We start from the raw sequence: 54,670 nt of genomic DNA, 5'->3' as shown, positions 1-54,670 counted from the left end.
GGCACCGTGACCGCCGCGTCGCCGTGCCAGCCGTCCAGCACCGCGCCACAGTCGATCGAGATCAGGTCGCCCTCGCGCAGCACCTGCTCGGCCGACGGGATGGCGTGCACCACCTGCCGGTTGACCGAGGAGCAGATCGACGCCGGGAAGCCGTGGTAGCCCTTGAACGACGGCACGGCGCCCGCCTCGCGGATGGTCGACTCGGCGATCGCGTCCAGGTCGGCCGTCGACACGCCCGGCGCCACCGCCTCCCGCATCCGGCGCAGGGCACGGGCGACGACCAGACCGGCGGCCCGCATCAGCTCGATCTGCTCGGGGGTCTTCAGCTGGATGTCCAGCTGGGGACGGCGCATGGTGGTGGTTACCTTTCGTCACGCGTACGCGGAGCAGCGGGGCACGTCGCACGTACCCCGCTGTTCGCACTCTATCCGCCGGGTGGCGGGTGGGACCTCAGCCGCCGTACGAGCGCAGCGCGTCGATGGCGCGGACGGTGACGTCCTCCACCGGGCCGGTCGCGTCGATGCCGACCAGCTTGCCCTGGGCGCCGTAGTAGTCCACGAGCGGCGCGGTCTTCTCGGCGTACTCCCGCAGCCGGGCGGCGATGGTCTCCGGCTTGTCGTCGTCGCGCTGGAACAGCTCGGCGCCGCAGCGGTCGCAGACGCCCTCCCGGCTCGGCGAGTCGAACTCGACGTGCCAGATCTTGCCGCAGCCGCGGCAGGTGCGCCGGCCGGACAGCCGCCGGATCACCTCGTCGTCGTCGACGACCAGCTCCAGCACCAGGTCCAGCGCGGTGCCGAGGTCGGCGAGGAGCTTGTCCAGCGCGGCGGCCTGCGGAGTGGTCCGCGGGAAGCCGTCGAGCAGGAAGCCCTCGCTCGCGTCCGGCTCGGCGAGCCGGTCCCGCACCATGTTGATGGTGACCTCGTCCGGAACCAGCTTGCCGGCGTCCATGTACCGCTTGGCCTCGACGCCCAGCGGCGTGCCCTGGGAGACGTTCGCCCGGAAGATGTCACCGGTCGAGATCTTCGGCACCGAGAGGTGCGCGGCGACGAACTCCGCCTGTGTGCCCTTGCCCGCGCCCGGCGGGCCAACCAGAACGAGTCTCATCTACCGCAGGAACCCTTCGTAGTTCCGCTGCATGAGTTGGCTCTCGATCTGCTTCACGGTCTCCAGACCGACGCCGACCATGATGAGCACAGCGGTGCCGCCGAACGGGAAGTTCTGGAACTGCTGGTTGTCGAGCCAGATGAAGAAGAAGTTCGGCAGGATCGCGACGATGCCCAGGTAGAGCGCGCCCGGCAGGGTGATCCGGCTGAGGATGAAGTCGAGGTACTCGGCGGTCGGCTTGCCGGGGCGGATGCCCGGCACGAAGCCGCCGTACTTCTTCATGTTGTCCGCGACCTCGGTCGGGTTGAACGTGATCGACACGTAGAAGTACGTGAAGAAGATGATCAGCAGGAAGTAGATCGCGATGTGCTCCGGCGCGCTCGCCTTCACGATGTGGTTCTGGATCCACGCCTGGACCTTGCCCGGGTCGTTCTGATCGAAGAACTGGAGCGCGAGCTGCGGCAGGTAGAGCAGCGACGAGGCGAAGATGACCGGGATGACGCCCGCCTGGTTCACCTTCAGCGGGATGTAGGTCGACGTGCCGCCGTACATCCGCCGGCCGATCATGCGCTTGGCGTACTGCACCGGGATGCGGCGCTGCGCCTGCTCGATGAACGTGACAGCGGTGATGACCACCAGCACCAGGGCGATGACGAGGAGGAACATCCCCCAGCCCTTGGTGGTCTTGATCTTCCAGCCCTCGCTGGGGAGGCGGGCCGCGATCGAGGTGAAGATCAGCACGGACATGCCGTTGCCGACGCCCCGGTCGGTGATCAGCTCACCGAGCCACATCACCACGCCGGTGCCGGCGGTCATGGTCATGACCAGGATGCTCAGGGTCAGCCAGTTCGGGATGCCGGTGCCCTCGGGCACGATCGGGAACTGGTCGCACTGGTTGTTGAACAGCTGCCCGGAGCGGGCCAGCGCCACGAACGCCGAGGCCTGGAGGACACCCAGGCCCAGCGTCAGGTAGCGGGTGTACTGCGTGATCTTGGCCTGCCCGGCCTGGCCCTCCTTGCGGAGCTGCTCCAGGCGCGGGATCACCACCGTCAGCAGCTGAAGGATGATCGACGCGGTGATGTAGGGCATGATGCCCAGCGCGAAGACCGAGAGCTGGAGCAGCGCGCCACCGGAGAAGAGATCCAGCAGGTTCAGCACACCCGTGCTGCCACCCTGGATCGTGTCGAGGCACTTCTGCACGTTGCCGTACGAGACGCCCGGGCTGGGCAGCGTGGCGCCCAGCCGGTAGACCGCGATGATGCCTACTGTGAACAGCAGCTTCTTGCGCAGGTCAGGCGTACGGAACGCACTGAGAAAGGCGGACAGCAACTTCTTCCTCCTGCGCGACGCGGGCCGCCGGTGACGAGTCCCTGGCGGGGCGGGGTGTGGTGCCGGACGGAGTGTCCGGAATCCATGGCTGGGAACGGACTCTAACAGCCCGGTCCCGGTCCGGGCAGATGCGCCCGGCTACATAAACCGAATCCGATGTTACCCGGCGCACACGTGGCCGGTAGACCATGGCGCCCGCCCAGTCGCGAACAACTGAGCGGGCGCCATGAACATCGTCTTACAGCTCGGTGACCGAGCCACCGGCGGCGGTGATCTTCTCCTTGGCCGACGCACTGAACGCGTGCGCCGACACCTGGAGGGACACGCCGCCGAGGTCGCCGGTGCCGAGCACCTTGACCGGGTGACCCTTGCGGACCGCGCCGGCCTCGACCAGCTCGACCGGGCCGACCTGGCCGCCGTTCGGGAACAGCTCGGCCAGCCGGTCCAGGTTGACCACCTGGAACACGACCTTGAACTTGTTCTTGAAGCCCTTCATCTTCGGCAGGCGCATGTGGATGGGCATCTGCCCACCCTCGAACGCCGCCGAGATGTTCTTGCGGGCCTTGGAACCCTTGGTACCGCGACCGGCCGTCTTGCCCTTCGAGCCCTCACCGCGACCCACACGGGTCTTGTCGGTCTTGGCGCCGGGAGCCGGACGCAGGTGGTGCACCTTGATCGTCATTACTCGACCTCCTCGACCTTCACGAGGTGGTTGACCGTGAAGATCATGCCGCGGATCTCCGGCCGGTCCTCCTTGACCACCACGTCGTTGATCCGCTTGAGACCGAGGGAACGCAGCGAGTCACGCTGGTTCTTCTTGGTCCCGATCTCGGACCGGACCTGGGTGACCTTCAGGCGTGCCATCAGGACGCCACCCCCGCCCGCGACGCCAGCATGGCGGCCGGCGCGACGTCCTCGACCGGCAGACCACGACGGGCCGCGACCTGCTCCGGGGACTCGAGCCCCTTCAGGGCCGCCACCGTGGCGTGCACGATGTTGATCGGGTTGGACGAGCCGAGGCTCTTGGAGAGCACGTCGTGGATGCCCGCGCACTCCAGCACGGCACGCACCGGGCCACCGGCGATGACGCCCGTACCGGCGGAGGCCGGCTTGAGCAGCACCACACCGGCGGCGTCCTCGCCCGTGACCGGGTGCGGGATCGACTGACCGATCCGCGGCACCTTGAAGAAGTGCTTCTTGGCCTCCTCGACACCCTTGGCGATCGCCGCGGGCACCTCCTTGGCCTTTCCGTAGCCCACACCGACGGTGCCGTCGCCGTCGCCCACGATCACCAGGGCGGTGAAGCTGAAGCGACGACCACCCTTCACGACCTTGGCGACGCGGTTGATCGCGACGACCCGCTCGAGGTGCGGGGTCTTCTCGACGGGCGCGTTTCCGCGGCCGCCCTCACGGCGGTTGTCGCGGCGACCACCCTCGTTGCCACCGGACCCGCCGCCACGGCGCTGTTGACCTGGCATCAGCAGCCTTCCTTCTCTCTCGTGACGGGGTTTCTAGAACTCGAGCCCGGCTTCGCGGGCGGCGTCGGCAAGCGCGGCGACACGCCCCGCGTACCGGTTGCCACCGCGGTCGAAGACGACCTTCGAGACGCCGGCGGCCTTGGCGCGCTCGGCGAGCAGGGCGCCGACCTTGCCGGCCAGGGCGCTCTTGTCGCCCTCGGCGCCGCGCAGCGAGGCGTCCATGGTCGAGGCCGACGCCAGGGTGTGACCCTTGGTGTCGTCCACGACCTGGGCCACCACGTGGCGCAGGGAGCGGGTGACGACCAGGCGGGGACGCTCGGCGGTGCCGCTGACGTTCTTGCGGACCCGGAAGTGCCGACGCGCACGCCCGACGGCACGCTTGGCGGCGACGCCGCGGCGGCGCTTGAGCAGCGTGGCGCTCACTTCTTACCTGCCTTTCCAGCCTTGCGGCGGATGACCTCGCCCTGGTACTTCACGCCCTTGCCCTTGTAGGGCTCCGGCGGACGGATCTTCCGGATGTTGGCGGCGACCTCGCCGACCTGCTGCTTGTCGATGCCGGCCACGTGGAACAGCGTCGGCTTCTCGACCGTGAAGGTGATGCCCTCCGGCGCCGGAACCAGGACCGGGTGCGAGAACCCGAGCGCGAACTCCAGGTCCTTGCCCTTGGCGGTCACGCGGTAACCGGTACCGGCGATCTCCAGGCTCTTGCGGTAGCCCTCGGTGACACCGACGATCATGTTGGCCACCAGCGTACGGCTCAGGCCGTGCAGCTCCTTGGCCTTGCGCTCGTCGTTGGGCCGGTTGACGTGCAGCTCGCCGTCCTCGCCCCGCTCCGCCGTGATCGGCTCGGCCAGCACGTGGCTCAGCTCGCCCTTGGGGCCCTTGACCTTGACGGTCCGGCCGTCGATCGTGATGTCGACGCCGGCAGGCACCGGGATCGACTTACGTCCAATACGCGACATTTCTACCTGTCTCCCGTTACCAGACGAAGGCGAGGACTTCCCCGCCAACGCTCCGCTTGCGGGCCTGCCGGTCGGTGAGCAGCCCCTGGGACGTCGAAATGATCGCCACGCCCAGCCCGCCGAGCACCCGCGGGAGCCCGTCCGACTTGGCGTACACCCGGAGACCGGGCTTGGACACGCGCTTGATGCCGGCCAGGCTCCGCTCGCGGTTCTGGCCGTACTTCAGCTCGACGACCAGTCGCTTGCCGACGGCGCCCTCCTCGGGCTCCTCGACCGACCAGGTGGCGATGTAACCCTCGGCCTTGAGGACCTCGGCGATGTTCGCCTTGATCTTCGAGTAGGGCATCGTCACCCGGTCGTGGTACGCCTGGTTGGCGTTACGCAGACGCGTGAGCATGTCTGCGATCGGGTCGGTCATCGTCATGAAAACTCGTCAACCTTTCTCGCCGGGGTTCCCCGGGCCAGGCCCGGGGCCTACGGCGAAGAGACAGTTCAGCTGACGCGCCGGAGCGCGCCGGGCTATTACCAGGAAGCCTTGGACACGCCGGGCAGCTCACCGCGGTGGGCCATCTCCCGGATGCACACCCGGCAGAGACCGAACTTGCGGTAGACCGCCTTCGGACGCCCGCACCGCTGGCAGCGGGTGTACGCGCGAACCGAGAACTTCGGCTTCGCGGCCGCCTTGAGGATCAGCGCCTTCTTGGCCATCTCAGTTCTCCTTGAACGGGAAGCCCAGGAGCTTGAGCAGCGCCCGGCCCTCGTCGTCGGTCGTGGCGGTCGTGACCACCGTGATGTCCATGCCCCGCTGGCGATCGATCTTGTCCTGGTCGATCTCGTGGAACACCGACTGCTCGGTCAGGCCGAACGTGTAGTTGCCGTGCCCGTCGAGCTTGCGCCCGTCCAGGCCGCGGAAGTCACGGATACGCGGCAGCGCGATGGAGAGCAGCCGGTCCAGGAACTCCCACATCCGGTCGCCGCGCAGGGTGACCTTCGCGCCGATCGGCATGCCCTCGCGGAGCTTGAACTGCGCGATGGACTTGGTGGCCCGCCGGACCTGCGGCTTCTGGCCGGTGATGGTGGCCAGGTCGCGGACGGCCCCGTCGATCAGCTTGGCGTCGCGAGCGGCCTCGCCGACACCCATGTTGACGACGATCTTGACCAGCCGCGGAACCTGCATCGGGTTGGCGAACTCGAACTGCTTCTGCAGCTCGCCCACGATCTCGTTGCGGTACCGCTCCTTGAGGCGCGGCAGGGTCTTGGTTTCGGTAGCCGTGGTCATCAGAGGTCCTTACCGGTGCTACGCGCGATGCGGACCTTCTGGCCGTTGTCGTCGATCCGGTAGCCGACGCGGGTCGGCTTGCCGTCGGAGTCCAGGACCATCACGTTCGAGACGTGGATCGGGGCCTCCTGGGTGACGATGCCACCGGTCTTGGCGCCACGCTGGGTGGTGCTGATGCGGGTGTGCTTCTTGACCCGGTTCACGCCCTCGACCAGGACCTTGTCCTGCCTCGGGTAGGCCGCGATGACCTTGCCCTTGGCACCCTTGTCCTTGCCGGCGATGACGACGACCGTGTCGCCCTTCTTGACCTTCACGGTCACAACACCTCCGGCGCGAGAGAGATGATCTTCATGAACCGCTTGTCCCGCAGCTCCCGGCCCACCGGGCCGAAGATGCGGGTACCGCGCGGGTCCCCACCGTCCTTGATGATGACGGCGGCGTTCTCGTCGAAGCGGATGTACGACCCGTCCGGCCGCCGCCTCTCCTTGGCGGTCCGAACGACGACGGCCTTGACGACGTCGCCCTTCTTCACACCGGCACCGGGGATCGCGTCCTTGACGGTCGCCACGATGACGTCGCCGATGCTCGCGTAGCGCCGACCGGAGCCGCCGAGCACCCGGATGCACAGGATCTCCCGGGCACCCGTGTTGTCGGCGACGCGCAGTCGCGACTCCTGCTGAATCACGTCTATCTCCTATGTCTGCCGGTTCTCCGGCCGCTCGGGGCGGCCGGAGCCTGGCGGAACCTGCGCCCGACCGAGACCCGGCCGAGCTCGAGCCTTCGCTACTTGGCCTTCTCGAGGATCTCCACGAGCCGCCAGCGCTTGGTGGCGGACAGCGGCCGGGTCTCCATGATCAGGACCCGGTCGCCGATGCCGGCCGAGTTCTGCTCGTCGTGCACCTTCAGCTTGCTCGTACGGCGCATGATCTTGCCGTACAGCGCGTGCTTGACGCGGTCCTCGACCTCGACCACGACGGTCTTGTCCATCTTGTCGCTGACCACGAGGCCCTCGCGGACCTTGCGGCGGGACCGCGCGGGGGCGGTGGTGTTCTCACTCATGATGCAGTCACCTCAGTCGGCGCGGCCGAGAGACCCAGCTCACGCTCACGCATGATCGTGTAGATCCGGGCGATCTCCCGACGGATGACCTGCAGCCGCCGGTTGTTGTCCAGCTGCCCGGTTGCGGCCTGCACGCGGAGGTTGAACAGCTCCGCCTTCGCCTCGCGCAACTTCGTGACCAGCTCCTCCTCGGAGAGCTCACGCAGCTCGGAGGGCTTGACGCCCGCTGCCATCAGGATTCACCCACTTCGCGCGTAACAATGCGGCACTTCATCGGGAGCTTGTGGATCGCGCGACGCATCGCCTCTCGCGCGATCTGCTCGTTGGGGAAGGACATCTCGAAGAGAACCCGCCCCGGCTTCACGTTGGCGACCCACCACTCGGGCGAACCCTTACCGGAACCCATCCGGGTCTCGGCCGGCTTCTTGGTGAGGGCCTGGTCCGGGAAGATCGTGATCCAGACCTTGCCGCCACGCTTGATGTGGCGGGTCATCGCGATACGCGCCGACTCGATCTGGCGGTTGGTCACGTACGCCGGCTCGAGAGCCTGGATCCCGAACTCGCCGAACACCACCCGGTTACCACCCTTGGACGCGCCACTGCGGTCCGGGTGGTGCGGCTTGCGGAAGCCCTTCGGGGGCTTGCGCGGCATCAGCATCTGTCAGCCCTCCTGCTGCGTTTCTGCCGGCTGGTTACCGACCGGAGCCGAGGCGGCTGCGGCGACAGCGCTGCTGTCGACCGGCTCACCGGCCGGCGTCTCCGCCTGCTGCGCGATGGTGGTCGCGGCAGCCCGGCCGGCCTCGGTGCCACCGGCGGTCGTACCGGACGAGCCCGAGCGGCCACGGCGCGGCCGGTCCGGCCGGTCGCCACGGTCACGGCGCGGGCCGCGCGACGGGGCGGCCTCGGCCGGGGCCTCACGGCCCGGGACGGCGTCGCCCTTGTAGATCCAGACCTTCACGCCGATCCGGCCGAAGGTGGTACGGGCCTCGAAGAAGCCGTACTCGATGTTGGCCCGCAGCGTGTGCAGCGGAACCCGGCCCTCGCGGTAGAACTCGGTCCGGCTCATCTCGGCGCCGCCGAGACGGCCCGAGACCTGAACCCGGATGCCCTTGCAGGCGGGGTTCTTCATCGCGGACTGCATCGCCTTGCGCATGGCCCGACGGAAGCTGACCCGGCTGGAGAGCTGCTCGGCGACGCCCTGGGCGACCAGCTGCGCGTCCGACTCGGGGTTCTTGACCTCGATGATGTTCAGCTGGACCTGCTTGCCGGTGAGCTTCTCCAGCTCGCCGCGGATCCGGTCGGCCTCCGCACCCTTACGGCCGATGACGATGCCCGGCCGGGCGGTGTGGATGTCGACGCGGACCCGGTCACGGGTGCGCTCGATGTCGACCTTGGAGATGCCGGCGCGCTCGAGGCCCTTGGACATCATGCGGCGGATCTTGACGTCCTCGCCGATGTAGTCCTTGTAGAGCTTGTCCGCGAACCAGCGGGACTTCCAGTCGGTCGAGATGCCGAGCCGGAACCCGGTCGGGTGAACCTTCTGACCCATTACTCGGCACCCTCCGTCGTGCTCTGCTCCTCAGCGGCCGGCTTGGCCGGAGCGGCCTTCTTCGCCGACTTCTTCGGCGTGGCCGCCGCAACCGCCTCGACCGCCACGGTGATGTGGCAGGTGCGCTTCCGGATCCGGTACGCCCGGCCCTGCGCACGCGGCCGGAACCGCTTCATGGTCGGGCCCTCGTCGACGAACGCCTCGCTGACGAGCAGCGCGTCGGGGTCCAGCCGCTCGTTGTTCTCCGCGTTGGCGATCGCGCTCGCGAGCACCTTGTACACCTGCTCGCTCGCAGCCTGCGGCGCGAACTGCAGCACCGTGAGCGCCTCCTTCGCGGGCAGGCCGCGGACGAGGTTGACCACCCGGCGCGCCTTCATCGGCGAGATGCGCACGTGCCGCGCAACCGCCCGCGCGCCCGGAAGCACCGGAGCGTCGCCCTTTCCTGGCATCGCTGTAACCCCTTGTTCCTCTATCCGTATGCCCGCGGCGTCAGCGCCGGCGGCTCTTCCGGTCGTCCTTCTCGTGACCCTTGAACGTGCGGGTCAGCGCGAACTCGCCGAGCTTGTGCCCGACCATGGCCTCGGTCACGAAGACCGGGACGTGCTTGCGTCCGTCGTGCACGGCGATCGTGTGACCCAGCATCTCCGGGATGATCGTCGAGCGCCGCGACCAGGTCTTGATCACGTTCTTCGAGCCCTTGTCGTTCTGCGTCTCCACCTTCTTGAGCAGGTGGTCGTCGACGAACGGGCCCTTCTTCAGGCTGCGAGGCATGTCTTATCTCCCTCAGCCGCGCTTACGCGTGGCGTAGCGGCGGCGGACGATCAGCCGGTCGCTCGGCTGGCCCTTACGACGGGTGCGGCCCTCGGGCTTACCCTGCGGGTTGACCGGGTGGCGACCACCGGAGGTCTTACCCTCACCACCACCGTGCGGGTGGTCGACCGGGTTCATCGCGACACCACGGACGGTCGGGCGCTTGCCCTTCCACCGCATACGGCCGGCCTTACCCCAGTTGATGTTCGACTGGTCGGCGTTGCCGATCTCGCCGATGCTGGCGCGGCAGCGCACGTCCACGCGCCGGATCTCACCGGACGGCATACGCAGGGTCGCGTACGCGCCCTCACGGCCGAGCAGCTGGATGCCGACGCCGGCCGAGCGGGCCAGCTTGGCGCCGCCACCCGGACGCAGCTCCACGTTGTGGATGGTGGTACCGACCGGGATGTTGCGCAGCGGCAGGTTGTTGCCCGGCTTGATGTCGGCGCCCGGACCGGACTCGACACGGTCGCCCTGCTTCAGGTCCTTCGGCGCGATGATGTAACGCTTCTCGCCGTCGGCGTAGTGCAGCAGCGCGATGCGCGCGGTGCGGTTCGGGTCGTACTCGATGTGAGCGACCTTCGCCGGCACGCCGTCCTTGTCGACCCGCTTGAAGTCGATCAGACGGTACTGGCGCTTGTGGCCGCCACCGTGGTGCCGCGTGGTGATCCGGCCGTGGGCGTTGCGTCCGCCCTTCTTCGGCAGCGGAGCCAGCAGCGACTTCTCGGGCGTCGACCGGGTGATCTCGGCGAAGTCGGCAACGCTCGAGCCACGCCGGCCCGGCGTCGTCGGCTTGTACTTACGGATAGCCATTGTCTACACCCCTCAGCTGACCGGGCCGCCGAAGGCCTCGATACGGTCACCGTCAGCCAGCTTCACCATCGCGCGCTTGGTGTCCTTGCGCTTGCCGAACCCGGTACGGGTCCGCTTGCGCTTGCCCTCGCGGTTGAGCGTGTTGACCGTCAGGACGCGGACGTTGAAGATCTGCTGGATAGCGATCTTGATCTCGGTCTTGTTGGCGTCCGGGTGCACCAGGAAGGTGTACCAGTTGCGGTTCAGCTCGCTGTAGCTCTTCTCCGAGACGACCGGCGCGACGATGACGTCACGCGGATCGGCGATCGTGCTCACTTGCCATCCTCCTCGGTGGTCTCGGCGGGAACGCCCAGGAACTCGTCCAGGGCCTCCTTGGTGAAGACCACGTCGTCGGCCACCAGCACGTCGTAGGTGTTGAGCTGGCCGGCCTCGATCAGGTGCACCCGGCTGTCCCGCGCGTTGCGCAGGTTCCGCAGCGACACCCAGTTCAGCTCGTCGGTGCTGCTCAGCACGACCAGGACCCGACGGGCCTGGGTCAGCTTGGTCAGCGTGGCCAGGGCCGCCTTGGTGGACGGCTTCTCGCCGGAGACGAACGCCTCGACGACGTGCACCTGGCCGGCGCGGGCCCGGTCGGAGAGGGCGCCACGCAGGGCGGCGGCCTTCATCTTCTTCGGGGTGCGCTGGCTGTAGTCGCGCGGCACCGGGCCGTGGACCACGCCACCGCCGGCGAACTGCGGCGCGCGGGTCGAGCCCTGGCGGGCACGACCGGTGCCCTTCTGCTTGTACGGCTTCTTGCCTCCACCGGAGACCTCGCCGCGGGTCTTCGTCTTGTGCGTACCCTGGCGGGCCGCCGCAAGCTGGGCCACCACGACCTGGTGCATCAGGGCGATGTTGGCCTGCGCGTCGAAGATGTCGGCCGGCAGCTCGACGGAGCCGCTCTTGGCGCCTTCGACGTTGATGACGTCAACGGTGGTCACTTGGCCGCACCGCCCTTCTTCACCTTCGCCTTGGCCGCGGTGCGGACCAGGACCAGCGCGCCCTTCGGGCCGGGGATGGCACCGCGGACGAGCAGGAGGTTGTTCTCGGTGTCGACCGCCTGGACGGTCAGGTTCTGGACGGTGTAGCGCACGCCACCCATCCGGCCCGCCATCCGGGTGCCCTTGAAGACGCGACCCGGGGTCGCGCAGGCGCCGATCGAGCCGGGCGAGCGGTGCTTGCGCTCGACACCGTGGCTGGCACGCAGACCGTGGAAGCCGTGCCGCTTCATCGGGCCGGCGTAGCCCTTGCCCTTGGTCTTGCCGGTCACGTCGATCACGACGCCGGCCGGGAACTCCTCGACCGTGACCTCCTGGCCCGGCGCGTAGTCCGCGGCGTCGGAGGTGCGCAGCTCGACGATGTGCCGGCGCGGCGCGACGTCCGCCTTGGCGTAGTGCCCGGCGATCGGCTTCTTGACCTTGCGCGGGTCGATGACCCCGTACGCCAGCTGGACCGCGGAGTAGCCGTCCTTGTCGGCGCTACGAACCTGGCTCACGACGCACGGGCCGGCCTGAACCACGGTCACGGGCACAACCTTGTTGTTGTCCCAGACCTGGGTCATGCCGAGCTTGGCGCCCAGGATCCCCTTGACTTGCCTGTCCATTTGTCCGGTCCCTACAGCTTGATCTCGATGTCGACGCCAGCCGGCAGGTCGAGGCGCATGAGCGAGTCGACCGTCTTCGGGGTCGGGTCGATGATGTCGATCAGACGCTTGTGCGTACGCATCTCGAAGTGCTCGCGCGAGTCCTTGTACTTGTGCGGCGAGCGGATGACGCAGAAACGGTTGATCTCCGTGGGCAGCGGCACCGGGCCAGCGACCTGCGCCCCGGTACGCGTCACCGTCTCGACGATCTTCCGAGCCGAGGAGTCGACGACCTCGTGGTCATAGGCCTTGAGCCGGATGCGGATCTTCTGTCCCGCCATGGTGGCTTCTGTTCCTTCTCTCGATGCCGCTGTGTTGCGGGCGCCTGTACCGGCTGGCACAGGCCCACTTCCGCCGACCCCCGCGGTCGGGCGTGTCGCGCCCGTGGGCCAGGCTCCGCCCCGGGACTCCGGAGCGATTCTCTGACCACGCGGTGGGTCATGGCGCCGATCGCGGTGACCGCGACCTGGACGCCGCGCGAGGGTGGTTGACCGCCGATGGCGGCCAACCACCCTACGCGAGACAGTCTGACTCCCGGAGGTCCAGCGTCAACCGGACGCAGGTGACCGACTGTCGTTACGCAACCTGACTAGTATGCCGCACGACCGGCGGCAACGCTAATCGGGGTTACCCAGCTCACTTGATGATCTTGGTGACGCGACCCGCGCCGACCGTACGACCACCCTCGCGGATCGCGAACTTCAGGTTCTCCTCCATGGCGATGGGCTGGATCAGCTTCACCGTCATCGAGGTGTTGTCGCCCGGCATGACCATCTCGGTGCCCTCGGGCAGCGTGACGACGCCGGTGACGTCCGTGGTCCGGAAGTAGAACTGCGGGCGGTAGTTCTGGAAGAACGGGGTGTGCCGGCCGCCCTCCTCCTTGGAGAGGATGTAGACCGTCGCCTCGAACTCCGTGTGCGGGGTCGTGGTGCCCGGCTTGATGACGACCATGCCGCGCTCGACGTCCTCGCGCTTGATGCCGCGCAGCAGCAGACCGACGTTCTCACCCGCACGGGCCTCGTCGAGCAGCTTGCGGAACATCTCGATGCCGGTGCAGGTGGTCTTCATCGACTTCTCACGGATGCCGACGATCTCCACCTCCTCGTTCGGCTTGAGGATGCCGCGCTCGGCGCGACCGGTGACCACGGTGCCGCGACCGGTGATGGTGAAGACGTCCTCGATGGGCATGAGGAACGGCTTCTCGGTCTCGCGCTCCGGCTGCGGGATCGCGGTGTCCACGGCGTTCATCAGGTCCAGGAGCTTCCCGGTCCACTCCGGGTCACCCTCCAGGGCCTTCAGCGCCGAGACCCGGACGACCGGCAGGTCGTCACCCGGGTACTCCTGCGAGGAGAGCAGCTCACGGACCTCGAGCTCGACGAGCTCCAGGAGCTCCTCGTCGTCGACCATGTCGCTCTTGTTGAGCGCCACGACGATGTACGGCACACCGACCTGACGGGCCAGCAGCACGTGCTCGCGGGTCTGCGGCATCGGGCCGTCGGTCGCCGCCACCACCAGGATCGCGCCGTCCATCTGCGCGGCACCGGTGATCATGTTCTTGATGTAGTCGGCGTGACCGGGGCAGTCGACGTGCGCGTAGTGACGCGCCTCGGTCTGGTACTCGACGTGCGCGATGGAGATCGTGATGCCGCGGGCCTTCTCCTCCGGCGCCTTGTCGATCTCGTCGAACGGCGTGTACGGGTTCAGGTCCGGGTACTGGTCGTGCAGGACCTTGGTGATGGCCGCCGTCAGCGTCGTCTTACCGTGGTCGATGTGACCAATGGTGCCGATGTTGACGTGCGGCTTAGTCCGCTCGAACTTCGCCTTCGCCACTGGTGTCCTCCTGTGGACTTTCTTGGTTCGTTCGCCCCGGCGCGCCGTTCGGCGCTTAGGACTCTGTCGACAGCCTTTCCGGCCGGAAGGCCGGAGAGCTTTTGTGGGTTCTGCGGCGATGAAGCCTACAGGCCCGGTCTCACGCAATCCGATCGAGGTGGCCGCGGGCGGGAGAACCCTCCCGCGACCGCCCTCGTGTCATCGGGTCAGCCGAGGGTGAGCGTCACTCACCCGTCGCCTTGGCGATGATCTCCTTGGCCACCGAGTTCGGAACCTCGGCGTAGGAGTCGAACTGCATGCTGTAGCTAGCCCGGCCCTGGGTCTTCGACCGCAGGTCGCCGACGTAGCCGAACATCTCCGACAGCGGCACCAGAGCCCGGACGACGCGAGCGCCGCTGCGCTCCTCCATCGCCTGGATGATGCCACGCCGGGAGTTGAGGTCGCCGATGACGTCACCCATGTTCTCCTCAGGAGTGGTGACCTCAACGGCCATCATCGGCTCGAGGAGAGCGGGGTCGGCCTTGCGGGCCGCCTCCTTCATCGCCATCGAGCCGGCGATCTTGAACGCCATCTCCGACGAGTCGACCTCGTGGTACTGGCCGTCCACCAGGGTGAGCTTGACGCCCACCAGGGGGAAGCCGGCGAGGATGCCGTACTGCATGGCGTCCTGCGCGCCCGCGTCCACCGAGGGGATGAACTCCCGGGGGATGCGGCCACCGGTCACCGCGTTGGCGAACTCGTACGTCGGGGCGTCGTTGCCCAGCGGCAGCGGCTCCACGCTGATGATCACGCGGGCGTACTGGCCGGAACCACCGGTCTGCTTCTTGTGGGTGTACTCGACCTTCTCCACCTTGCGGCGGATGGTCTCGCGGTACGCCACCTGCGGCTTACCGATGTTCGCCTCGACGTTGAACTCGCGGCGCATCCGGTCGACCAGGATGTCCAGGTGCAGCTCGCCCATGCCGGAGATGACCGTCTGACCGGTCTGGTCGTCCAGCTTGACGCGGAAGGTCGGGTCCTCCTCGGCCAGCCGCTGGATGGCGGTGCTGAGCTTCTCCTGGTCGGCCTTGGTCTTCGGCTCGATGGCCACCTCGATGACCGGCTCCGGGAAGGTCATCGACTCCAGGATGACCGGGTTCGCCGGGTCGCACAGGGTGTCACCGGTGGTGGTCTGCTTCAGACCCTGCACCGCGATGATGTCGCCGGCCTGGGCGGAGCTGCGCTCCTCCCGCTTGTTGGCGTGCATCTGGTAGATCTTGCCGATCCGCTCCTTGCGGTCCTTGGTGGAGTTGATCACCTGAGAACCGGACTCGAGCGTGCCGGAGTAGATCCGGACGTACGTCAGCTTGCCGAGGTGCTTGTCGGTCTGGATCTTGAAGGCCAGCCCGGAGAACGGCTCGGAGACCGAGGGCTTCCGCTGCAGCGGGGTCTCGCCGTCGGTGGCCGTACCCTCGATCGCCGGGATGTCCAGCGGCGAGGGCAGGTACGCGACGACCGCGTCCAGCATCGGCTGGATGCCCTTGTTCTTGAAGGCGGTACCGGTGAGGACCGGGTTGGCCTTGCCGGCGATGGTGGACCGGCGGATGGCGGCCTTGATCTCGTCGACCGAGATCTCCTCGCCCTCGAGGTACTTCTCCATCACCGAGTCGTCGACGTCGGCGAGGGTCTCCATCAGCTTCTCGCGCCACTCGGCAGCCGAGTCGGCGAGGTCGGCCGGGATCTCCTCGACCGCGTAGTCCTCACCCTTCTGGGTCTCGCCGCGCCAGGTCAGCGCACGCATCTCGACCAGGTCGACCACGCCGATGAAGTCGGACTCGGCGCCGATCGGGATCTGGAGGACCAGCGGGGTGGCGTTGAGCCGGTCGATCATCATCTGCACGCAGCGGAAGAAGTCGGCGCCGGTCCGGTCGAGCTTGTTGACGAAGCACATCCGGGGGACGTTGTACTTGTCCGCCTGCCGCCAGACGTTCTCCGTCTGGGGCTCCACGCCGGCCACGCCGTCGTAGACCGCGACCGCACCGTCCAGAACACGCAGCGACCGCTCGACCTCGACCGTGAAGTCGACGTGGCCGGGCGTGTCGATGATCTGGATCGTGTGGCCCTTCCACTCGCACTTGGTGGCGGCGGAAGTGATGGTGATACCGCGCTCCTGCTCCTGCTCCATCCAGTCCATGACGGCGGCGCCCTCGTGGACCTCACCGATCTTGTACGTGATGCCGGTGTAGAACAGGATTCGCTCGGTGGTAGTGGTCTTACCGGCATCGATGTGGGCCATGATGCCGATGTTGCGTACGTTGGCGAGCGCGTCTGCGGCGGCCACTTCAATCCCTACTTATCGTCGTCTCGACACAACTGGTGGCGGTTCCGGCGCCGGTGGGCGCCGGAACCTCAGGTGTTACCAGCGGTAGTGCGCGAAGGCCTTGTTCGACTCGGCCATCTTGTGCGTGTCCTCACGCCGCTTGACGGCGGCGCCGAGGCCGTTGCTCGCGTCCAGCAGCTCGTTCATCAACCGCTCGACCATGGTCTTCTCGCGCCGCGCCCGGGAGTAGGTCACCAGCCAGCGCAGACCGAGCGTGGTCGCGCGGGACGGCCGGACCTCGACCGGAACCTGGTAGGTGGCGCCACCGACACGGCGGCTGCGCACCTCGAGGGTCGGCTTGACGTTGTCCATCGCGCGCTTGAGCGTGACGACGGGGTCGGTGCCGGACTTCTCGCGGCAGCCCTCCAGGGCGGCGTACACGATGCGCTCGGCGAGCTGACGCTTGCCGCGCAGCAGGATCTTGTTCACCAGCTGGGTGACCAGGGGCGAGTTGTACACCGGGTCAGCGACCAGCGGCTTCCGCGGAGCGGGTCCCTTACGCGGCATGTCAGCTCTTCTCCTTCTTCGCGCCGTAGCGGCTGCGAGCCTGCTTGCGGTTGCGGACACCCTGGGTGTCCAGCGAACCGCGCACGATCTTGTACCGCACGCCCGGGAGGTCCTTCACACGACCGCCGCGCACGAGCACGATCGAGTGCTCCTGGAGGTTATGGCCGACGCCCGGGATGTAGGCGGTCACCTCGATCTGGCTGCTGAGCTTGACACGAGCGACCTTGCGCAGCGCCGAGTTCGGCTTCTTCGGGGTGGTGGTGTACACACGGGTGCACACGCCGCGCCGCTGGGGAGACCCCTTGAGCGCCGGGGTCTTGGTCTTGGTCGTCTTGGCCTGACGGCCCTTTCGGACCAACTGCTGAATGGTGGGCACCGGGTTTCTCCGCTCCCTTCGGCCGCTGCGAGGCGACCGCGCCGTCTGCTCCAGCCGTCCGGATGGGCGGCTCTCCTACATTTCAACCAGGGCCGCCTGACGGCTCCCCAGCACCCGCGGTCGGGCGTGTCGCCCGAGTCACGGTTCCGGTGCCGGCCGCTCACGCGTCGTACCGGATCTTCTGGTCTTGGTGGTGCGACCGCGCGATCACCGGCTGACCGGTTCCAGCGCACGCACGCATTGCCCGGGCGGGCCCGGGCACAAGGGGAAAGAGTACCTACCACAGCCGCGCCGGTCAAAACGGATGGGTCGGGAAGGACCGCTGTGCGGTCCGCCGCCCGGTCTCCGGGTCGCCGATGCGCCGGTGATGGGCACCTACAGTGACAAGTGTACCGGCTCGTCCGCCGCGCGACCCGGCGGCCCCGACACCGCCCGGCCTTCGGACACCCGGACATACCGCTCAACCCAGGTCACCGGCCGCAGGCGTCGCAGACGCGGCGTCACGTGATCTGCACCACCAGAGCCAGCGCGAGCCCGATCAGGCCGAACAGCACCCCCGCCGCCCCGCAGGAGATTCCCGCCACGGCCAGGCCGGCGCCGGTGAAGCGCACCGACGGCGGCGGCGCCGGCCGCCGGATCTGCCGCCGGGCGAGCAGCCCGGCCACCACCGCGCCGGCGCCGATCAGCCCGCCGAGCACTGTGAACGCGCCGGCCGCCCAGGCGCCGCCGACGTCGCGGCCGGCCAGACCGAAGCACAACACCAGCAGCGACACCCCGATCGCGGCGATGCCTGCGACGAGCGACCCGATCGCCAGGCCGGAGGTGACAGGCGGCACGTCGAGGTGGACCACGCCGAACGGCGTACCCGGCACCGCGTCGACCCGCTTCGGCGGCCGCGGCGTCTCGGCCGGCGGCGGCGGAAGCGCCGGCCCGCCGTGCGGACCCCAGCCGCCGTGGCCGGGCACGCTCGCCGGCGCCGGCCACCCGCCGCCGTGCGCCGGCGGACTCCCCGGGTACGCCCCGTACGGCCCCGGCTGGTGCGCCGGCGCGGACGCGGAACCCGGCGGGTACGGCCCGGGGCGCGGCTGGTCGCCTCCCGGCGGAGCCGGTTCCGTCACGGGGTCCTCCTGTCCACACGCGCCCGCCGCGCGGCGGACACCGGCCAGGCTACCGCCGCCGATCATTGCGGGGTGGGCGGGCGCGGGCCCGCTCCCCCACCGGGTCAGTCGAAGTTCGGCGCGAAGTCGTGGCCGAACGAGGCGTCCGCGGCCCGGACCACGCCGATCACCACCGCCGCGACCACCGCGGCGGCGGTCAGCACCAGACCGGTCCGCGCCATCTGCTCCCCGCGCCGCAGCCAGTCCGCGCCGGTGAGATAACCACCCGAGGCGTACGCCTCCCGGCGCGCCTGCCGGGCGAGCAGGAGCGCGATCGTGGCCGGCACCGCGCCGCCGAGGAACAGACCGGTGAGCACGCCGATCAGCCCGAGCGCGAAGACGGCGCGGGCCTTGGTGGAGCGGACCGGCTCCGGGTCGTACGGATGGCGGTACGCCTGCGGCACGACGGGCGCCTGCCCGGGCACGGTCGTCATGCCTCCATCATGCCCCGACCCGGCCGTCCGTCCCGGCGGAAGGCAGCCGGTCCCGGCACTCCGGACGCGACGAGGCCCCCGGCGGATGCCGGGGGCCTCGTCGTTTCCTACTGCTTAGCGGTACGACCCGAAGTCGAAGTCGTCCAGCGGAACCGCCTGGCCGCTGGCCGGCCCGAAGCCGTAGTCAGTCTCCGGGTAGCCGGTCATCGAGTAGACCTTGGCCTTCGCCTCCTCGGTCGGCTCGACCCGGACGTTGCGGTACTTGCTGATGCCCGTACCGGCCGGGATGAGCTTACCGATGATCACGTTCTCCTTGAGGCCGATCAGCGAGTCGCTGCGGGCGTGGATCGCCGCGTCCGTCAGCACCCGGGTGGTCTCCTGGAAGGAGGCCGCCGACAGCCAGGAGTCAGTGGCCAGCGAGGCCTTGGTGATACCCATCAGCACCGGGCGACCGGCGGCGGGCTCGCCACCCTCGCCGACGAGCCGGCGGTTCTCCGACTCGAACAGCGCCCGGTCGACCAGCACGCCCGGCAGGAACTCGGTCGAGCCGGAGTCGATCACAGTCACCCGCTTGAGCATCTGGCGGATGATGATCTCGATGTGCTTGTCGTGGATGAGCACACCCTGCGAGCGGTAGACCTCCTGGACCTCCTGGGTCAGGTGGACCTGGACCGCGCGCGGGCCGAGGATGCGCAGCAGCTCGTGCGGGTCGATGGTGCCCTCGGTGAGCTTCTCGCCGACCTCGACGTGGTCGCCGTCGTGCGCCCGGAGCCGGACCCGCTTCGAGATCTTGTCGTACACGATCTCGTCGCTGCCGTCGTCCGGGATGACCACGATCTTGCGGGACCGCTCGCCGTCCTCGATCCGGATGCGACCCGGGGTGTCGGCGATGGGCGCCTTACCCTTCGGCACCCGGGCCTCGAAGATCTCCTGGACACGGGGCAGACCCTGGGTGATGTCCTCACCCGCGACACCACCGGTGTGGAAGGTACGCATCGTCAGCTGCGTACCCGGCTCACCGATCGACTGGGCGGCGATGATGCCGACCGCCTCGCCGACGTCCACGGTCTTGCCGGTCGGCAGCGAGCGGCCGTAGCACGCACCGCAGACGCCCAGCTTCGACTCGCAGGTGAGCACGCTGCGCACCCGCACCGTCTCGGTCCCGGCGGCGACGATCGCGTCCACCAGGATCGAGTTGATGTCCTGGCCGCGGTGGGCCACCACGGTGCCGTCCGGCCCCTTGATGTCGTCGGCGAGCGTCCGGGCGTGCACGCTGGTCTCGGCGTGCTCGTGCACGACCAGCTTGCCGTCGATGCGCTCACCGACCTGCATCGGGATGGCGCGGTCGGTGCCGCAGTCCTCCTCGCGGATGATGACGTCCTGCGAGACGTCCACCAGACGCCGGGTCAGGTAACCCGAGTCGGCGGTACGCAGGGCGGTGTCCGCGAGACCCTTGCGGGCACCGTGCGTGGAGATGAAGTACTCCAGCACGGACAGACCCTCCCGGTAGCTGGCCTTGATCGGCCGCGGGATGATCTCGCCCTTCGGGTTGGCCACCAGACCACGGATCGCCGCGATCTGCCGGAGCTGGAGCAGGTTACCGCGGGCACCCGAGTTGATCATCTTCCACAGCGGGTTCTCCTGCGGCAGCGCGGTGTCCATCTCCTTGGCGACCTCGTTGGTCGCCTTGGTCCAGATCTCGATGAGCTCGCCGCGGCGCTCCTCGGCGGTCATCAGACCACGCTGGTACTGCTTGTCGATCCGGTCGGCTTCCTTCTCGTACCGCTCCAGGATCTCCCGCTTGCGCGGCGGAGCGATGACGTCCTCCATGCCGATGGTGACGCCGGACCAGGTGGCCCAGTGGAAACCGGCCTCCTTGAGCCCGTCCAGGGTGGCCGCCAGGGCCACCTTCGGGAAGCGCTCGGCGAGGTCGTTGACGATCGCGGAGAGCTGGCCCTTGCGGATCTCGTAGTTCACGAAGCGGTAGCCCGGGGGCAGCGTCTCGTTGAACAGGACCCGGCCCAGCGTGGTCTCCACGGTCACCGGCTCGCCCTCGGTCCAGCCCTCGGGGGCGGTCCACGGCTCGGCGCCGGCGCCGTTGTCCACACCGACCACGTCACGCAGCCGGATCCGGACCGGCGTCTGCAGGTGCAGCTCGCCGTTGTCGTACGCCATCCGCGCCTCGGCGTCCGAGCTGAACGCCCGGCCCTCGCCCTTGCCACCCGGGGTGAGGTGGGTGAGGTGGTACAGACCGATGACCATGTCCTGGGTCGGCATGGTGACCGGCTTGCCGTCGGCCGGCTTGAGGATGTTGTTCGACGACAGCATCAGGATCCGCGCCTCGGCCTGGGCCTCGGCGGACAGCGGCACGTGGACCGCCATCTGGTCACCGTCGAAGTCGGCGTTGAACGCGGTGCAGACCAGCGGGTGGATCTGGATGGCCTTGCCCTCGACCAGCTGCGGCTCGAAGGCCTGGATGCCCAGACGGTGCAGGGTCGGCGCGCGGTTCAGCAGAACCGGGTGCTCGCCGATGACCTCTTCCAGCACGTCCCACACGACCGGCCGCTGCCGCTCGACCATCCGCTTGGCGGACTTGATGTTCTGCGCGTGGTTGAGGTCGACCAGCCGCTTCATCACGAACGGCTTGAACAGCTCCAGCGCCATCTGCTTGGGCAGGCCGCACTGGTGCAGCTTGAGCTTCGGGCCGACCACGATGACCGAACGGCCGGAGTAGTCGACGCGCTTGCCCAGCAGGTTCTGGCGGAACCGGCCCTGCTTGCCCTTGAGCATGTCGGACAGCGACTTCAGCGGCCGGTTACCCGGGCCGGTGACCGGACGGCCACGGCGGCCGTTGTCGAACAGCGCGTCGACGGCCTCCTGGAGCATCCGCTTCTCGTTGTTGACGATGATCTCGGGCGCGCCGAGGTCGATCAGCCGCTTGAGGCGGTTGTTCCGGTTGATCACACGCCGGTACAGGTCGTTCAGGTCGGAGGTCGCGAAGCGGCCACCGTCGAGCTGCACCATCGGGCGCAGGTCCGGCGGGATGACCGGGACGCAGTCCAGCACCATGCCGAGCGGCGAGTTGCGGGTGTTCTGGAACGCCGCGACGACCTTGAGCCGCTTGAGCGCACGGATCTTCCGCTGGCCCTTGCCGGAGCGGATGGTCTCGCGCAGGTTCTCCGCCTCGGCCTCCAGGTCCATGTTCTGGACCAGGGCCTTGATCGCCTCGGCGCCCATGCTGCCGGTGAAGTACTCACCGAAGCGGTCGCGCAGCTCGCGGTAGAGCAGCTCGTCGGTGACCAGCTGCTTCGGCTCCAGCTTGCGGAAGGTGTCGAGGACCTCGTCGAGGCGGTCGATCTCGCGCTGGGCCCGGTCGCGGATCTGGCGCATCTCGCGCTCTCCGCCCTCCTTGACCTTGCGCCGGACGTCCGCCTTCGCGCCCTCGGCCTCCAGCTCGGCCAGGTCGGCCTCCAGCTTGGCGGCCCGCTTCTCGATCTCCGAGTCGCGGCTGTTCTCGGCCTGCCGCTTCTCGGCCAGGATCTCGTTCTCGATGGTCGAGAGGTCGCGGTGACGCGCTTCGGCGTCCACGCTCGTCACGACGTACGAGGCGAAGTAGATGATCTTCTCGAGGTCCTTCGGGGCGAGGTCCAGCAGGTAGCCCAGCCGGCTCGGCACGCCCTTGAAGTACCAGATGTGGGTCACCGGAGCGGCCAGCTCGATGTGACCCATCCGCTCCCGGCGAACCTTGGAGCGGGTCACCTCGACGCCGCAGCGCTCGCAGATGATGCCCTTGAAGCGGACCCGCTTGTACTTACCGCAGTAGCACTCCCAGTCCCGCTGCGGACCGAAGATCTTCTCGCAGAAGAGCCCGTCCTTCTCCGGCTTGAGGGTGCGGTAGTTGATGGTCTCGGGCTTCTTGACCTCGCCGTGGGACCACTGACGGATGTCGTCAGCGGTGGCGAGGCCGATGCGCAGCTCGTCGAAGAAGTTGACGTCGAGCACTATGTCCCCTATGTCGTCGTCTGTACTGCTAGCTAACGAGTGGGATCCGGGGCAGGGTGACCCTGCCCCGGATCACCACCTCAGACCTCTTCGACCGAGCTCGGCTCGCGCCGGGACAGGTCGATGCCCAGCTCCTCCGCCGCCCGGAACACCTCGTCGTCGGTCTCGCGCATCTCCAGGGCCACACCGTCGCTGGAGAGCACCTCGACGTTGAGGCACAGCGACTGCAGCTCCTTGAGCAGCACCTTGAACGACTCCGGGATGCCCGGCTCGGGGATGTTCTCGCCCTTGACGATCGCCTCGTAGACCTTGACCCGGCCCAGGACGTCGTCGGACTTGATGGTCAGCAGCTCCTGCAGGGCGTAGGCGGCGCCGTACGCCTGCATGGCCCAGCACTCCATCTCACCGAAGCGCTGGCCACCGAACTGCGCCTTACCACCCAGCGGCTGCTGCGTGATCATCGAGTACGGGCCGGTCGACCGGGCGTGGATCTTGTCGTCGACCAGGTGGTTGAGCTTCAGGATGTAGACGTAGCCGACCGCGATCGGGTCCGGCAGCGGCTCGCCGGAACGACCGTCGAACAGCTGCGCCTTGCCGCTGCCCCCGATGAGCTGGTTGCCGTCCCGGTTGGGCAGGGTCGACGCCAGCAGGCCGGAGATCTCCTCCTCGCGGGCACCGTCGAAGACCGGCGTGGCCACGTTGGTGTCCGGCTCGGACTCGTGCGCGTTGATCGAGCGGAGCTGGCGCTTCCACTCGGCGTCGTCGCCGTCCACGCTCCAGCCGGTCTTGGCAACCCACCCGAGGTGGGTCTCCAGGACCTGGCCGATGTTCATCCGGGACGGCACACCGAGCGGGTTCAGCACGATGTCGACCGGGGTGCCGTCCTCCAGGAACGGCATGTCCTCGATCGGCAGGATCTTGGAGATGACGCCCTTGTTGCCGTGGCGGCCCGCGAGCTTGTCACCGTCCTGGATCTTGCGCTTCTGGGCCACGTAGACCCGGACCAGCTCGTTCACGCCCGGGGGCAGCTCGTCGCCGTCCTCGCGGGAGAAGGTACGCACACCGATGACCGTGCCGGTCTCGCCGTGCGGCACCTTCAGCGAGGTGTCCCGGACCTCGCGCGCCTTCTCGCCGAAGATCGCGCGGAGCAGCCGCTCCTCGGGAGTCAGCTCGGTCTCACCCTTCGGGGTGACCTTGCCGACCAGGATGTCGCCGGGGACGACCTCGGCGCCGATCCGGATGATGCCGCGCTCGTCGAGGTCGGCGAGCATCTCCTCGCTGACGTTCGGGATGTCGCGGGTGATCTCCTCCGGGCCGAGCTTGGTGTCCCGGGCGTCGACCTCGTGCTCCTCGATGTGGATCGAGGTGAGCACGTCCTGCTGCACGAGGCGCTGCGACAGGATGATCGCGTCCTCGTAGTTGTGGCCCTCCCAGCACATGAACGCCACCAGCAGGTTGCGTCCGAGCGCCATCTCGCCCTCGTCGGTGCACGGACCGTCGGCGATGACCTGACCGGCCTCGACGCGGTCGCCCTCGAAGACGACCGGCTTCTGGTTGACGCAGGAGCCGGCGTTGGAGCGGCGGAACTTGTGCAGCAGGTACGTACGGCGGTGGCCGTCGTCCTGGTGGACGGTGATGTAGTCCGCGCACAGGTCCTCGACCACGCCGCCGACCTCGGCGACGACGACGTCACCGGCGTCGACCGCGGCGCGGTACTCCATGCCCGTACCGACCAGCGGAGCCTCGGCCTTGACCAGCGGCACCGCCTGACGCTGCATGTTCGCACCCATGAGCGCGCGGTTGGCGTCGTCGTGCTCCAGGAACGGGATCATCGCGGTGGCGACCGAGGTCATCTGCCGCGGCGACACGTCCATGTAGTCCACGGCGCCCGGCGCGACGTCCTCGGTCTCGCCGCCCTTACGGCGGACCAGGACGCGGTCCTCGGCGAAGGTGCCGTCCGACTTCAGCGGGGCGTTTGCCTGCGCCTTGACGAACCGGTCCTCCTCGTCCGCGGTCAGGTAGTCGATCTGGTCGGTGACCCGGCCGTCGATGACCTTCCGGTACGGCGTCTCGATGAAGCCGAACGGGTTGACCCGGGCGAACGTGGACAGGGCGCCGATCAGGCCGATGTTCGGGCCTTCCGGCGTCTCGATCGGGCACATCCGGCCGTAGTGGGACGGGTGTACGTCCCGGACCTCGAAGCCGGCCCGCTCGCGGGACAGACCACCCGGGCCGAGCGCGCTCAGCCGGCGCCGGTGGGTCAGGCCCGCCAGCGGGTTGGTCTGGTCCATGAACTGGGACAGCTGCGACGTACCGAAGAACTCCTTGATCGCCGCCACCACCGGGCGGATGTTGATCAGGGTCTGCGGCGTGATCGCCTCGACGTCCTGGGTGGTCATCCGCTCGCGGACGACCCGCTCCATCCGGGAGAGACCCACCCGGACCTGGTTCTGGATCAGCTCGCCCACGGTACGCAGGCGACGGTTGCCGAAGTGGTCGATGTCGTCGGCCTCGTAGCCCTCCTCACCGGCGTGCAGCCGGCAGAGGTATTCCACGGTGGCGACGATGTCGTCCTCGGTGAGCGTGCCGGTGGTGATCGGCACGTCCAGCTCGAGCTTCTTGTTGAACTTGTAGCGCCCGACCTTGGCGACGTCGTACCGCTTCGGGTTGAAGAAGAGGTTGTCGAGCAGGGTCTGGGCGTTCTCACGGGTCGGCGGCTCGCCAGGGCGGAGCTTCCGGTAGATGTCGAGCAGGGCCTCGTCCTGGCCGGCGATGTGGTCCTTCTCGAGCGTGGTCATCATGAGCTCGGACCAGCCGAACTTCTCACGGATGCGCTCGGCGGACCACCCGATGGCCTTGAGCAGGACGGTGACGGCCTGGCGGCGCTTGCGGTCGATGCGAACGCCGACCGTGTCGCGCTTGTCGATGTCGAACTCCAGCCAGGCACCCCGGCTCGGGATGACCTTGACGCTGGAGAGGTCGCGGTCGGAGGTCTTGTCCGGCTGCTTGTCGAAGTACACGCCCGGCGAGCGGACGAGCTGGCTGACCACGACGCGCTCGGTGCCGTTGATGATGAAGGTGCCCTTCGGCGTCATCATCGGGAAGTCACCCATGAACACCGTCTGGCTCTTGATCTCGCCAGTGGTGTTGTTGGTGAACTCCGCGGTCACGAACAGCGGCGCGCAGTAGGTCAGGTCCTTCTCCTTGCACTCCTCGATCGAGGCCTTGACCTCGTCGAAGCGCGGAGCCGAGAAGGAGAGCGACATGGTGCCGGAGAAGTCCTCAATGGGACTGATCTCGTCGAGGATCTCCGCGAGACCCGAGCGTGCGTGCGGGTCGTCCGCCGACCGGCCCTGCCAAGCCTCGTTGCCGACGAGCCAGTCGAAGGACTCGTTCTGGATGGCGAGGAGGTTGGGGACCTCGAGGTGTTCGGTGATCCGACCGAAAGAAACTCGGCGGGGCGCGAATGCGCTCGACGTACGACTGGTCTTCGCAGGGCGGGAAGCTGCCAAGATGCGTCCTTCCGAGGACCGGTGCTGCAGAACGGCTGGTACGCGTGCACTCCAATGACCCCACCAGAAATATCCACAATCGGACATTTCCGAGCAGGGGTCAAGTCGGAAGGCAGCGCAAACTAGCAGTGTAGCCGAGAGGCTAACCGCTGTCCAGCCCACCCCGCAGGTCGTCGCGGAACAAGCCCTGGGACCTCGGAAAACCGGGTCGACCGGGCCGCTCGGAACGCGACGCTCCTGCCGGTCCGCTCGGGAGCCGCGGCGGCGGTGCTGCCGTTGCCTTACCCGAGAGGCGGCCGTTGCAAGCGCGGAAGGTCTTGCTGATGTTCAGCGTGCCTGGCAGGCCCGTGCCGCGTCAAGGGCCGGTTACTGCTCGGGGTGTCTTTCCCACCGACGGGCTACCGACAGACGTCGCTGACCGGCCGATGAGAGGACGCTGTACGCCCTGCTCACGCCGTTCGCCGGCGGGCGGCACCAACACGGCGGGCGGTGACCCGGTCTCCCGGATCACCGCCCGCCGCGACGCGATGTGCCCCGGCTCACGTGAGCCGGACGCGCGTCAGGTGGAGCAAGGTCACTTGAGGGTGACCTTGGCGCCCTCGCCCTCGAGCTTGGCCTTGGCCTTCTCGGCGGTCTCCTTGTTGGCCTTCTCCAGGACGGCCTTCGGAGCGGCCTCGACCAGGTCCTTGGCCTCCTTGAGGCCCAGGCCGGTCAGCTCGCGCACGACCTTGATGACCTGGATCTTCTTGCCACCGTCGGCGTCGAGGATGACGTCGAACTCGTCCTTCTCCGGCTCGGCCTCGGCGGCCGGGGCACCCGGACCGGCCGGGCCGGCGACGGCGACCGGAGCGGCGGCGGTGACCTCGAAGGTCTCCTCGAACTGCTTCACGAACTCGGAGAGCTCGATCAGCGTCATCTCCTTGAACGCGTCGAGCAGCTCGTCGGTGCTGAGCTTCGCCATGTCTGGCGTCCTTTCTCGCAATGAAAACTAAGAACGTGGTGCGCCGGGAGGGCCTCAGGCCGCCTCGGCGCCCTCCTGCTCGCGCTTCTTGTCCGCCAGGGCGGCCGCCGCGCGGGCGGCCTTGGAGAGCGGAGCCTGGAACAGGGCCGCGGCCTTGCTCAGGTTGCCCTTCATGGCGCCGGCCAGCTTGGCCAGCAGCACCTCGCGGGACTCCAGGTCGGCGAGCTTCGTGACCTCGGCCGCGGAAATGGCCTTGCCCTCGAAGACACCGCCCTTGATGACGAGCTTCGGGTTGGCCTTCGCGAAGTCGCGAAGCCCCTTCGCCGCCTCGACGACGTCGCCCGAAACGAAAGTCAGCGCGGTAGGACCGGAGAACAGCTCGTCGAGCCCGGAGATGCCCGCATCGGCCGCGGCACGCTTGGCAAGCGTGTTCTTCGCGACCGTGTAGCTGGTCTCCTTGCCGAGCGAGCGCCGCAGCTGGGTGAGCTGCGAAACCGTGAGCCCGCGGTACTCGGTCAGCACGGTCGCTCCCGCGTTGCGGAAGCTCTCGGTCAGCTCGGCGACGGCCGTGGCCTTGTCGGCCCGGATCGGCTTGTCCGCCATGTCCCTCCTCTCTCGTTGCTCGGAGCTGGTACGCCGGCGGCGAGCCGAGGCTCGACGACGGCGGCGGAGGCATCACGACAACGAAAAAGCCCCGGCGCAGGGCGCACGGGGCGAGGGCCGGGGACACGGCACAGTCGGCGGACCGTGCGTGAAACCGAGTTTCGCTTACCGCCCTGCGCGGGTCGCCCGTCGTCGCGGGACCTTCGACCGTGCCGGAGCACGGTGACCAGCGGTCTTTGGGTGGAACTACCGCACCAGGTTACGCGACGTGCGCCGCAGCACCAAATCGCCGGAGGTGCTCCCGGTCACCAGGGCTCAGGCCCGGGTGCGCCGCGCCCAGGCGTAGCCGGTCAGCGCCACCGCCGTCCAGGTTAGGGCCCAGCCGGTGAGCAGCAGACCGGCCCCGGCCGCGACCGGCCCGGTGACCGCCCGCGCGGTCGCCATGACCGGCGGGGCCAGCCACGGCACGACCGAGCCGGAGAGCCCGAGCACCACGACCCCGACCGCGCCCGTGACCAGCACGGCGACCCCGTAGCCGGCGCTGCGGGTCACGGCCCGGCTCGCCAGCGCGCCGAGCGCCACCGCAGCGGGCAGCGAGAGCAGGTGCGCCCAGAGCCCCAGGGCCACCCCGACGAGCACCGGCCGCTCCCCCGGCCCGACGGTCGCGGTGACCCCGCCGAGCGGCCACGGCAGCGCCAGCGCGACGAGCACCACGGCGAGCCCGGCCACCAGCGCCGCGAGCAGCCCGGCCGCCCGTTCCCGGGCCGGGCCGGCCACCACCCGGGCCATCCGGCGCTGCACGTCGGGTTCCACGTCCAGCAGGATCTTGGTCTGCCAGGCCAGCACCGGGAACAGCACCACGGCGGAGACGCCGTAGGCCTCCGCCGGCCGGGCCCGGCCACCGCCGTAGAGGACGCCGAGGACGAGCAAACCGGCCAGCACCGGCGCCAGCGCCCGTCCGGTACGCACGAAGCCGGCCAGCCGCAGCCGGACCAGCGCGATCACCGGGCCACCTCCGGCGCCGGCCCGGGCCGGGCGGAGTCCCCGGCCTCGGCACCGGCCTGGTCCGGGGAACCAGCGGCGGACGCGCCGACCGACCCGCCGGTGCCCGACGGCCCGGCGGAGGCCGGCACCGGGTGCGTGGCCGGGGGCGGGACGGCGTGTTCGCGTACCCGAAGGATCTGGTGGCCGTCGGCGCGCAGGCGGGCGACGGCGGCGGCCAGCCCGGCGGCCGGGACCGCCAGCTCGACCACGGCGACGGCCGCGCCGCCCGACGACGCCTCCTCGGTCACCGTGCCGTCGGTGACCGACAGGTGCCGGGCTCCGGGGAGCCGGACCGTCTCGCCGCGGTGGTCGCTGACCAGCACCGTGCCGCCGTCGGCCAGCACCTCGCCGATGATCTCGGGGACCGACTCGCGGGCGGTGGCGTCCAGCCCCTCCCAGGGCTCGTCGAGCACCAGCAGGCCGGGCGGGCGCAGCAGTGCCTGCGCCAGGCCGACCTTCTGCGCGGTGCCCTTGGACAGCCGCGGCAGGCGCACGTCGTGGAAGCGGGTCAGGCCCAGTCGCTCCACCCAGTGGCGCACCGCCCGGTCGGCGGCGGGACCGGGCAGGCCGGCGACGCGGCCCATGGCGGACAGGTAGGCCCCGACTGTGAACGGCTGGTCGGCGGGGAAGCGCTCCGGCACCCAGCCGACGACCGGCGGCCGGTCGGCGACCCGGCCCCGGCTCGGGCGCAGCACCCCGGCGGCGAGCTGGAGCAGAGTGGACTTGCCGGCGCCGTTGCGGCCGAGCACGACCGCTGCCTCACCCGGGCCGATCGCGACGTCGACCTGCCGCAGCACCCACGGGCCGTGCCTGTGGTAGCGGAGCCAGACGCCGTCGAGCCGCATGCGCCCGAGAGTGCCACACCGGACAGACGAACGGGGCCCCGCCACGACGTGGTGGCGGGGCCCCGTTCGGGAGTACGCGTGCTCAGCCCTCGGCCGAGCCCTCCTGGAAGTTCTTCACGACCTTCGGGTCGACCGGTACGCCCGGGCCCATCGTGGTGGTGAGGGTGACCTTCTTGAGGTACGTGCCCTTGGCCGCGGACGGCTTGGCCCGCAGCACCTCGTCCAGCACCGCGGCGTAGTTGTCCACCAGCTGGTTCTCCGAGAAGGAGGCCTTGCCGATGATCAGGTGCAGGTTGGAGTGCTTGTCCACCCGGAAGGTGATCTTACCGCCCTTGATGTCCGAGACGGCCTTGGTGACGTCCATGGTCACGGTGCCGGTCTTCGGGTTCGGCATCAGACCGCGCGGGCCCAGGATCCGCGCGATCCGGCCGATCTTGGCCATCTGGTCGGGCGTGGCGATCGCCGCGTCGAAGTCCAGCCAACCGCCCTGGATACGGGCGACCAGCTCGTCGGTGCCCACCTCGTCCGCACCCGCGGCGACGGCCTCCTCGGCCTTCGCGCCGGCGGCGAAGACGATCACGCGGGCGGTCTTACCGGTGCCGTGCGGCAGGTTGACCGTGCCGCGGACCATCTGGTCCGCCTTGCGGGGGTCGACGCCGAGGCGCATCGCGACCTCGACCGTGGCGTCGAACTTGACGTTGGTGGTCTCCTTGGCCAGCTTGACGGCCTCGACCGGGGTGTAGAGCTTCGACCGGTCGATGACATCGGCGGCCTTGCGGTAGCTCTTGCTGCGCTGCATTTCTGGTGACTCCTGTGGTCTCTGGCGGGCGCGCGGCGTACGCGGCCCTCCCACGAACAGAAAGATCGGGTGGAGCGGTGGAGCGAGATCAGTCGGCGACGGTCAGGCCCATCGACCGGGCGGTGCCGGCGATGATCTTCTCGGCCTGGTCGATGTCGTTGGCGTTGAGGTCCGCCATCTTCTTCTCGGCGATCTCGCGCAGCTGGGCGCGGGTGACCGAGCCGACCTTCTCCTTGTGCGGGACGCCCGAGCCCTTCTGCACGCCGGCGGCCTTGATCAGCAGCCGGGCGGCGGGCGGGGTCTTCAGCACGAAGGTGAACGTGCGGTCCTCGTAGACGCTGATCTCGGCGGGGACGATGTCGCCCCGCTGGGACTCGGTCTGCGCGTTGTAGGACTTGCAGAACTCCATGATGTTCACGCCGTGCTGGCCGAGCGCGGGGCCGACCGGCGGCGCCGGGGTGGCCTGGCCCGCCGGCAGCTGAAGCGTGAACGTCTTGACGAGCTTCTTCTTCGGAGGCATGTCTCTTCCTGGGGCTTGGAACTGGGATTCTCGCCGGTCCGCGGGCGCGCACGGTCAGCACGGTGCGGACAGCCGACGTTCTAGGGTAGCGCAGCCGTCGGCCACCCCCCGCGCCGAGGTCGGCGGATGGCGAAACGGCGCACCGGCGGCCACCCGGGAAGGGGCGGGCCGCCGGTGCCGACGTACGTCAGATCTTGGCGACCTGGTTGAAGTTCAGCTCGACCGGCGTCTCCCGGCCGAAGATCGACACCAGCACCTTGAGCTTCTGCTGGTCGGCGTTGATCTCGCTGATCGTCGCCGGCAGCGACGCGAACGCGCCGTCGGTGACGGTGACCGAGTCGCCGACCTCGAAGTCGAGGACCTTGATCTCGGGCTTGGCCTTCTTCTGCTCGGTCTCGACCGCCGGGGCCAGCCACTTGAGCACCTCGTCGAGGCTCAGCGGCGCCGGCCGGTCGGCCCGGTCGGTCGCGCCGACGAAGCCGGTGACCCCCGGGGTGTTCCGGACGCAGGAGTAGGACTCGGCGGTCAGTTCCATCCGGACCAGGATGTAGCCCGGGAAGACCTTCGCCTGGACCTGCGACCGCTTGCCGTTCTTGACCTCGACCTCTTCCCGGGTCGGCACCTCGACCTGGTAGATGAAGTCCTCCATGTCGAGGGAGGTGATCCGGGTCTCGAGGTTGGTCTTGACCTTGTTCTCGTAGCCGGCGTACGAGTGCACCACGTACCAGTCGCCGGGCGCGTAACGCAGCTTCTGGCGCAGCTCGGCGACCGGGTCGAAGTCCTCGTCCGGGGCCGGCTCGGTGGTCGGGAACTCCGGCTCGCTGGCGGCCTCGACCGACTCGTTGTTGGCCGCCGTCGCCACCGTGGACTGCTCGTCCGGGGTTCCGGCGGTCTCGTCGTACTCAGGCACGCTCGCTCACTTCCGTCAGTATCGCTGTCCGCAGGTCAGCTGGACTCGCCGAAGACCCACAGCACCGCCTTGGCGAAGCCGTAGTCCAGGCCGGCCACGATCGCCAGCATCACCGCGACGAAGGTGACCACCACGGCCGTGTAGGTCAGCAGCTCCTTGCGGGTCGGCCAGATGACCTTACGCAGCTCTGCCACGACCTCGCGGAAGAACCGCGCGATGCGGGCGAACAGCCCGATCCGCTCGGTGTCCTTGCGGGTCTTCCGGCCCTCGGCCGGCTCGGCCTGCGCCCGCTTGCGGGTCGCGGTGCCACCCCGGGCGACCGGCTCGTCCGCGTCGGTGGCGTCGTCGTCGGCCACGTCGTCGACGGTCGCGTCGTCGTTCAGACGCTCGTCGCCGTCGTCCTCGCCGCGGCGCTTGCTCTCGGCCACTTCGCCCTCCGTGCGGGTATGGGGTCGCACGCCGGGCGGCGTGCGCGGCGTGTTGGTCACGCCGGCCGGACCAACCGTCCCGCGACGGGCCGCGGCCGGCGGACCGGCCGGGAGGGCCCGAACGCCTCGGAACCACCCCACCGATGCCACCACCACGGGCCGGACGCCGCCGGTGAGGGCGGCGCGACCCACGGAACGGTCAGGCCTGAGGCGCAGGGGTGACAGGACTTGAACCTGCAGCCTGCGGTTTTGGAGACCGCTGCTCTGCCAATTGAGCTACACCCCTGTGCGGCAACTCACCTCCACCCGGACACGCTGTGCCGAGCGGGGGTCACTTGCCCCACGGCGGACCAGTGTACGGGTAGTCGTGCGACTTTCCCAACCGGTCTGCCTCTCGCGCGTCGGGCGAACCCTCAGCGCGTCGTGCGGATCAGTGCCCGAGCCTGCGACAGCACCTTCTCGCCCTGGCAGGTGGCGGTGATGTCGAGCCTGGTCAGGCCCTCTTCGGTGACCTCCTTGACCACCGCTGACACCTCGATCTCGGTGCCCTCGTCGGTGTCCGGGACGACCACCGGGCGGGTGAAGCGGACGCCGAAGTCGACCACCGCGTCCGGCGCGCCGGCCCAGCCGGCCACCGCCCGGCCGACCAGCGCCATGGTGAACATGCCGTGGGCGATGACGCCCGGCAGCCCGACGCCGGTGGCGGTGCGGTCGCTCCAGTGGATCGGGTTGAAGTCGCCCGAGGCGCCCGCGTAGCGGACCAGGTCCGCGCGGGTCACCCGGTACGTCTGGGTGGGCAGCTCCATGTCCTCAGGCCTCCCCGCGTACGACGATCTTGGACCACACGGCGACCACCGGCTCACCGTCCACCGTGCTCACGTCCGTGCGGGTGGTCAGGAAGCCGTGCCCGCCCCGGGTGGTGACCTCCTCGATGGTGTTCACGCACACCAGCTCGTCCCCGGCCACCACCGGCCGGGTGTACGCGAACCGCTGGTCGCCGTGCACCACACGGCTGTAGTCGACGCCGAGCGCCGGGTCCTCGACGATCTGCCGGCTGGCCGACATGGTGACGACCACGGGGAACGTCGGCGGCGCCACCACGTCGGGGTGGCCGAGCGCCCGGGCCGCCTCCGGGTCGTGGTGGACCGGGTCGGTGGCGCCGACGGCGGTGGCGAACTCGCGGATCTTTTCTCGGCCCACCTGGTAGGGGGCGGTCGGCGGGTACGTCCGGCCGACGAAGGACGGGTCCAGGGACATGCCGCCGAACCTACACGGAAAACACGAACGCCGATCCGCCCGGTCGGGCGGCCCGGAGGCCACCCGTCAGGTGGATCGGCGTTCGAGAAGCTGTTGCGGTGCCGGCTGTGCCGGCCGCGGTCAGCGGGTCTCGCGGTGGACGGTGTGCTTGCCGTCCCGGGGGCAGAACTTCTTCAGCTCGATGCGGTCCGGGTCGTTACGGCGGTTCTTGCGCGTGATGTAGTTGCGCTCCTTGCACTCCACACACGCCAAAGTGATCTTCGGCCGGACATCGGTCGCCTTCGCCACGGCGGAGTGCCTTCCTCGCTCACGGATATCAACTACGGCGTGTCAGCGTACGCGCTGACGACGCGGACATGCAAAGTGGGCGCCTGTGGCGCCCATCCCACCGGCCACCGGGCTGGGCCCGGAGGACGAGAGTAGCGGTGGCCGGACTTGAACCGGCGACACAGCGATTATGAGCCGCTTGCTCTGCCATCTGAGCTACACCGCCGTGGCGGGTCCAGCCGGACCCTCTGAGCCCCCTTACGGAATCGAACCGTAGACCTTCTCCTTACCATGGAGACGCTCTGCCGACTGAGCTAAGGGGGCCTGCTCGATCACCCCGGGGGTGTCGCGCAGGGGAAACAGTACACGACCGCGTCGCGCAGGTGAAATCGGATCCCCCGAGTGCGTGTCCGCCCTGGTCAGGGCACCACTCGCAGGCGCGGCAGCTCCCCCGCGACCACCGTCTCCGGGTCGACCTGGGCGCCGAACCAGGCCTCCAGCCGCTCGTACGGCAGAGGGCGGCTGAACAGGAATCCCTGGCCGATCTCACAGCCGATGTCCTGGAGCAGCTCCAGCGTCAGCTCGCTCTCCACGCCCTCGGCCACCACCGCCAGGCCGAACTGCTGGGACAGCGTCACCACCGCGTTGACGATCGCGAGGTCGCCCGGATCGGTCGCCATGCCCTGCACGAACGACCGGTCCACCTTCACCTCGTGCACAGGCAGCCGGCGCAGTTGCGCCAGCGACGAGTTACCCGTGCCGAAGTCGTCCACCGAGAGGCGGACACCGAGGTCACGCAGGCTGCGCAGGGTGGGTATGGGACGTTCGGTGCCGTCCAGGACACCCGCCTCGGTGACCTCCAGCGTCAGCCGCTGCGGCGGTACCCCGTACTCGGCCAGCAGGTCGCGTACCAGCGCCGGGAAGTGCTGGTCGGTGAGCGTACGCGCGGCGAGGTTGACCGCGACGGACAGCGGCTGTTCGCCGTGGCTCCAGTCGCGGCTGCGCCGCAGGCTCTCCCGGAGCACGAACTCGGTGAGCCGGCCGAGCTGGCCGGTGTGCTCGGCCACCGCCACGAAGTCGTCCGGGGCGACACTGCCGTGCGCCGGGTGCTCCCACCGGGCCAGGCACTCCACGCCCACCAGGCGGCGGTCCCGCAGCGTGACCTTGGGCTGGAAGTAGACCTCCAGCTCGCCCTCGTCCAGCGCGCGTTGCAGGTCGCCGGCGAGGCCGAGCCGGCGCAGCGACCGCGACTCCAGCGCCGGGCTGTAGAGCTGCACGCTGCCCGGTACCGACTTGGCCGCGGTGGCGGCCAGGTCGACGCGTTGCAGCAGCGCCACCGCGTCGCTGCCGTGGTCCGGGTGCACGGCCACCCCGACGACCGTGTCCACGTCCAGGGTGAGCGCGTCGAAGACCATCTCGTCGCGGATCTGCTCCCGCAGCTGGGCCGCCAGTTCCAGGGCCGCCTCGGTGCTCTCCAACCGCAGCGTCACCAGGAACTCGTCACCGCCGGCCCGGCCGACGAGCGCCGAGGAGGGCGCGCAGGAGCGCAGCCGCTCGGCCACCTCCATGAGCACCTTGTCGCCGGCGGCGTGACCCAGCGACTCGTTCACCTGGCGGAGCCGGTCGACGTCGAAGAGCAGCAGCGCCACCACCTCACCCGGGGCGCGGATCTTGACCGCCTCCGCCACCGACGAGGTGAGGCGCCGCCGGTTGGGCAGGCCGGTGAGCGCGTCGTGGTCGGCGTCGTGCCGCAGCCGGTCGACCAGGCGGGAGTTCTCCAGCGCCACAGCGGCGTGCGCGGCGACCGTCTCGAAGACGGGGATGTCGCCGGGGGCGAAGTGGCCGATGTCGCTGAGCCGGTTGGTCACCTCCAGCGTGCCGATCACGGCCTGGCCGGAGCGCAGCGGCACCACGATGGCGTCCTTGACCCGCTCCTCCCCCGCGGCCTGCCGCAACGCCGGATCGCCGCCGAGCCAGCGGCCGATCGAGAGGGTACGACCCTTCTTGTGTACCTGCTGGCGCAGGCTCGCCGGGGTGGGCGCCAGGTCAAGCAGGCCGGGGGTGTCCACCCGGGCGGTGAGCAGCACCTCGGGATGCCGGCCCTGGGCGGGCAGCCAGAGCGTCGCGTACTCGGCCTGCATCAGCGCGCGTACCCGGTCGAGGAGGATGTCGGCGAGTGACCGCTCGGTGCCGGAGGCGAGAAGGCGGGTGAGCTCGTACATCCCGGCCAGCGTGCGGTGCTGGCGGAAGAACTGGGAGTAGGAGCGGTAGACCAGGACCAGGCCGCTGAAGAGGGCGGCGAGCAGCAGCGCCGACCACCACGTCGTCTTCAGGGCGATCAGGACGAGCAGGCCGATCGCCACGTTGATGGCGGCGGTGAGCAGAGCGGTCGGCATGCTGCGCAGCGCGTCCCGCCCGGCCTGCCAGCCCTGGAGCAGCACGTGCACGCCGACCACGCTCACGAGGCTGACCAGCGTGACCACGCAGACGGCGAGGAACAGCGAGCCCCAGGTCCCCGGCCCGACACCGCGCAGCGGCGGCAGCGCCAGGAGTACGAGGCTGGCCAGCGAGGTTGCGGCGGCGGCCTTGGCGACGTTGAACCAGAGCTTCGCCGCGCCGAAACGGTGCGAGGCACTCCAGATCAGCACCGAGAGTGTGTAGATCAGTACGACACTCAAGGGCGGCAGGAAGTAGAGCGCCACGATCAGTGGCACCTCGGTGAGCGTCACGCCCACCGACTGGCGCCGGACGTAGACGTTCAGCACCGCGAAGCTGATCCCCGCCATGACGACGAAGAACACGAAGGCGAGCGGCCACTTGCCGAACGGGTGGTCCGCCACCAGGGCGATGCAGGTGCTGAAGACCACCGCCAGCAGCGCCAGAGGGGCGGTGACGAGCCAGGCACGTTCCGTTGACCTACGAGGTCGGCCCTGGCTTGCCATGCCCCTCCTACCCGAGACGTCGTCCGCCGGCCGGCGGACGACTCGATGATTCAGCGCGGGGCGTCCATCGTCCAGACGATGTCGGCGAGTTGCGCGCTACTGGTGCCGGGGAGGATGCCGAAGGCGCCTGCGATGGCGGCGAGCACGAGGAGCGAGCCAAGCAGCCGGCCCAGCGTTCGACCAGACATGATTGCTCCTGTCGGGAGATTGCCACAGGGATGGTGAAGGTTTCCCGATCGTGCCACAAGCCTGAGGGGCAGAAAAGCGGAGAGGACCCGCCCAGCCCGAGTAGCTGTCAGGTTCCGCCGTTCGGCCCGGCCACCCACGACACGCAGCCAGGTCATGGGGGTGAAGGGACGTCAGCCGCTTCGTCCATTGCGGATTCCCACCTTCACCCACGAAGGGGATCAAGTCACGCGAAACCCCACACCACCAACCCTGGGTCGCCCGGCCGGCTCGACCTGGCCGATCCGCCCGGTGGACCACCACCGGACCCGCGGGCATTGACCACCATACCTGCCCCTGTCATGAACGCCAGAGGATGATTCCCTCATTCACGCCGGAACCGCTCAGTGGGCCCACCAGGGGCGTCCAGCGCCTTCGGCGTACGTCACCTGAGCATGTCCGCCACGCCGGTGTCCGGATCGACCGCCACGCTGAGCTTGCAGTGCCCCCGGGCTCGGGTCTCCCCACGGGGGACGAAGTCGACGACCAGCAGGCGCTCGGTTCCGCGGAGTCCTCGCACCTGCGCTTCGTACGGCTCGGAGATCTGCCAGTCGTCGATCTGGAACCCGCCTCGGGGCTTGCCGGCGCGCATCCGTCTGGTGAACTCGGCGGTCGCCAGCACCCGAACCTCATCCTGATCCACGACCCAGTATCGATCTACCGGCCCGTCCGCCGGAGGACGCGACCCGGCGGACCGGTCGCGCGGCTACTGGCCGAAGGTGTACCGCAGATTCGCGTTGATCAGCTCGTTCAGTCGCCTACGCAGATGCCCGAGCAGCGAGGGGTCGGGAAGAGGCTCGGCGAGCAGCAGCGTCCACCGAAGCAGGGTGCCTTGATGCCCGTCGGACGCGAGATCGAAGCGCACCTGCGCGTCGGGTCGCTTCGACCACAGCGATGACCAGACGACCAGGTTCGGGCGTTCGCGGCGCAGGATCTGCGGTCGCTGTTCGTCGTCGAGCAACCGAAGCCACGGGCGTGCCGGGTCGCGGTCGGGCTCGGTCAGCGCCTCGAAGACGACGGCGGGCGGAGGCGCTTGACCGCGCATGCGACTGCCCGCTTCGATCATGGCTCAGCTTAACGGCGCAAGCCGACAGGGCTGACGAGCAAAGTACGACCTGAACGAGAATGGCCCCGGAGCGCGTTTCGCAGCTCACGGGGCCGTTCTTGCACCTGGTAGCGGGTAGAGGATTCGAACCTCTGTAGCTTTCGCGACGGATTTACAGGGTGTCAACGATCTTGCACGCCTCAACCTCGTTGAGCTGCTGTTTCTCTTCCCCATGCAACGATTGGTTGACCAACTGCCCACCATGTGCCCACGACGGGAGACAGCTCGGCGGTCGCACGACTGTGGCCGCGGGCAGGGCACCGGTTGCTAGCTATTGGGCCGGAGGCGGCGATATGTCCGCTGGGCAGTCCTTGGCGTGGTGGGAGTACTGGGCGCCGTTACGGTCAGACCAGTACACCTCGAAGCGGATGCAGGTGGTCACCGTGGCGCCCTTGGAAAACACGCTGTCAGATGACGTGCGGGTAAGAGCAACATCGACCCAGCCGACCACCGGCCCCGGCTCGGCCATGCCTGAGCTGCTCCAGGAGTCCAACACCTGCCCGTTTGACTTCGCGAGATGCTCGCGCAAGTAGCGCACGGATCCGTTGCCGAGTTCAGTGCGACTGATCGCGGCGACCTCGGCGTCGCGGGTATAAGCCTCGGCGTCCCGCAGCGCCATGTCCTTAGCCTCCTGTCGACCTTGCTCGGTTGAGTCAGCGCAGCCGACGAGGGTGAGCAGGGCGGCAGCCAGTGCCAAACCTCGGCGGCAGCGTCGGGCGGCCGGTCGATCGTGCGATCGGGCCCCGTGTTGGCTCATGACGGCGAGGGTATCGGCGCACAGCAATGTCGTGTTGATGGCGTAGCCCTGGAGCAATGAGATTCGCCGGGTGTGACGGGTCATCCGAGCGCATCGCTGATCTTGTCGTTCATGGTGTCGTCTCCGCCGTCGATGCAGTTGGCGTAGACGCGGAGCAGGACGGCGACGCCGTGACCCAAGCGCCGGGCGACCTCGGTCGGCGGGACGCCGGCATTCAGCCAGAGCGAGGCCGCCGCGTGCCGGAGGTCGTAGGGCCGGCGACACCTCACCGCGGACCCCTCAGCCGATCGCCACACGCACGGACTCTGCCACGTCGGCCCAGCCACCAACCCAGCGTTCGCAGCCCCCAGAAGAGCCCTCAGCGGCAAGATCGACCTGCCCACCATCTGCCCACAACGAGTCGTAGACGGCTGGACTCAGCCGGACTCCCCCAGACGTACGAGAACGGCCCCCGATCAGCATCTCTGCTGGTCAGGGGCCGCATCTGCACCTGGTGGCGGGTAGAGGATTCGAACCTCTGAAGCTTTCGCGACGGATTTACAGTCCGCTCCCATTGGCCGCTCGGGCAACCCGCCAGGGCACACCGCCGCGTCGCAACGCGGCAGCGGAAGCAAGGATAGCGGTTGCCCCCGGCACTGCCGCAACCGGGTACCGTCAGGAGGTCCCACGCTGGTCAGCGCGGGACGGACCAGGACAGACCGCCGGACAGCAGGAGCATGAGCATGGCAGCGAACCCGTCGTTCGACATCGTGAGCAAGGTCGACCGGCAGGAGGTCGACAACGCCGTCCGCCAGTCGGAGAAGGAGCTCTCGACGCGGTTCGACTTCCGCGGCACCGGCGCGGAGATCTCCTGGTCGGGCGAGGAGGCGATCAGCCTCCAGGCGGAGACCGAGGAGCGGGTCCGGGCCGCGCTGGACGTCTTCAAGGAGAAGCTGGTCAAGCGGAACATCTCGCTGAAGTCGCTCGACGCCGGCGAGCCCCGTCAGTCGGGCAAGATTTTCAAGATCGACGCCAAGGTGGTGCAGGGCATCGACTCGGACAAGGCCAAGGCGATCAGCAAGAAGATCCGCGACGAGGGCCCGAAGGGCGTGCAGGCGCAGATCCAGGGCGACCAGCTCCGCGTCACCGGCAAGAAGAAGGACGACCTCCAGACCGTCATCGCCCTGCTCAAGGGCGAGGACTTCGGGCTGGCGCTCCAGTTCACCAACTACCGGTAGGCACGACGATCGAGTCGCGTGGCAGGTGACCGGCACGGTCACCTGCCACGCAGTGGTCAGAACGCGCGGCCTGCATCTCGGCCGCGAACAGCTGCGGTTCCTTCTGCCGTCAGGCGACTTCCTTGGGGTACGGGCCGGTCGTGAGGTCGGCTGGGAGCCATGACCCCCGCGATGCTCCTCCCCTATCGCCCGGTGCTCGGCCAACCGGTACTGCGCCGGCTGCTGCCCGGCCTCGCGACCTCCGCTCTCGGTGACGGGCTCGCCCTGGTCGCGGTGACCTGGCTTGCCCTGCAACTCGCCCCCGACGGGCAACGCGGCACGTGGACCGCGTTCGCGGTGGCCGCGTATACGCTGCCGGGCGCCGCCGGCACGCTGTTGCTCGGGCGGTGGCTGGGTGCACGGAGCGGGGCTCAGCTCGCCGGCTGGGACGCGACGGTGCGGGCCGCCGCCTTGGGGGCGATCCCCGTCGCCCACCTCGCCGGGGTGCTGGACGTCGGTCTCTACGTTGCCCTGCTGGCGGTGTCCTCGCTGCTGCACCCGTGGGGGTCGGCCGGTCGGTTCACGCTCGTGGCCGAGCTGCTGCCGCAGCGGCACCACCTGGCCGCGAACGCGCTGCTCGGGGTCTTCGGCCAGGCCGCGACGATCGTCGGCCCGCCGCTGGCCGGCCTGCTCATCGCCTGGGTCGGCGCGGTGTGGGTGATCGCCGTCGACGCCGCCAGCTTCGCCGTGCTGGCCGTCAGCTACCGCCTGGTCGTCCGCGATCGCGAAGCCGCGGCCGTCAGTGAGCGAGACACCGCCGCCGTCCGTGACCGAGAAGCCGCAGCCGTCCGTGACGGAGACACCGCGACCGTCCACGACCGGGACACCCTCGGCCGGTACCGGAACGCCCCAGCCGGGGCGGGGCCGTCGCGTACGTCGGGATTCCGGATCATCGGGCGGGACCGGTCGCTGCTCGGACTGCTGGCGCTGACCTTCGCGTTCTTCTTCCTCTTCGGGCCGTTCTACGTCGCCATGCCGGTGCACGTCACCGACGACCTGCACGCCTCCGCCGGGACGCTCGCGGCCTACTACACCGCGTTCGGCGTCGGCTCCCTGCTCGGCGGGCTGCTCACGGGTCACCTGCGCGGACGGCCGCTGCGGACCACGCTCGCCGGCATCGTGGTGCTGTTCGGCGCCGCGCTGATGCCGCTCGGCCTGGGCGCGCCGGTCGTCCTGTCGCTGCCCGCGTTCGCGCTCGCCGGCCTGGTCTGGGCGCCCTACCAGCCGACCGCGACGGCGTTGTTCCAGCGCCGCGCCGGCACCGTGGACCTCCCCCGCGTGCTGGCGGCCAACGGGGCGGTCACCGTGCTGGCGGTGCCGCTGGGCACGATGCTCGGCGGTCCGGCGACCGCCGCGTTCGGGGCACGTCCCACGCTCCTGGCGTGCGCGGTGGCGATCCTCGCGCTGGGTCTGGTCGCCGCGGTGTCCGCCGCGCGCCCCGGAGCGCAGAACACGGAGCGGACCGGGCCGGCGGGCCCGCACGACCGGCCCGGCCCACAGACGACAGGCCCGCGTGACCGGCCCGGACCGCAGACGACGGGCCCGCACGACCGGTCCGCCCGGGTGAAGGCACCGGATCGGGTACGACCCGGAGCGTCCTGACCCGGGTGCAACCGCCGGAGCCGCATCGGGGTGTCGAGTGGTGAGAGCGGACACGGGAGGTGGGCATGGACGGCCCCGAGGACTTCGACGCCTTCTACACGGCGACCGCGCGGCGGGTCGTGCACCACGTCTACGCCCTCTGCGGCGACCTGGCCGAGGCGCAGGACGTGACGCAGGAGGCGTACGCGCGGGCCTGGCAGCGCTGGTCGACAGTCGGGGCGTACGAGGATCCGGAGGGCTGGGTCCGGACGGTGGCCTGGCGCCTGACGGCCAACCGGTGGCGCGGCCTGCGGCGCTGGTTCGCCGCGCGGGCCCGGCTGGGCCGGGAGACTCCGGCGCCCGGGCCCAACCCGGACCGGGTGGCGTTGCTGGCGGCGTTACGGCGACTGCCCGACGCGCAACGGCTGGTCGTCGTCCTGCACCACCTCCACGACCTGCCGGTGGCGGAGATCGCCCGGACCACCGGCATGCCGGAGGGGACTGTCAAGTCGTACCTGTCCCGGGGCCGTGCCGCGCTCGCCGTTCTACTGACCGACGACAAGGAGGAAGTCGATGTCGGCACGCATTGGTGAGGCTCTGCGGGAGTTGGAGCAGGACATGACCGGGCTGCGGCTCAGCCCGGCGGCCGAGGTGCGCGCACGGGGGCGTGCCAGGAGCCGGCGCCGGGCTGCGGTTCTGGCGGGGGTGGCCGCTGTGACAGTCACCGGCGGTGCCGCGACCATGGCGACGCTGTCCGGACCGGCGACGCCGATGCCGGCCGGCGGCGGCGCGGCCACCCCGTCCGCCGCGGCGTCGGCCGCGTGTCAGGCCGACCCTCCGGTACGGCTGGACGTCGTCTTCCGGCCGGGCGCCGGCACGCCGCAGATCGGGGAGGTCGACTACCGGATCGGGCAGGCGCGCGGGGACACCGGGCTGCGCTGCGGTGGCAGGACGGTCGCGGCCCGGCCGGACGGCGACGGCCGGGTCGTCCTGTCGGTGCTGCTCGCGCAGGGTGAGGACCCGACGCCGATCCGGGCCGCGGTGGAGAAGCTGCCCGGGGTGGAGCGGGTGGTGACCGCCGGCGGGTGAGCGGTCAGGCGGCGAGCGTCTGCTCGGCGCGTACCGCTGTGGCCTCGGCCCGGGCGATCGGGCCGCCGGGCAGCGCGGCGACCGCGGCTCCGACGGCGACCGCCACCCCGGCGAAGACGAACGCCCACGAGACGCCGCCGGCGTGGTCGATGATCAGGCCCGCGATCGAGCCGCCGGCGGCGCTCGCCGCCACCGACATGGTCACCACCCAGGTGTACGCCTCGTTCAGCATGCCGGCCGGGGTGATCCGCCCGACGAGCGTGTTCTCCAGGGTGAGCGCGGGGGCGATGGCCGCGCCGCCGAGCACCAGCGCGACGCCGAGCGCGGCCGGGCCGGGCATCACCGCGAAGACGGCGAAGCTGGCCGCGACGGTGCCGAGCAGCCAGGCGAACTGGCGGGTCATGTTGGCGGCGGGCTTGCGTACGCCGAACCAGAAACCGCCGATGGCGCTGCCGATGCCCCAGACGGCGAGCAGCACACCGGCAAGGCTCTCCGGGTCGTCGGCGCCGGAGTTCCCGGCGAAGGCCGGGACGATGACGCCGGAGGCGCCGAACGCGATGCCGAGGCTCGCCACGCAGAGCAGCAGCGCGGGGAAGCCGCCGAGCCGCAGCGGGCCGAGGCCCCTTGCGTGGTGCTCGCGGGGGTGCGGGCGCCAGCCGCGCATGACCCGTCCGAGCGCGACGGTGCCGGTGCCGATCAGGGTTACCACCGCGGCGCCGACGAGCGCGGCGGAGGCGTCGGCGAGCAGCACGAAGCCGGCTACCAGCAGCGGCCCGATCACGAACACGACCTCGAAGAGGGTGGTCTCGGCGGCGAGCGCGGTGTTGCGCAGGTGCGCCCGGCCGGTGGCGGGGGCGGTGAGGTCGTTCCAGGCGCCCCGGATCGCGGCGGTGAGCGGCGGGTACGTGGCTCCGGCGACGCCCGAGGCCAGGTAGATCAGCCCGAGGTTGCCGCTGTCGGAGCGGGTGGCGACGAGCAGCCCGATCAGGGCGAGCGGGTGGGTGACCGCGGTGAGCAGCAGGACGGGGGTGGGTCCGACCCGGTCGGCGATCCGGCCGGCGACCGGGCTGAGCGCGGCGCCGGAGAGCGCGTAGATGCCGCCGGCGACTGCGGCCAGGGAGTACCGGCCGGTGACCTGCTCGACGACGAGCAGCAGCGCCAGCGGGGTCATGCCGATCCCGAGCCGGCCGATGATGCCGAGGATCAGCAGCATCGGCGCGCCGGGGATCCGCCAGACGCCCTGGTACTGGCGCAGTGCGGCCACCGTCGACCTCCAGGAGGGTAATGAGCGGGAGACGTTTCGACCCTAACGGCGTGACCTGACCGGGGGAAACGCATTGTGCCCGGACACACCACCGCGCCCGCGTCGTGGGACGCGGGCGCGGTGGGGAGTACGGCGGGTCAGCGCTGGAACTGCACCGGCCCGGAGTTGCGGGCCATCTGCTCCAGGCGGGCCACCCGCTGCTCCATCGGCGGGTGGGTGGCGAACATCGCGGCGATGCCGCCGCCCCGCTTGAACGGGTTGTCGATCATCAGGTGGGCGGTGCTGGCGAGCTGGCCCTGGGGCGCCAGCGGGCGCGCCTGCGTACCCATGTGGATCTTTCGGAGGGCGCTGGCCAGGGCCAGCGGGTCGCGGCTCAGCTCGGCGCCGGACTGGTCGGCCTGGAACTCCCGGCTCCGGCTGATCGCGAGCTGGATCACCGTGGCGGCGATCGGGCCGAGGATCAGCGTGAGCAGCAGCACGGCCGGGTTCGGGGCGTCCTCGTCGTCCGAGGAGCCCAGCGGGATGAACCAGGCCAGGTTGGCCAGCATGGTGATGATGCCGGCCAGGCCGGCAGCCACGCTGGAGATCAGGATGTCCCGGTTGTAGACGTGGGACAGCTCGTGGCCGATCACGCCACGCAGCTCCCGGTAGTCCAGGATCTCCACGATGCCCTGGGTGACGCAGACCGCCGCGTTCTCCGGGTTACGACCGGTGGCGAACGCGTTGGGCTGCGAGGTCGGGCTCACGTAGAGCCGCGGCATCGGCTTGCCGGCCTGCGTGGAGAGCTCCCGCACCATCTGGTACAGCTCGGGGAACTGTGCCTCGCTGACCGGTTGCGCCTTCATCGAGCGCAGTGCGAGCTTGTCGGAGTAGAAGTAGGTGACGCCGTTCATCAGCAACGAGACGACGACGGCGATGACGAGACCGCCGCTACCGCCGAACCAGTAGCCGATCGCGAGGATCAGCGAGGTCAACAGGCCGAGCAGCGCTGCGGTCTTGAGACGGTTGTGATGCACGATCTCTCCTTCGGTGCACGGGCCCTTGCGGGAGGCCCGCTGACCGGTTCAACACACCGGTACCCGTCAACCATCCGGCTCATGGCTGAAAGTTGCCTGGATGTTGCTGTGCGCAGGCTGAAGCGGTCGCCCATCCGGGCAGGAACCGGTCAGCGCGCCGCCACGTCCAGCACGAGCTGCGGTGCGAAACCGATCACCACCGCGGCGACCGTGGCCACGCCGAGCGCCAGCACCACGGTCCGGGCGGGCCGGACCGTCGCCGCGCCGGCCGGCGTCGCGTAGAGCGACGCGGTGACCCGCAGGTAGTACGCCAGGCCGATCACCGCGTTCAACGCCACCACGAGCGCCAGCCAGCCCGCGTGCCCGGCCAGCAGCGCGCGTACCACCGTCACCTTGGCGAACAGCCCGGCCAGGCCCGGCGGCAGCCCGGCCAGCCCGATCAGCGCCAGCGCGAACGCGCCGCCCACCCAGGGGTGCCGCCGCGCCGCGCCGCGCAGGTCGGCCAGCGTGCCGCCGTCACCGTCCGCCGGGCGCAACGCCACCACAGCGGCGAACGCGGCCAGCTCCAGCAGCACGAAGAAGATCGCGTACGCGACGGCTGCGGCGTACGCGGCCGCCCGCGCGTCGCCGGTGCGGCCCGCGGTCAGCGCCAGCGCGCCCAGCGGGGCGAGGATGTACCCCGCCTGGGCCACCGACGACCAGGCGAGCAACCGCACGGTACGCCGCTGACGCAGCGCCACCAGATTGCCGACGGTCATGGTCAGCACCGCCAGCGCCGCCAGCACCGGGCCGGTCAGGTCGCCCGGCAGCGCCCGCTGCACCACAGCCAGCAGCGCCACCACGCCACCGAGCTTCGAGGCGGTCGACAGGTACGCGGCCACCGGCAGCGGCGCGCCGTCGTAGGTGGCAGGGGCCCAGGCGTGGAACGGCACGGCGGCGACCTTGAACGCCAGCCCGGCCACCACGAGCGCCACAGCGACTGTGGTCAGCGGCAGATCGGTCAGGTCGTCGCGGGCGGCCAGTGTGGCGCCCAGCCGGTCCAGGTGCAGCGTGCCGGTGACCGCGTAGAGCAGCGCCGCGCCGAGCAGCGTCACTGTGGTGGCGACCACGCTGACCACGAAGAACGTCACAGCCGCCTCGGCGCCGGCGAGGCTGCCCCGGCGCAGGCCGACCAGCACGTACAGCGGGAGCGTCAGCGTCTCCAGCGCCACGATCAGCGTGATCAGGTCACCGGCGGCGCCGAGCACCACGCCGCCTGTCATCGCACAGGCGAGCAGGAAGCAGTACTCGCCGACCGGGGTGCGCCCGGCACGCAGCAGCGGACCGGACAGCGCCAGCACGCCGAGCGTGAGCAGGGCGATCACCGCCCCGACCAGCGCCGCCCGGCCACCCCACACCCAGGAGCAGTCGTCGCCGACGCAGAACGTGCTCCGGGCGCCGGCCGCGCCGACGAGCGCCGCGCCGACAGCCGTGCCGGCCGCGCCGAGCGCCGCCACGGCGACGGTGACGGCGGGACGCGCCACCAGCAGATCCACCAGCAGCACCAGCACGGCCGTGCCGGCGGCCAGGTACGCGGGCAGCATCGCCACGTTGTCGACACTCTGCACCAGGCTCATGGGACGACCCCCAGCAGCGCCTCCACCGGACCGGAGGCGTACGACAGCACGAGCGCCGGGGCCAGGCCGACCGCGAGCGCGAGCAGCACCAGCGGCGCCCAGGCGGTCAGTTCCGCCCCGGCCAGCCCGGGTGGGAGCCCCGCCACCGCCGGGCTGGGCCGCCCGTGGGTGACCCGGCGCAGCAGCCGCAGGAAGTACGCGGCGGTGAGCGCCCCGCCCAGCGCGGCCAGCACGGCCAGGGTCAGCCAGAGCGGGCCGCCCCGCTGCACGGCGGCGACCACGGCGAACGCCTCACCCCAAAATCCGGCCAGGCCGGGCAGCCCCAGCGAGGCGACAGCCGCGAAGCCGAGCAGTCCGGCCAGCCGGGGCGCGGTCTCCCGCAGCCCGGACAGCTCGCTCAGCGAGCCGGTGTGCGCGCGGTCCTTGACCGCCCCGGCCAGGAAGAACAGCAGGCCGGTGATGACGCCGTGGGCGATGTTGCCGATCAGCGCGGCCTGGATCCCGGTGGCGGTGAGCGTGGCGACCCCGAGCAGCACGAAGCCCATGTGTCCCACGCTGGAGTACGCGATCAGCCGCTTCAGGTCGTCCTGCGCGAGGCAGACCAGCCCACCGACCAGGATCGCGGCGACGGCGAGCACGCCGAGCACCGGCGCGGCCCAGCGGGCGCCCTCCGGGGCCACGCCGACGGCGACCCGGATCAGCCCGTACGTGCCCATCTTGAGCAGCACCCCGGCGAGGATCACGCTGCCGACGGTGGGCGCCTGGGTGTGCGCATCGGGCAGCCACGAGTGCAGCGGCCAGAGCGGGCTCTTCACCGCGAACGCCAGCGCCAGCAGCGTGAACGCGGCGAGCTGAGTGCCCCGGGACAGCCCTGCGCCGCCGGTGAGCGTGACCAGGTCGGCGGTGCCCGCGGCGGCCACCACCACGTAGACGCCGACCAGCAGCAGCACCGAGCCGAACAGCGTGTAGAGCGCGAACTTGCGGGCCGCCCGACGGCGGTCCGCGCCGCCCCAGCCGGCGATCACCGCGTACATCGGCAGCAGGACGACCTCGAAGAACAGGAAGAACAACACCAGGTCGAGCGCGAGGAACGTGCCGAGGATGCCGACCTCGACCACCAGCAGCAGCGCCACGAGCGCGCGCCCGCTGCCGCCACCGGTCGGCACCCGCCACAGCGTGTACGCGCAGCACAGCAGCGTGAGCAGCGCGGTCAGCACCACCAGCGGCCAGGAGATGCCGTCCACGCCGAGGTGGAAGCGCAGGTCGAGCCCGGGCACCCACTGCAGGTCGAGCTGGTGCCACGGCTGCACCGCCGGGCGTGGCCCGTACCCGAACCAGCCGTGGTCGCCGCCGACCAGCGGGAGCGTCGCCAGCAGCGTCAGCGCGGCCGCAACGGTGCCGACCACCCGGCCGGCCCGGTCGCCGGGCACGACGGCTGTGGCCAGCGCGCCGAGCGCCGGGACCGCCACCACGGCGACCAGCAGGACCTGCCCGAACGTCATGAGGTCACTCCGATCAGCGCGACCGCGAGGCCGATCAGCAGCGCGCCCGCGAGCACCCCGGCCGCCGCGCGCGGCAGCGCCGCCCGGTGCAGCGCGGCCAGGCCGCCGCCCACCTCGACCGCCGCCCGGCCGCTGCCCTCGACCAGCCCGTCCACGCCCAGTTCGTCACCGGTACGCACGACCCGCGCGAGCGCGCCCGCCGGGCGTACGACGAGGGCGTGCTGGACGTCGTCGAGCCGGAACGCGCGGGCGAAGACCGGCCGCAGCGGACCCAGGAAGCGGGCCGGGTCGGCGGCCGGGTCGCGGCGCCAGCCCGCCCAGGCGACGCCCGCGCCGGCGAGCAGCAGCAGGAACGGCAGGATCAGGTTCGGCGCCAGGTGCACCAGCTCGACCGCCTCGCCGGTGTCGTCGCCGGGCACGCGCAGCCGGTCGGCGAACCAGGGCGCGAACGCGGCCAGGCCGAGCAGCGCGGCCGGGGCCGTGAGCACCAGCACCGGCCAGCGCAGCAGCGCGGGCGGGTCGTGCGGGCGCAGCAGCGGCGTGCGCGTCCGGCCGAGGAACGTGCGCAGCAGCAGGCGGGTCGCGTACCAGGCGGTCACCGCCACGCCGACCAGCCCGGCCAGCCAGACCAGCCAGCCCACCCAGGCGGCTGTCGGCCCGGCGCCGTCGAGCGCGGCCGCCTCGGCGGCGGCGAGCACGCCGTCCTTGCTCCAGAAACCCGAGAGCGGGGGTACGCCGGCGAGCGCGCCCAGGCCGACCACCATGCACCAGAACGTGACGGGCATGGCGGTACGCAGGCCGCCCATCCGGGACATCAGCGTGGTGCCGACGGCGTGGATCACCGCACCGGCGGCGAGGAACAGCAGCGCCTTGAACGCGGCGTGGGTGAGCAGGTGGAACAGCGCGGCAGCAGGTGCGCCGACCGCCAGCGCGCCGGTCATGTAGCCGATCTGCGACACGGTCGACCAGGCGAGCACGCGCTTGATGTCGTCCTGCGCGGTGGCGGCGAACGCGCCGAGCAGCATGGTGATCGCGGCCATCACGCCCAGCACGGCGAGCGCGGCCGGTGCGCGCTCGAACAGCGGGAACAGCCGGGCCACCGCGTACACCCCGGCGGCGACCATGGTGGCGGCGTGGATCAGCGCGGACACCGGCGTGGGACCGGCCATCGCGTCCGGCAGCCAGGTGTGCAGCGGGAACTGGGCGCTCTTGCCCGCCACCCCGGCGAGCAGCAGCAGGCAGGCGACGGTGAGCGTGCCGGTGCCGTAGTCGTGTGCCAGCACGTCGGCGATCCGGAAGCTGCCCGCGCCCACGCCGAGCAGCGCGATGCCGAGCAGGAAGCCGACGTCACCCACACGGGTGACCAGGAACGCCTTGACCGCCGCTCCGGGTGCCTCGGGCAGCCGCCGGTCGTGGGCGATGAGCAGGTACGAGCAGACGCCCATCACCTCCCAGCCGACCAGCAGCATGATCAGGTCGCCGGACACCACCACAGTGAGCATGGCGGCGGTGAAGAGGCTCAACTGCGCCGCGTACGGCGGGTAGCGGTGGTCGACGTCCACGTCGTCGTGCGGACCCCGGCGCAGGTAGCCGATCGAGTAGACCTGCACTGCGAGCGCGACGGCGGCGACGGCGGTGGCGACGAGTACCGCCACGCCGTCCAGCCGCAGGCCCAGCGTGACCCGCAGCCCACCCAGGTCGACCCAGGTGGTGGACGCCTCGACCGGGGCGTCCACGCGGACCAGCAACGCCAGCGCGGCCAGCAGCGACACGGCCGCCCCGGCCACACCCAGCGCGACAGCCGACCGCCGGGCCGACGCCCGGTCCTGGTGCGGGGCGGGCGGCAGCAGCAGGCCGAGCAGGCCAGCGACCAGCGGCGCGGCCGGCAGCACCGCGGCGAGCCACAGCGTCGGCGTGCTCACCGGACCGCTCCTTCCGTACCCGGCGATTCCGGCGTCGGCAGCCCGCCCGGGGCCACCCCGACCGCCGGCGCCGGCTCGTCGAGCGGCACGTCGTCGACCGTGACGCTGGCGCGCAGCCGGTAGAGCTGGAGCACGATGGCGAGCCCGACACCGATCTCGGCGGCGGCGAGCACGATCACGAACAGCGCGAACACCTGCCCGGAGTGCGGCAGCACGGCCTTGACGGTGGTGTCGGCGGTGACCAGCACCAGGTTCACCGCGTTCAGCATCAACTCCACCGCCATCAGCACCAGGACGGCGTTGCGGCGGCGCAGCACGCCGTACACGCCGAGGCCGAACAGCAGCGCGGCGGTGACGTACGGGATGACCGGCCTCACGGGCGCCCACCCTCGTCGGCTGGTTGCGCCGCGCTGGTGTCGGTGGACCGGCGGCCGATGTCCGGGCGGGACAGCACGATCGCACCGACCAGCGCGGCCAGCAGCAGCACCGACAGCACCTCGAACGGCAGCACCCAGGAACGGAACAGTTGCTCGCCGAGGCGCTCGGCGGTGCCGGCGGCGGGCAGGTCCACCCGGGACCAGCGGAACGCGTCGATCAGCAGCACCGCCAGGCCGAGGCCGCTGCCCCCACCGACGAGCGCGGCGGCCCAGCCCGGCCGGTCCAGGTCGTCCGACGGGCCGATCGGCGCGCGGGTCAGCATCACCGCGAACAGCAGCAGCACCACCACCGCGCCCACGTAGATGAGCACCTGCACCCAGGCCACCAGCTCGGCCGTCAGCACCAGGTAGTCACCCGCGAGCGCGCCCAGGCAGACCACCAGCCACAGCCCGGCCCGGACCAGGTGGCGGGTCGCGACCACCAGCGCACCCGCGCCCACCGCCACCGCGCCCAGCGCGAGCAGCAGGACGTCCGCGCCGGTCATGAGGCGGTGCCTCCGCCCGGATCGGTGGCGGCGTCGGGGCGTACCCGGGAAGGAGCCGGACGGGCCGACGGACCCGCCGCCTTCCGGGCGGCGGTGGTCTCCTCCTTGGAGGGGTCGCCGAGCGGGTCGTGGGCCGGCGGCGGCGGCACGGTGGCCATCCACTCGCCCAGGTGGTCCTTGTCGTGCAGCAGGTTCTTGATGTCGTACTCGGCGTACTCGAACTCGGGCGACCAGTAGAGCGCGTCGAACGGGCAGACCTCGACGCAGATGCCGCAGTACATGCAGAGCGAGAAGTCGATGTCGAACTTGTCGAGCACGTTGCGCTGGCGGGGGCGGGCGGCGCCGGGCACCGCCACCTCCTCCTTGTGCGAGTCGATGTAGATGCACCAGTCCGGGCACTCGCGCGCGCAGAGCATGCAGACCGTGCAGTTCTCCTCCAGCAGCGCGATCACGCCACGGGAGCGGGGCGGCAGCTCAGGCTCGACGTCCGGGTACTGCTGGGTGGTCGAGCGGCGGGTCATCGTCTTCAACGTGACCGCCAGGCCCTTCACCAGGCCCCCGCCGGGCACTCCACCGTGCTCGCTCATGCCGCCCATCCTGCCCTGTGGCCCGGGCGCGCGCGACCACCACCCGGCGCTTTGGCCCGCGCGGGCGGCCGGATCACGCCTCGCCGGGTGTGAGCGGAGGCAGCATCTCCACGCCGAGCTGCTGGAGCATCTGGAACAGCTCGTTGACGCTCCACACGTCCACGATCCGGCCGTCGTCGTCGAAGCGCAGGAACGTCGCGCCCGAATAACTGACCACGCGGCCGGTCGGCGGCACCGGGCCGAACTGGCCGGCCTGGGTGCCGGCGGCCCGCCAGCGCACCGCCACCCGCGTACCGGTCGCCACCACGTCGACGATCTTGTAGCGCAGGTCGGGGAACGACGCCCGCCGGTCCCGGTGCCACGCCAGCATCGCCGCCGGGCCGGTGCCGCCCAGGCCCGGGCAGTCCGCCGCCACCAGCTCGTACGCGCTCTCCTCGCGCCCCGCATTCCACACGTCGGCGACGAAACGCCGGGCTGCCGCCTCCACATCGGTCACGGCGGGCAGCCTATGCCCCTCTCCGGGGCACTCGCCCTGCCGGGAGCCGCCGGAGCGACCATGATGGGAACGAAAGGCGAACTCGGAGGTGGGTGTGGGCAGCGACGACGAGGTCCTGGACCGGACCGGCGGCAAGTACGTGGAGCCGGGTGGTGAGTTCACCCGGGACCAGCGCTACATCGCCACCCGGATCACCGCCGACGAGCGGGACGGCTGGCCGGTGGAGCCGGGGCGCTACCGGCTGGCGGTCAGCCGGGCCTGCCCCTGGGCCAACCGGCTGATCATCATCAGGCGCCTGCTCGGGCTGGAGGACGCCATCTCGATGGCCGTGGCCGGGCCCACCCACGACAAGCGGAGCTGGACGTTCGACCTCGACCCGGACGGCAAGGACCCGGTGCTCGGCATCGAGCGGCTGGCCGACGCGTACTTCGCCCGCTTCCCCGGCTACGAGCGCGGCATCACAGTGCCGGCGCTCGTCGACGTGCCCACCGGGCAGGTGGTGACGAACGACTACGCGCAGATGAGCCTGGACCTCACGACCGAGTGGACGGCGCACCACCGGCCGGGCGCGCCGGACCTCTACCCGGAACCGCTGCGCGGCGAGATCGACGAGGTCAACCAGGTCGTCTTCGCCGACGTCAACAACGGGGTCTACCGGTGCGGCTTCGCCGGCAGCCAGGAGGCGTACGACAAGGCGTACCACAGGCTGTTCGACCGGCTGGACTGGCTGAGCGAGCGGCTCGCCGGGCAGCGGTACCTGGTCGGCGACACGATCACCGAGGCGGACGTACGGCTGTTCACCACGCTCGTGCGCTTCGACCCGGTCTACCACGGGCACTTCAAGTGCAACAGGCAGAAGCTCAGCGAGATGCCGGTGCTGTGGGCGTACGCGCGGGACCTGTTCACCACGCCCGGGTTCGGCGACACGATCGACTTCGACCACATCAAGCGGCACTACTACGAGGTCCACCGGGACATCAACCCGACGGGGATCGTGCCGCTCGGCCCCGACCTGAGCAACTGGCTGATCCCGCACGGGCGGGAGGAGCTGGGCGGTCGTCCCTTCGGCGACGGCACCCCACCCCCGCCCCCACCCCCGTCCGAGCGGGTAGACCCCGCCCACACCCCGTTGCGCTGACCCGCTCCCTCCCCCGCCCTCGCCTCGCCTCGCCGATCTTGCACTTTGGGCCCGGAACCTGGGCGTCTTGCCCCTTTCGCCGGGGCAGGAAGTGCAAGATCGACGGGGAGGCGGGGAGGCGGGGAGGGGAGGAGAGGGCGGGGAGGGGCGGGCTACAGGGCCAGGCGGACTGCGGCGGTCAGGACGAGCTGGGCCAGGGCCAGGGGGACCAGGACCAGCCAGCAGAGGCGCTGGAGCTGGTCCTCGCGCAGCCTCGGGTAGCTCACCCGCAGCCAGATGATCACGAAGGCGACGGCGAAGACCTTCAGCAGCGTCCACAGCCAGCCGAGCTGCGCGTCGGCGAACGGGCCCTGCCAGCCGCCGAGGAACAGCACAGTGGTCAGCGCGGCGATCACCACGATGCCCACGTACTCGGCGAGCAGGAAGAACGCGAACCGCAGGCCGGTGTACTCGGTCATGTAGCCGAAGACCAGCTCGGAGTCGGCCACCGGCATGTCGAACGGCGGACGGCGGATCTCCGCCAGCCCCGCCACGAAGAAGATCACCATGGCCGGTGCCTGCCACAGCAGCCACCAAGGCTGCCATGCCTCCACGATGCCGGGCAGGCTGAGCGTGCCCGCCGCCATCGCCACCGAGGCGGCGGCCAGTACCAGCGGCAGCTCGTACCCGAGCAGCTGGGCGGCGCCGCGCAGCCCGCCGAGCAGGCTGTACTTGTTCGCCGACGCCCACGCGGACATGAGCACCGCCAGCACGCCGACGCCCACCACGGCGAGCACGAAGAACAGGCCGATGTCCAGCGGCTGGGCGACCAGGTCACCCGGCCCGAGCGGGATGACGAGCAGCACCAGCAGGTACGGCACCAGCGCCACAGCGGGCGCCAGCCGGAACACCGGCCGGTCCGCGTCGCGCGGGGTGACGTCCTCCTTCTGCACGAACTTGATGCCGTCGGCGACCAGTTGCGCCCAGCCGTGGAAGCCGCCCGCGTACATCGGGCCCAGCCGGCCCTGCATGTGCGCCATCACCTTGTGCTCGGCCTGGCCCACGATCAGCGGCAGCGTGAGGAACGCGACGAGCACGCCTGCCACGCGCAGGACCAGCTCCAACCAGTCCGGCATCAGCTCTCCCCCGCCGCGTCCGGCTCCGGCTCCTGGCGGGGCGGCCCGGTCGGCCGCTCCCCCGGCAACGGCCGCCCGAGCGGACCCGCCTCACCGGCCGCGGGAGCAGCGGCGGACGCCGGCCCGGCCTCCCCGGAAGCGGGCGGCTCCGGAGCCTCCCCGGCAGCGGGCCTCGCCGCACCCTCCCCGGCGGTCGCCCGCGCTGCCCCCTCGCCGGGAGCGGCAGGCCGCGCGGCACCCTCGCCAGAAGCAGGCCGCGCGGGAC

Annotated in this window: 65 protein-coding genes and 4 tRNA genes (2 of these 69 running past the window's edge); 5 read left to right on the top strand and 64 right to left on the bottom strand. The window is 70.3% G+C overall.

The window, feature by feature from the left end:
* From map to IF06_RS0104980, 53 genes are all read right to left on the bottom strand, one after another.
* On the bottom strand, positions 1-353 hold the start of the coding sequence (map, locus tag IF06_RS0105240; RefSeq protein WP_013288617.1) for a type I methionyl aminopeptidase. 499 nt of this gene lie to the left of the window's left edge; the window shows 353 of its 852 coding nt (coding positions 1-353); the start codon lies at positions 351-353; its stop codon lies beyond the left edge, outside the window.
* A gap of 97 nt (positions 354-450) precedes the next feature.
* Entirely contained in the window at positions 451-1,104 is a 654-nt protein-coding gene (locus IF06_RS0105235) for an adenylate kinase (RefSeq protein ID WP_013288618.1), read from the bottom strand.
* On the bottom strand, positions 1,105-2,433 hold the full coding sequence (gene secY / locus IF06_RS0105230) for a preprotein translocase subunit SecY (protein ID WP_013288619.1): 1,329 nt from the start codon (positions 2,431-2,433) through the stop codon (positions 1,105-1,107).
* A gap of 238 nt (positions 2,434-2,671) precedes the next feature.
* Positions 2,672-3,115, bottom strand: coding sequence for a 50S ribosomal protein L15 (gene rplO, locus IF06_RS0105225; protein ID WP_013288620.1), 444 nt, complete (start codon positions 3,113-3,115; stop codon positions 2,672-2,674).
* Positions 3,115-3,297: a 50S ribosomal protein L30 gene (gene rpmD, locus IF06_RS0105220; RefSeq protein WP_013473693.1), complete on the bottom strand. Its 183-nt coding sequence runs from the start codon at positions 3,295-3,297 to the stop codon at positions 3,115-3,117. Before rpmD ends, rplO begins: the two co-directional genes overlap by 1 nt.
* The gene (gene rpsE, locus IF06_RS0105215) at positions 3,297-3,911 is read right to left on the bottom strand and encodes a 30S ribosomal protein S5 (RefSeq protein ID WP_013288621.1); all 615 of its coding nucleotides are present in this window, start codon (positions 3,909-3,911) and stop codon (positions 3,297-3,299) included. Before rpsE ends, rpmD begins: the two co-directional genes overlap by 1 nt.
* A gap of 33 nt (positions 3,912-3,944) precedes the next feature.
* Positions 3,945-4,334: a 50S ribosomal protein L18 gene (rplR, locus tag IF06_RS0105210; protein WP_013288622.1), complete on the bottom strand. Its 390-nt coding sequence runs from the start codon at positions 4,332-4,334 to the stop codon at positions 3,945-3,947.
* Entirely contained in the window at positions 4,331-4,873 is a 543-nt protein-coding gene (gene rplF, locus IF06_RS0105205; protein WP_013288623.1) for a 50S ribosomal protein L6, read from the bottom strand. The genes rplR and rplF overlap by 4 nt, the downstream gene beginning before the upstream one ends.
* Positions 4,874-4,889: 16 nt before the next feature.
* Positions 4,890-5,297 (bottom strand): 30S ribosomal protein S8, encoded by a 408-nt coding sequence (gene rpsH / locus IF06_RS0105200; RefSeq protein WP_013288624.1) that lies wholly within the window; start codon positions 5,295-5,297, stop codon positions 4,890-4,892.
* Between the two features lie 98 nt (positions 5,298-5,395).
* Positions 5,396-5,581 (bottom strand): type Z 30S ribosomal protein S14, encoded by a 186-nt coding sequence (locus tag IF06_RS0105195; RefSeq protein ID WP_007073023.1) that lies wholly within the window; start codon positions 5,579-5,581, stop codon positions 5,396-5,398.
* A 1-nt stretch (position 5,582) separates the two neighbouring features.
* A complete protein-coding gene (gene rplE / locus IF06_RS0105190) occupies positions 5,583-6,152 on the bottom strand; it encodes a 50S ribosomal protein L5 (RefSeq protein WP_013288625.1) in 570 nt (189 codons plus the stop codon).
* Complete coding sequence (gene rplX, locus IF06_RS0105185; RefSeq protein WP_013288626.1) at positions 6,152-6,472, bottom strand: 50S ribosomal protein L24; 321 nt, start codon at positions 6,470-6,472, stop codon at positions 6,152-6,154. Before rplX ends, rplE begins: the two co-directional genes overlap by 1 nt.
* Entirely contained in the window at positions 6,469-6,837 is a 369-nt protein-coding gene (gene rplN, locus IF06_RS0105180) for a 50S ribosomal protein L14 (protein ID WP_007465279.1), read from the bottom strand. The genes rplX and rplN overlap by 4 nt, the downstream gene beginning before the upstream one ends.
* 98 nt (positions 6,838-6,935) lie before the next feature.
* Positions 6,936-7,211: a 30S ribosomal protein S17 gene (gene rpsQ, locus IF06_RS0105175; RefSeq protein WP_013288627.1), complete on the bottom strand. Its 276-nt coding sequence runs from the start codon at positions 7,209-7,211 to the stop codon at positions 6,936-6,938.
* Complete coding sequence (rpmC, locus tag IF06_RS0105170) at positions 7,208-7,444, bottom strand: 50S ribosomal protein L29 (protein WP_013288628.1); 237 nt, start codon at positions 7,442-7,444, stop codon at positions 7,208-7,210. Before rpmC ends, rpsQ begins: the two co-directional genes overlap by 4 nt.
* Positions 7,444-7,869 carry a 50S ribosomal protein L16 gene (gene rplP, locus IF06_RS0105165; protein ID WP_007465292.1) on the bottom strand — a complete coding sequence of 142 codons (426 nt, stop codon included), beginning with the start codon at positions 7,867-7,869 and terminating at the stop codon, positions 7,444-7,446. The genes rpmC and rplP overlap by 1 nt, the downstream gene beginning before the upstream one ends.
* A gap of 3 nt (positions 7,870-7,872) precedes the next feature.
* On the bottom strand, positions 7,873-8,760 hold the full coding sequence (gene rpsC, locus IF06_RS0105160; protein WP_013473694.1) for a 30S ribosomal protein S3: 888 nt from the start codon (positions 8,758-8,760) through the stop codon (positions 7,873-7,875).
* Positions 8,760-9,209 (bottom strand): 50S ribosomal protein L22, encoded by a 450-nt coding sequence (rplV, locus tag IF06_RS0105155; RefSeq protein WP_013288630.1) that lies wholly within the window; start codon positions 9,207-9,209, stop codon positions 8,760-8,762. The genes rpsC and rplV overlap by 1 nt, the downstream gene beginning before the upstream one ends.
* Positions 9,210-9,249: 40 nt before the next feature.
* A complete protein-coding gene (gene rpsS, locus IF06_RS0105150) occupies positions 9,250-9,531 on the bottom strand; it encodes a 30S ribosomal protein S19 (protein WP_007073032.1) in 282 nt (93 codons plus the stop codon).
* 12 nt (positions 9,532-9,543) lie between these two features.
* Positions 9,544-10,383 (bottom strand): 50S ribosomal protein L2, encoded by an 840-nt coding sequence (rplB, locus tag IF06_RS0105145; RefSeq protein ID WP_013288631.1) that lies wholly within the window; start codon positions 10,381-10,383, stop codon positions 9,544-9,546.
* 12 nt (positions 10,384-10,395) lie between these two features.
* A complete protein-coding gene (gene rplW / locus IF06_RS0105140; RefSeq protein WP_013288632.1) occupies positions 10,396-10,698 on the bottom strand; it encodes a 50S ribosomal protein L23 in 303 nt (100 codons plus the stop codon).
* The gene (gene rplD, locus IF06_RS0105135; RefSeq protein WP_013288633.1) at positions 10,695-11,360 is read right to left on the bottom strand and encodes a 50S ribosomal protein L4; all 666 of its coding nucleotides are present in this window, start codon (positions 11,358-11,360) and stop codon (positions 10,695-10,697) included. Before rplD ends, rplW begins: the two co-directional genes overlap by 4 nt.
* On the bottom strand, positions 11,357-12,022 hold the full coding sequence (rplC, locus tag IF06_RS0105130) for a 50S ribosomal protein L3 (RefSeq protein ID WP_013288634.1): 666 nt from the start codon (positions 12,020-12,022) through the stop codon (positions 11,357-11,359). The genes rplD and rplC overlap by 4 nt, the downstream gene beginning before the upstream one ends.
* A gap of 11 nt (positions 12,023-12,033) precedes the next feature.
* Positions 12,034-12,342: a 30S ribosomal protein S10 gene (gene rpsJ / locus IF06_RS0105125; protein ID WP_007073037.1), complete on the bottom strand. Its 309-nt coding sequence runs from the start codon at positions 12,340-12,342 to the stop codon at positions 12,034-12,036.
* A 355-nt stretch (positions 12,343-12,697) separates the two neighbouring features.
* Positions 12,698-13,891 carry an elongation factor Tu gene (tuf, locus tag IF06_RS0105120; protein WP_013288635.1) on the bottom strand — a complete coding sequence of 398 codons (1,194 nt, stop codon included), beginning with the start codon at positions 13,889-13,891 and terminating at the stop codon, positions 12,698-12,700.
* A gap of 223 nt (positions 13,892-14,114) precedes the next feature.
* Positions 14,115-16,211, bottom strand: coding sequence for an elongation factor G (gene fusA / locus IF06_RS0105115; protein ID WP_013288636.1), 2,097 nt, complete (start codon positions 16,209-16,211; stop codon positions 14,115-14,117).
* 75 nt (positions 16,212-16,286) lie between these two features.
* Positions 16,287-16,757, bottom strand: a complete 471-nt coding sequence (rpsG, locus tag IF06_RS0105110; protein WP_013288637.1) for a 30S ribosomal protein S7 — start codon at positions 16,755-16,757, stop codon at positions 16,287-16,289.
* A 1-nt stretch (position 16,758) separates the two neighbouring features.
* Positions 16,759-17,133 (bottom strand): 30S ribosomal protein S12, encoded by a 375-nt coding sequence (rpsL, locus tag IF06_RS0105105; RefSeq protein WP_007465318.1) that lies wholly within the window; start codon positions 17,131-17,133, stop codon positions 16,759-16,761.
* Between the two features lie 500 nt (positions 17,134-17,633).
* Positions 17,634-18,005 carry a hypothetical protein gene (locus IF06_RS33860; RefSeq protein ID WP_030269326.1) on the bottom strand — a complete coding sequence of 124 codons (372 nt, stop codon included), beginning with the start codon at positions 18,003-18,005 and terminating at the stop codon, positions 17,634-17,636.
* Positions 18,006-18,355: 350 nt separating this feature from the next.
* On the bottom strand, positions 18,356-18,724 hold the full coding sequence (locus IF06_RS0105095; protein WP_030269324.1) for a hypothetical protein: 369 nt from the start codon (positions 18,722-18,724) through the stop codon (positions 18,356-18,358).
* Positions 18,725-18,838: 114 nt separating this feature from the next.
* Positions 18,839-22,726, bottom strand: coding sequence for a DNA-directed RNA polymerase subunit beta' (locus IF06_RS0105090; RefSeq protein ID WP_013288640.1), 3,888 nt, complete (start codon positions 22,724-22,726; stop codon positions 18,839-18,841).
* Between the two features lie 80 nt (positions 22,727-22,806).
* Positions 22,807-26,238 carry a DNA-directed RNA polymerase subunit beta gene (locus tag IF06_RS0105085; protein WP_013288641.1) on the bottom strand — a complete coding sequence of 1,144 codons (3,432 nt, stop codon included), beginning with the start codon at positions 26,236-26,238 and terminating at the stop codon, positions 22,807-22,809.
* A 574-nt stretch (positions 26,239-26,812) separates the two neighbouring features.
* Positions 26,813-27,199: a 50S ribosomal protein L7/L12 gene (rplL, locus tag IF06_RS0105080; RefSeq protein ID WP_013288642.1), complete on the bottom strand. Its 387-nt coding sequence runs from the start codon at positions 27,197-27,199 to the stop codon at positions 26,813-26,815.
* 54 nt (positions 27,200-27,253) lie between these two features.
* Positions 27,254-27,802, bottom strand: coding sequence for a 50S ribosomal protein L10 (rplJ, locus tag IF06_RS0105075; RefSeq protein ID WP_013288643.1), 549 nt, complete (start codon positions 27,800-27,802; stop codon positions 27,254-27,256).
* 315 nt (positions 27,803-28,117) lie between these two features.
* Entirely contained in the window at positions 28,118-28,807 is a 690-nt protein-coding gene (locus IF06_RS0105070) for a hypothetical protein (protein WP_030269322.1), read from the bottom strand.
* The gene (locus IF06_RS0105065; RefSeq protein ID WP_030269320.1) at positions 28,804-29,691 is read right to left on the bottom strand and encodes an ATP-binding cassette domain-containing protein; all 888 of its coding nucleotides are present in this window, start codon (positions 29,689-29,691) and stop codon (positions 28,804-28,806) included. The genes IF06_RS0105070 and IF06_RS0105065 overlap by 4 nt, the downstream gene beginning before the upstream one ends.
* Before the next feature lie 82 nt (positions 29,692-29,773).
* Positions 29,774-30,490, bottom strand: coding sequence for a 50S ribosomal protein L1 (gene rplA / locus IF06_RS0105060; RefSeq protein ID WP_013288646.1), 717 nt, complete (start codon positions 30,488-30,490; stop codon positions 29,774-29,776).
* Positions 30,491-30,578: 88 nt separating this feature from the next.
* Positions 30,579-31,010 carry a 50S ribosomal protein L11 gene (gene rplK / locus IF06_RS0105055; RefSeq protein ID WP_013288647.1) on the bottom strand — a complete coding sequence of 144 codons (432 nt, stop codon included), beginning with the start codon at positions 31,008-31,010 and terminating at the stop codon, positions 30,579-30,581.
* 187 nt (positions 31,011-31,197) lie between these two features.
* Positions 31,198-31,920: a transcription termination/antitermination protein NusG gene (nusG, locus tag IF06_RS0105050; RefSeq protein WP_013288648.1), complete on the bottom strand. Its 723-nt coding sequence runs from the start codon at positions 31,918-31,920 to the stop codon at positions 31,198-31,200.
* Between the two features lie 35 nt (positions 31,921-31,955).
* On the bottom strand, positions 31,956-32,348 hold the full coding sequence (gene secE, locus IF06_RS0105045; RefSeq protein WP_013288649.1) for a preprotein translocase subunit SecE: 393 nt from the start codon (positions 32,346-32,348) through the stop codon (positions 31,956-31,958).
* Positions 32,349-32,561: 213 nt separating this feature from the next.
* Positions 32,562-32,634: transfer RNA gene (locus tag IF06_RS0105040), tRNA-Trp, on the bottom strand.
* A gap of 127 nt (positions 32,635-32,761) precedes the next feature.
* Positions 32,762-33,154 (bottom strand): MaoC family dehydratase, encoded by a 393-nt coding sequence (locus IF06_RS0105035; RefSeq protein ID WP_030269317.1) that lies wholly within the window; start codon positions 33,152-33,154, stop codon positions 32,762-32,764.
* A gap of 4 nt (positions 33,155-33,158) precedes the next feature.
* The gene (locus IF06_RS0105030) at positions 33,159-33,605 is read right to left on the bottom strand and encodes a MaoC family dehydratase N-terminal domain-containing protein (RefSeq protein ID WP_013288651.1); all 447 of its coding nucleotides are present in this window, start codon (positions 33,603-33,605) and stop codon (positions 33,159-33,161) included.
* A 120-nt stretch (positions 33,606-33,725) separates the two neighbouring features.
* Positions 33,726-33,893 carry a 50S ribosomal protein L33 gene (gene rpmG / locus IF06_RS0105025; RefSeq protein WP_013288652.1) on the bottom strand — a complete coding sequence of 56 codons (168 nt, stop codon included), beginning with the start codon at positions 33,891-33,893 and terminating at the stop codon, positions 33,726-33,728.
* 132 nt (positions 33,894-34,025) lie between these two features.
* Positions 34,026-34,098: transfer RNA gene (locus IF06_RS0105020), tRNA-Met, on the bottom strand.
* 25 nt (positions 34,099-34,123) lie between these two features.
* Positions 34,124-34,196 (bottom strand) — tRNA-Thr (locus tag IF06_RS0105015).
* A gap of 95 nt (positions 34,197-34,291) precedes the next feature.
* Positions 34,292-36,814 (bottom strand): putative bifunctional diguanylate cyclase/phosphodiesterase, encoded by a 2,523-nt coding sequence (locus IF06_RS0105010; protein ID WP_013288653.1) that lies wholly within the window; start codon positions 36,812-36,814, stop codon positions 34,292-34,294.
* A gap of 50 nt (positions 36,815-36,864) precedes the next feature.
* Positions 36,865-37,002 carry a hypothetical protein gene (locus IF06_RS33855; protein WP_013288654.1) on the bottom strand — a complete coding sequence of 46 codons (138 nt, stop codon included), beginning with the start codon at positions 37,000-37,002 and terminating at the stop codon, positions 36,865-36,867.
* Between the two features lie 422 nt (positions 37,003-37,424).
* Complete coding sequence (locus IF06_RS0105000; protein WP_225319558.1) at positions 37,425-37,682, bottom strand: hypothetical protein; 258 nt, start codon at positions 37,680-37,682, stop codon at positions 37,425-37,427.
* Positions 37,683-37,745: 63 nt separating this feature from the next.
* On the bottom strand, positions 37,746-38,105 hold the full coding sequence (locus IF06_RS0104995; protein ID WP_013288656.1) for a hypothetical protein: 360 nt from the start codon (positions 38,103-38,105) through the stop codon (positions 37,746-37,748).
* A gap of 310 nt (positions 38,106-38,415) precedes the next feature.
* Positions 38,416-38,985, bottom strand: a complete 570-nt coding sequence (locus IF06_RS0104990) for a hypothetical protein (RefSeq protein ID WP_071097741.1) — start codon at positions 38,983-38,985, stop codon at positions 38,416-38,418.
* Entirely contained in the window at positions 38,982-39,170 is a 189-nt protein-coding gene (locus tag IF06_RS33005) for a hypothetical protein (RefSeq protein ID WP_053065517.1), read from the bottom strand. The genes IF06_RS0104990 and IF06_RS33005 overlap by 4 nt, the downstream gene beginning before the upstream one ends.
* 222 nt (positions 39,171-39,392) lie before the next feature.
* Positions 39,393-39,476: transfer RNA gene (locus IF06_RS0104980), tRNA-Tyr, on the bottom strand.
* Positions 39,477-39,623: 147 nt separating this feature from the next.
* Here IF06_RS0104980 and IF06_RS0104975 point away from each other — a divergent pair.
* The 4 genes from IF06_RS0104975 (at position 39,624) to IF06_RS0104960 (ending at position 42,827) form a co-directional block, all read left to right on the top strand.
* A complete protein-coding gene (locus IF06_RS0104975; RefSeq protein WP_013288657.1) occupies positions 39,624-40,118 on the top strand; it encodes a YajQ family cyclic di-GMP-binding protein in 495 nt (164 codons plus the stop codon).
* A gap of 159 nt (positions 40,119-40,277) precedes the next feature.
* The gene (locus IF06_RS0104970; protein WP_030269311.1) at positions 40,278-41,759 is read left to right on the top strand and encodes an MFS transporter; all 1,482 of its coding nucleotides are present in this window, start codon (positions 40,278-40,280) and stop codon (positions 41,757-41,759) included.
* A gap of 65 nt (positions 41,760-41,824) precedes the next feature.
* Positions 41,825-42,331: a SigE family RNA polymerase sigma factor gene (locus tag IF06_RS0104965; RefSeq protein ID WP_013473722.1), complete on the top strand. Its 507-nt coding sequence runs from the start codon at positions 41,825-41,827 to the stop codon at positions 42,329-42,331.
* Positions 42,312-42,827 carry a hypothetical protein gene (locus tag IF06_RS0104960; RefSeq protein WP_030269308.1) on the top strand — a complete coding sequence of 172 codons (516 nt, stop codon included), beginning with the start codon at positions 42,312-42,314 and terminating at the stop codon, positions 42,825-42,827. The genes IF06_RS0104965 and IF06_RS0104960 overlap by 20 nt, the downstream gene beginning before the upstream one ends.
* A gap of 4 nt (positions 42,828-42,831) precedes the next feature.
* Here IF06_RS0104960 and IF06_RS0104955 read toward each other — a convergent pair whose 3' ends face one another.
* The 9 genes from IF06_RS0104955 to IF06_RS0104915 form a co-directional block, all read right to left on the bottom strand.
* A complete protein-coding gene (locus tag IF06_RS0104955) occupies positions 42,832-44,091 on the bottom strand; it encodes an MFS transporter (protein ID WP_013288661.1) in 1,260 nt (419 codons plus the stop codon).
* Between the two features lie 137 nt (positions 44,092-44,228).
* Positions 44,229-45,107: a zinc metalloprotease HtpX gene (gene htpX, locus IF06_RS0104950; RefSeq protein WP_030269305.1), complete on the bottom strand. Its 879-nt coding sequence runs from the start codon at positions 45,105-45,107 to the stop codon at positions 44,229-44,231.
* A gap of 149 nt (positions 45,108-45,256) precedes the next feature.
* Positions 45,257-46,723, bottom strand: coding sequence for an NADH-quinone oxidoreductase subunit N (locus IF06_RS0104945; RefSeq protein ID WP_030269303.1), 1,467 nt, complete (start codon positions 46,721-46,723; stop codon positions 45,257-45,259).
* On the bottom strand, positions 46,720-48,225 hold the full coding sequence (locus tag IF06_RS0104940; RefSeq protein ID WP_030269300.1) for a complex I subunit 4 family protein: 1,506 nt from the start codon (positions 48,223-48,225) through the stop codon (positions 46,720-46,722). Before IF06_RS0104940 ends, IF06_RS0104945 begins: the two co-directional genes overlap by 4 nt.
* Positions 48,222-50,147 carry an NADH-quinone oxidoreductase subunit L gene (locus IF06_RS0104935; RefSeq protein ID WP_030269298.1) on the bottom strand — a complete coding sequence of 642 codons (1,926 nt, stop codon included), beginning with the start codon at positions 50,145-50,147 and terminating at the stop codon, positions 48,222-48,224. Before IF06_RS0104935 ends, IF06_RS0104940 begins: the two co-directional genes overlap by 4 nt.
* Positions 50,144-50,524 carry an NADH-quinone oxidoreductase subunit NuoK gene (gene nuoK, locus IF06_RS0104930; RefSeq protein ID WP_030269295.1) on the bottom strand — a complete coding sequence of 127 codons (381 nt, stop codon included), beginning with the start codon at positions 50,522-50,524 and terminating at the stop codon, positions 50,144-50,146. The genes IF06_RS0104935 and nuoK overlap by 4 nt, the downstream gene beginning before the upstream one ends.
* Positions 50,521-51,069 carry an NADH-quinone oxidoreductase subunit J gene (locus IF06_RS0104925; protein WP_030269293.1) on the bottom strand — a complete coding sequence of 183 codons (549 nt, stop codon included), beginning with the start codon at positions 51,067-51,069 and terminating at the stop codon, positions 50,521-50,523. Before IF06_RS0104925 ends, nuoK begins: the two co-directional genes overlap by 4 nt.
* Positions 51,066-51,656, bottom strand: coding sequence for a NuoI/complex I 23 kDa subunit family protein (locus tag IF06_RS0104920; RefSeq protein WP_013473729.1), 591 nt, complete (start codon positions 51,654-51,656; stop codon positions 51,066-51,068). Before IF06_RS0104920 ends, IF06_RS0104925 begins: the two co-directional genes overlap by 4 nt.
* Before the next feature lie 73 nt (positions 51,657-51,729).
* Complete coding sequence (locus tag IF06_RS0104915) at positions 51,730-52,152, bottom strand: ester cyclase (RefSeq protein ID WP_030269290.1); 423 nt, start codon at positions 52,150-52,152, stop codon at positions 51,730-51,732.
* 94 nt (positions 52,153-52,246) lie between these two features.
* Here IF06_RS0104915 and IF06_RS0104910 point away from each other — a divergent pair, with 94 nt between their 5' ends.
* Complete coding sequence (locus IF06_RS0104910) at positions 52,247-53,290, top strand: glutathione S-transferase family protein (protein WP_030269288.1); 1,044 nt, start codon at positions 52,247-52,249, stop codon at positions 53,288-53,290.
* A 152-nt stretch (positions 53,291-53,442) separates the two neighbouring features.
* On the opposite strand, the gene nuoH is transcribed toward IF06_RS0104910, so the two are convergent.
* Complete coding sequence (nuoH, locus tag IF06_RS0104905) at positions 53,443-54,405, bottom strand: NADH-quinone oxidoreductase subunit NuoH (protein ID WP_013288672.1); 963 nt, start codon at positions 54,403-54,405, stop codon at positions 53,443-53,445.
* Positions 54,405-54,670, bottom strand: the final stretch of a protein-coding gene (locus tag IF06_RS34935) for an NADH-quinone oxidoreductase subunit C (RefSeq protein WP_030269286.1). 727 nt of this gene lie beyond the right edge of the window; 266 of the gene's 993 nt are visible here — the last part of the coding sequence; its start codon lies beyond the right edge, outside the window; it ends in the stop codon at positions 54,405-54,407. The genes nuoH and IF06_RS34935 overlap by 1 nt, the downstream gene beginning before the upstream one ends.

Origin of the sequence: Micromonospora globosa (genome assembly GCF_000717585.1) — a bacterium.
GTDB classification, from domain to species: Bacteria; Actinomycetota; Actinomycetes; order Mycobacteriales; family Micromonosporaceae; genus Micromonospora; species Micromonospora aurantiaca.
Note: the sequence above shows the minus strand (reverse complement) of the source record. Positions and strands in the feature narration are given on the sequence as shown.

Coding starts and splice junctions, on each gene's coding strand:
- IF06_RS0105235 (WP_013288618.1), bottom strand. CDS start 1,104: ATGAGACTCGTTCTGGTTGGCCCGCCGGGCGCGGGCAAGGGCACACAG.
- rplO (WP_013288620.1), bottom strand. CDS start 3,115: ATGACGATCAAGGTGCACCACCTGCGTCCGGCTCCCGGCGCCAAGACC.
- rpmD (WP_013473693.1), bottom strand. CDS start 3,297: ATGGCACGCCTGAAGGTCACCCAGGTCCGGTCCGAGATCGGGACCAAG.
- rpsE (WP_013288621.1), bottom strand. CDS start 3,911: ATGCCAGGTCAACAGCGCCGTGGCGGCGGGTCCGGTGGCAACGAGGGT.
- rplF (WP_013288623.1), bottom strand. CDS start 4,873: ATGTCGCGTATTGGACGTAAGTCGATCCCGGTGCCTGCCGGCGTCGAC.
- rpsH (WP_013288624.1), bottom strand. CDS start 5,297: ATGACGATGACCGACCCGATCGCAGACATGCTCACGCGTCTGCGTAAC.
- IF06_RS0105195 (WP_007073023.1), bottom strand. CDS start 5,581: ATGGCCAAGAAGGCGCTGATCCTCAAGGCGGCCGCGAAGCCGAAGTTC.
- rplE (WP_013288625.1), bottom strand. CDS start 6,152: ATGACCACGGCTACCGAAACCAAGACCCTGCCGCGCCTCAAGGAGCGG.
- rpsQ (WP_013288627.1), bottom strand. CDS start 7,211: ATGAGTGAGAACACCACCGCCCCCGCGCGGTCCCGCCGCAAGGTCCGC.
- rpmC (WP_013288628.1), bottom strand. CDS start 7,444: ATGGCAGCGGGCGTCAAGCCCTCCGAGCTGCGTGAGCTCTCCGAGGAG.
- rplP (WP_007465292.1), bottom strand. CDS start 7,869: ATGCTGATGCCGCGCAAGCCCCCGAAGGGCTTCCGCAAGCCGCACCAC.
- rpsC (WP_013473694.1), bottom strand. CDS start 8,760: ATGGGTCAGAAGGTTCACCCGACCGGGTTCCGGCTCGGCATCTCGACC.
- rplV (WP_013288630.1), bottom strand. CDS start 9,209: ATGCCAGGAAAGGGCGACGCTCCGGTGCTTCCGGGCGCGCGGGCGGTT.
- rpsS (WP_007073032.1), bottom strand. CDS start 9,531: ATGCCTCGCAGCCTGAAGAAGGGCCCGTTCGTCGACGACCACCTGCTC.
- rplB (WP_013288631.1), bottom strand. CDS start 10,383: ATGGCTATCCGTAAGTACAAGCCGACGACGCCGGGCCGGCGTGGCTCG.
- rplC (WP_013288634.1), bottom strand. CDS start 12,022: ATGGACAGGCAAGTCAAGGGGATCCTGGGCGCCAAGCTCGGCATGACC.
- rpsJ (WP_007073037.1), bottom strand. CDS start 12,342: ATGGCGGGACAGAAGATCCGCATCCGGCTCAAGGCCTATGACCACGAG.
- rpsG (WP_013288637.1), bottom strand. CDS start 16,757: ATGCCGCGTAAGGGACCCGCTCCGCGGAAGCCGCTGGTCGCTGACCCG.
- IF06_RS0105095 (WP_030269324.1), bottom strand. CDS start 18,724: ATGACGACCGTGCCCGGGCAGGCGCCCGTCGTGCCGCAGGCGTACCGC.
- rplL (WP_013288642.1), bottom strand. CDS start 27,199: ATGGCGAAGCTCAGCACCGACGAGCTGCTCGACGCGTTCAAGGAGATG.
- rplJ (WP_013288643.1), bottom strand. CDS start 27,802: ATGGCGGACAAGCCGATCCGGGCCGACAAGGCCACGGCCGTCGCCGAG.
- IF06_RS0105065 (WP_030269320.1), bottom strand. CDS start 29,691: ATGCGGCTCGACGGCGTCTGGCTCCGCTACCACAGGCACGGCCCGTGG.
- rplA (WP_013288646.1), bottom strand. CDS start 30,490: ATGCAGCGCAGCAAGAGCTACCGCAAGGCCGCCGATGTCATCGACCGG.
- rplK (WP_013288647.1), bottom strand. CDS start 31,010: ATGCCTCCGAAGAAGAAGCTCGTCAAGACGTTCACGCTTCAGCTGCCG.
- IF06_RS0105035 (WP_030269317.1), bottom strand. CDS start 33,154: ATGGAGCTGCCCACCCAGACGTACCGGGTGACCCGCGCGGACCTGGTC.
- IF06_RS0105030 (WP_013288651.1), bottom strand. CDS start 33,605: ATGTCCCTGGACCCGTCCTTCGTCGGCCGGACGTACCCGCCGACCGCC.
- IF06_RS0105010 (WP_013288653.1), bottom strand. CDS start 36,814: ATGGCAAGCCAGGGCCGACCTCGTAGGTCAACGGAACGTGCCTGGCTC.
- IF06_RS33855 (WP_013288654.1), bottom strand. CDS start 37,002: ATGTCTGGTCGAACGCTGGGCCGGCTGCTTGGCTCGCTCCTCGTGCTC.
- IF06_RS0104995 (WP_013288656.1), bottom strand. CDS start 38,105: ATGATCGAAGCGGGCAGTCGCATGCGCGGTCAAGCGCCTCCGCCCGCC.
- IF06_RS0104990 (WP_071097741.1), bottom strand. CDS start 38,985: ATGACCCGTCACACCCGGCGAATCTCATTGCTCCAGGGCTACGCCATC.
- IF06_RS0104975 (WP_013288657.1), top strand. CDS start 39,624: ATGGCAGCGAACCCGTCGTTCGACATCGTGAGCAAGGTCGACCGGCAG.
- IF06_RS0104970 (WP_030269311.1), top strand. CDS start 40,278: ATGACCCCCGCGATGCTCCTCCCCTATCGCCCGGTGCTCGGCCAACCG.
- IF06_RS0104965 (WP_013473722.1), top strand. CDS start 41,825: ATGGACGGCCCCGAGGACTTCGACGCCTTCTACACGGCGACCGCGCGG.
- IF06_RS0104960 (WP_030269308.1), top strand. CDS start 42,312: ATGTCGGCACGCATTGGTGAGGCTCTGCGGGAGTTGGAGCAGGACATG.
- IF06_RS0104945 (WP_030269303.1), bottom strand. CDS start 46,723: ATGAGCCTGGTGCAGAGTGTCGACAACGTGGCGATGCTGCCCGCGTAC.
- IF06_RS0104940 (WP_030269300.1), bottom strand. CDS start 48,225: ATGACGTTCGGGCAGGTCCTGCTGGTCGCCGTGGTGGCGGTCCCGGCG.
- IF06_RS0104925 (WP_030269293.1), bottom strand. CDS start 51,069: ATGACCGGCGCGGACGTCCTGCTGCTCGCGCTGGGCGCGGTGGCGGTG.
- IF06_RS0104920 (WP_013473729.1), bottom strand. CDS start 51,656: ATGAGCGAGCACGGTGGAGTGCCCGGCGGGGGCCTGGTGAAGGGCCTG.
- nuoH (WP_013288672.1), bottom strand. CDS start 54,405: ATGCCGGACTGGTTGGAGCTGGTCCTGCGCGTGGCAGGCGTGCTCGTC.